Raw genomic sequence first — 57,671 nt, 5'->3', positions numbered from 1 at the left:
GTGGAGTTTGAGCTTTAGTTCGGATAGTAAAAAGTTAGCTTCCGCAGGCGAAGATAATACCATAAATCTCTGGAGTATCACTGGTAATTTACTCAAAACCTTCAAAGGACACAGTGATGCTGTCGTTAGCATTGCTTTCAGTCCAAAAAACAAATTGTTAGCTTCAGGAAGTTTCGACAAAAGCGTGAAACTATGGAGTTTAGATGCTCCCAGACCGTCTATTCTTCAAGGGCATCGAGATCGAGTTTTGAGCGTTGCTTGGAGTCCCGACGGTCAGATGCTAGCTTCTGGTAGTAGCGATCGCACTGTCAAACTTTGGCAGCGATACACCAGTAGTGGCGAGATTAAAACTCGACTTTACAAAACTTTGATGGGACACACAAATAAAGTTCCTAGTGTCAGTTTTGACCCAAAAGGTCAAATGCTGGCTTCAGGAAGTTATGACAAAACTGTGAAACTTTGGCGGCTTGACGGTACTTTAATAATGACTCTCCAGGGACATAGCGATAGTGTCATGAGCGTCAATTTCAGCCCAGATGGTCAGTTTTTAGCATCAGCTAGCAAAGATAAAACTGTAAAACTTTGGAATCGTGAGGGCAAGTTGCTCAAAACCTTACTGGGACATCAGGGTTGGGTAAATAGCGTCAATTTCAGCCCAGATGGTCAGGTTTTAGCTTCTGCCAGTGACGATCAAACAGTGAAACTTTGGCGGCGGGATGGTACTTTGCTCAAAACTTTCTCGCCCCATGATAGCTGGGTATTGGGTGTCAGCTTTAGTCCTACTGACGAGTTGCTGGCTTCTGCTAGCTGGGATAACACCGTGAAACTGTGGCGACGGGATGGGACGTTGTTAAAAACTTTATTAAAGGGGTACAGTGATAGCGTCAATGCCGTGACTTTCAGCCCTAATGGTGAATTACTCGCCGCTGCCAGTTGGGACAGTACAGTGAAACTCTGGAGCCGTGATGGCAAATTAATTAAAAGTCTCAATGGGCATCGCGCTCCGGTATTAAGTGTCAGTTTTAGCCCAGATGGTCAAACACTAGCATCAGCTAGTGATGACAACACGATAATTCTGTGGAATTTACATCTTGACGATCTGCTTGTTCGTGGTTGCGATTGGCTAGGTGATTACCTTAAGCACAACCACAATCTTGAAGAGCGCGATCGCCTTCTTTGTGATGGGATAACCCGTACAAACCCTTTTTAATTACAAATTATGAATTAGGTTGAAGCCTCAATGAGCAACCGCTCTTGGTTTAGCGGTTGATGAGGCGATCAGAGTTATTAATTCAGAGCTAAAAATAAATTTCGAGCTAATCAGCCAAAAGAGCGATCGCTCTCCAAAAGTTCATGGCTATTTTCTTCGGGAGCCTCTTGTGGCAAATTCGCTAAAAAGGCTTGTAGCCTCATGCGCTCAATGTAGGGCCAGCCTCCCTCAGACTCAATATCTTTCAGCAGTGAGTAAAGTTGGCGGCGGTTAACAGGCAAACTCTCTTGAAAAACCCCATCCCGGATCTCTCGGTGTAACTGCTCTAATTGCCGCAGCAAAGCCAAAAGAGCTACAGTATCGCCTTCACAAGCTGTAGCGGTATCATACACCACAGTTGCGATCGCTTGCAGTTTAGCAGACAACTTCTCTGATTCAATATTTTTGTGATCGTTCATGCCACCTTTTCCGTATAAATGAGGTCAACTCAAATTTACCGGAGATTTTTAATTTTCCCTAGTTTGTCAGTTGTCTCCCTGTTATCGCATCTCCTCACTTGCCCTAGTTAGGGGTGAATATAACTAGATTTGTATCTTTATCAAAAGCAATTGCGATCGCTCCAAAAAGAGCGTAGTAACCTTTAGCATAGGCTTTACAGAAGCTAGATGCGATCGGGACGAGACTTTCTTGGATTTTGAGAACTTTGATTTTGAGTTAAAAAAAATCGTATGATCTGGCTGATTTACCCATCTAACAATGGGCTGTATGTAGTGGCGTCACATACATGATACAAAAAGACTTGGGCGACGCCGCTTTTACGATAAGCAAGAGCAAAGTGCGAAGCAGACACCCCTGTTTGCATTTTTCAAGGCACAAGCATTTATGCTTCTCTGTGTGAGCTTACTCATACACTCGCCCAATTCCAAACAAATGCCACCAACAGTAAAACTGCTGGTTTTTTGCTCCCCTAGTGACACACATCCAAAATGGATGCAGTGTGCTACTTAGTCTGGGGTCTACACCCCAAGCTCAAGATAGCGACACGTTTAACTACGTTTAGCAGAGAAAAGTTTGAGCAGCGTCTGACAACTAGACACCCGAACACTTGCTTCAACTCTCTTATCAGAGCAAAGCCGTGTCCGAACAAAGGTAGCTTTTCGCAGAGTAGCGGCTTCTCATCAGAGATCAAAGCTTCGATGCAGTTTTACAACTTAGATATTAATTTTTGAGATTGAGGTTGACCATGAGGTATCGCGCTTTAATTGTTGCATTCTTGGCTTTGTGCCTGGGACTAATAACCGCTTGTAGTGATGCTCCTACTACCAGTAGTGGTAGAGATGTACTCACTTACGATCAAATTCGCGGCACTGGCTTGGCGAACAAATGCCCCCAACTAGCAGAAACAAGCCGTGGTTCCCTTCCCATTGATTCTAGCCAGTCTTATACCATCAAAGAACTTTGCTTGGAACCAACTAGCTTCTTCATTAAAGAAGAACCTGCTAATAAACGGCAAGAAGCAGAATTTGTTGCTGGCAAATTGTTGACCAGATACACTTCCACCATTGACCAGGTGCAAGGTAATCTGAAAGTCAACGCAGATAATAGCCTGACTTTTACGGAAACTGATGGTCTTGACTTCCAAGCTATCACTGTGCAACTTCCTGGTGGTGAACGAGTACCTTTCCTCTTCACCATCAAAAATTTGGTTGCTCAAAGCCAACCCAGCTTGACTAGTATTAACACCTCTACGGACTTTGAAGGCAGCTTTAAAGTTCCTTCCTATCGTGGTGCTGCCTTCCTAGATCCCAAAGGTCGTGGTGTCGTCAGTGGCTACGATAATGCTGTGGCTCTTCCCGCCCAAGCAGATGATGAAGAACTTACCCGCACTAACGTCAAGCGTGCTGAAAATCTTAATGGCAAGATTTCTCTGCAAATCGCCAAAATAGACAGTTCTAGCGGTGAAATTGCTGGCACTTTCGAGAGCGAACAGCCATCTGATACAGATTTAGGTGCTGGCGAACCAAAAGAAGTCAAGATTCGTGGTCTATTTTATGGACGGGTTGAATCGACTCGTGGCTAAATCCTCGAAAGTAAGGCAACTGACTGGCACTCAAAACGACAATTCTGTAAGTATCAGACTTGATCGCAAAAGTTAACCTATCCACCCTCTTTTTTAAAGAGGGTGGATAAATTTTTTACAAAAATGAGAAAAAGTTAAATCTGAGGGCAAAATAGCCCTGACAATTGGGAAAATTATTATCCCTCAGTCTTATGGGTGACTTGATTCATCCCTTTAACCTTTTCCCTTTCATTAAAACACTATAGACTTAAGTACAAAAAAGGGTGAGACGCCCTTTTTTTATTGACTTGCGTAAATATACATAAGATTTTTCTAAATTATTAGTAATTTGTGGACTTTGGATAATTTTTATTGGGATGAACACGTAATTTTACTGTAAATCTAACTTTTGCTTGTCAAACAAAAGCTCGACTACTTTTGTTTCTTTTCTCTAAATTAACTTCATCATTAATTAATTCAAGTTAAGTACAATCTCGGTTTTATATTTAGTGATTAATTTTATATTTTATTTCTATGTGGTTCTAAAAAAGCTACAGGTCATACCAAAGATAAATAACCAACTAAATAACGATTTCGCCCATTTAAATTCTGCTCGATTGTCAAGTAACCTATGGAATTTTAATAGAAAGTCTTTATTATCTCCCATAGTATTTGCTAGGAAATATAGCGCCATATTTCATTTGATATCGTGCGATCGCAGCTGAATTTAAAAAGCGAATAATTGATTCTTTATTTGCTCAATAAACCCGGTGCTATGCCTACCACAGTCACCACTGAACTAAAGCACGAAATTTGGCAGTTGTTGCGAGAATATCAGCAATCTCCGTCAGAAAATACCCGCAATCAACTGGTAAAACTCAATTTTGGACTTGTGAGAAAAGAAGCTCACTATTGGACAAATCAATGTCATGAAACCTACGATGATTTGCTCCAAGTTGGATGTTTGGGTTTAATCAGAGCTATTGAAAGATTTGAAATTTCCAAGGGACATGCCTTCAGTTCCTACGCTCTTCCCTATATTCGGGGTGAAATTCAACACTATCTCCGAGATAAAGGTGTCACCGTGCGAATTCCTCGGAAATGGTTAGCGCTCCAACAGCAAGCAATAGGAGTATCACGTTCTTGGCGTGAAAAACACAATCGTCAACCAACCGACTCGGAATTAGCAGCAGCACTGGAAATTTCTCCAAACGAATGGCAAGAAATTAAATTAGCATGGGTCAATCGCGCTCCCTTGAGTCTTGATGTGCCAATCCAAGATGGAGAAGAAGGTTCTACTTGCTTGGGAGAATTGGTTCCAGATCCTCACTATCGCAGCTTTCAACTGGCACAAGAAGATCAACTTCGCTTACAACAAGCGTTGGTTCAGCTAGAAAAACGCACCCGCGACGTGTTGGAATGTGTGTTTTTGCAAGATTTGACCCAAAAACAAGTTGCAGAACATCTGGGCATCAGTGTAGTAACAGTTTCCCGTCGAGTCAAGAAAGGACTGGATTTGATGAAAGAGCTTATGGGTGTGGCAGAAGATTGACTGCAAACAAACAACAAACCGCAGTTATACTGTGGATGCAGTGCTAAAAATAACCCTTGAAATGTAAAAAATTAGGTTATAAAGGGAAGATACTTTGCCTTTGATCCAAATTTTAGGCATGTTGATTTCCACTTTTCAATTTTCCAATGGCTTTTGAGAAAGGCTCATGGGCATAACTTCAAAAATTACAATTGCAGCTATTCTAACTTTGGCGATCGCCGGATGTGCTTCTGAAGATACACCACAAGCCATCAATCCTGTGCCAGTTCCCAAAATAGCAAAAAAGTCGCCACCAGCGGCTCAATCCTTTAAGAATCCAGTGATACCAGCCAAACAGGTTTCACAAGTTAATCTTGCATCTGTTAACTTGATTCAATCCACGAATGCTACAGAGCGAACACGGGAACTTGTGGTATCAAAAGCTCGAAGCGATCCTTTTGCACAACTTTTCGGGCAGACTCTTCCCGGAATGGCTAAAACATCTGGAAGACCAGTTCCCGTGGTTCCTAAGCTACCGACTGCATCACTAGCAGTACGAAAACTTCCAACACGCAGCATCGCTTTAAATCCAAAGAAAAATAACGTTTCTTCCCTACCAAAAAAAGTCAATCCTACTTTGACTTCAGTGTTGCCTAAAGTTTTGCCTCAAGTTGTCCCCAACCCCACTTTAGTCTCTGTATTGCCACCGCCAGCACAGCCTGAGTTAGCAAGGGCAGTGGTTGTGACTGGTGTAGTTCTAATTAGTAAAGAACCACAGGCAATTATCAAAGTACCCGATGAGCCGACAAGTCGGTATGTACAGGCGGGACAACGATTAGCAAATGGCGTACTAATTAAACGTATTGAAATGAATCAGGGCTACAACCCCATCGTGATTTTGGAACAATATGGTATTGAAGTTGCCAAAATGGTAGGGGAAGGGACTGTCAAATCAACGTCGTCAGCTGCATCTGTTATAAGCAATGCTATTTCAGTGACAACGCCCCTCCAAAATACCTTTAATGTGGGAGCTTCATAAAGATGGAGACTAAGGAAAAAGTTGAATTCGCTGGTTTGCCTTTAGCTGTTTATAGAGAAATAGCAGCTCATTTACGTCAAATCGAAGGGGTGGAAGTGGACTTAATTCCCCAGTCATCCCAACAGTTTGATTACAATCAAAGTCAAATTGCTGGCTTGAGTCTCTCGTGGACACCAAACTCTAGCTTAGAAAATCGGCAACGAGTTAACCAGATTTTGGCTTACTATCAAAATCGCTATATGAATCCTATTTGATTTTTTGATTTGTGAGAATTGCAGCCCGCAGAACCCCGACTTATTAAAGAAGTTGGGGTTCTTGTTGTTCATGAATCATTCTACAGAGCAGCGATCGCAGTAAGGGATCTGCGGGTTAATAGTGTCCCAGCCAGGAGGGTTTCGACACTTCGACTGCGCTCAGTGCATCGCTGCGCTCAACCCTCAGATGTTGAGAGTTGAGCGCAGTCGAAACTCGGTTTATTGGTACTTTATTTTCACGCAAGTCCCTAAGCATTATTTAACATAGGCTCATAAAGAATACTGTCTAACGACCTCACAACAGGCAGCAAGGTGAGGATTTCAAAAAGCAACGTTATGATAATTAATGCATTAATCGAGCTTGGATCTAATAATAAATAAGTTGGCACAAATAAACCTCCAGAGTACGGAGACGATTAATTCCCTCTGTACAGCAGTCAAAAACCATTGCTCTTGACTGTATATTTAGGTGCTGCGTCCAAGCAAAATCAGCCGTTGTACAAATTTCCATAAGGATAATTCAAGTGACTAGGACTAATTCAGACTTTCTTTCTTCCAGCGATCCGGCGATCGCAGGGTTAATCAACGACGAACTACAGCGTCAACGAGATCACTTGGAGTTGATTGCTAGTGAAAACTTTACGTCTGCTGCTGTACTGGCGGCTCAAGGTTCGGTATTGACAAATAAATATGCTGAGGGCTTACCTGGCAAACGCTACTATGGCGGGTGTGAGTTTATCGACAAAATAGAGCAACTAGCGATCAATCGCGCTAAACAGATATTTGGGGCTGCTCATGCAAATGTGCAACCCCATTCTGGCGCACAAGCGAATTTTGCTGTGTTCCTGTCACTGTTGGAACCAGGGGACAAAATTATGGGGATGGATTTGTCTCATGGGGGACATCTTACCCACGGTTCCCCTGTCAATTTTTCAGGTAAGTGGTTCCAAGTTAGTCACTACGGTGTCAGTCAACAAACAGAACAACTTGACTACGATCAAATTCGCGAGCTGGCGCTGAGGGAGTGTCCTAAGCTCTTGATTTGTGGTTATTCGGCTTATCCACGTGTAATTGACTTTGAAAAATTCCGTAGTATTGCTGATGAAATCGGCGCTTACTTACTTGCCGATATTGCTCACATTGCTGGTTTAGTTGCCACTGGTCTTCATCCCGACCCGATTCCTCACTGTCACGTAGTCACAACAACTACCCATAAGACTCTACGCGGTCCTAGAGGTGGTTTGATCTTGACTAGCGACGCAGAACTAGGTAAAAAGCTAGATAAATCTGTTTTTCCTGGCAGCCAAGGCGGGCCATTGGAACACGTTATTGCTGGTAAGGCAGTAGCTTTTGGAGAAGCCCTCAAGCCTGAGTTTAAAACTTATTCTGCCCAAGTAATTGAAAATGCTCGTGCTTTAGCCGAACAACTGCAAAATCGTGGTTTAAAGTTAGTATCTAACGGCACTGACAATCATTTAATCTTGGTAGATTTACGCTCTGTAAGCCTAACTGGGAAGCAGGCAGATCAGTTAGTCAGTACTGTGAATATTACTGCTAACAAGAATACTATTCCCTTTGATCCGCAGTCACCATTTGTTACCAGCGGTCTGAGGTTAGGTTCGCCAGCAATGACCACACGGGGCTTAGGAGTAGCAGAATTTACCGAGATTGCCAATATTATTAGCGATCGCTTACTTTCTCCAGATTCCGACGTAGTAACCCAAGATTGTCGGCAACGGGTAGCAGCATTGTGCGATCGCTTCCCCTTATATCCTCACCTGGAAATTCCTGTACCAGCATTAGCCTGACATGATAGTTAGGAGTTAAGAATTAGGAGTGATGAGTTTTAAATATTGAACTCCTAACTCCTAACTTCTAACTCCTAACTTCTAACTCCTAACTCCTAACTATTCCTTCTAATGAGTGCAGAAATTATTTGTGTTGGTACTGAACTATTGCTAGGAGATATCCTCAATGGCAATGCTCAATTTTTGGCGCAACAATTAGCGCAACTAGGTATTCCCCACTACTATCAAACAGTGGTTGGAGATAATCCAGAACGGTTGAAGCAAGTTATAGAAATTGCTATTTCCAGAGCGCAAATTCTCATTTTCACTGGTGGACTCGGCCCAACACCAGACGATCTCACCTGCGAAACCATCGCCGATTTTTTTAAAGTTCCGTTGGTAGAACGTTCTGACATCATCGAAGACATAACCCAGAAATTCGCCCAACGTGGTCGGATTATGTCACCAAGTAACCGCAAGCAGGCTTTGATTCCCCAAGGTGCAGAAATTCTACCCAACCCCACTGGAACAGCACCCGGCATCATTTGGCAACCTCGTACTGAAATCACAATTTTTACCTTTCCCGGTGTTCCAAGTGAAATGCACGCGATGTGGGAAGAAACAGCTGTGCCATTTCTCAAAAGTCAAGGTTGGGGTAAAGAAATTATTTACAGCCGGAGTTTAAAGTTTTGGGGTATTGGTGAATCTGCTTTAGCGGAAAAGGTTGCTTCCTATTTAAAGTTGCCAAATCCCACAGTCGCCCCTTATGCAGGTAAGGGGGAAGTAAGATTACGAGTTTCTGCAAAAGCAAATTCAGAAGCAGCCGCAGAAGCCCTAATTGCGCCCATTGAAAAACAACTTAAAGAAATTGCCGGACTGGATTTTTATGGCGTTAATAATGATACTCTCGCTTCCGTAGTCGGTCAGTTGTTGCGGGCATCAAAAGAAACGCTTTCAGTAGCAGAATCTTGCACGGGTGGCGGTTTAGGGCAAATGTTGACCGAGATTTCTGGGAGTTCTGATTACTTTTGGGGTGGAGTAATTTCTTATGACAATTCGGTGAAGGTTAGGCTGTTGGGGGTTAACCAGGAAGATTTAGATAAATTTGGGGCAGTAAGTGCTACTGTTGCAGAGCAAATGGCTATTGGAGTCAAAACCCGCCTTGCAACAACTTGGGGACTGAGTATTACTGGAATTGCTGGCCCAAGTGGAGGGACAGATACGAAGCCAGTGGGTTTAGTTTACATTGGTTTAGCCGGGCCAAAGGATGAAGTGATAAGTTTTGAGTATCAGTTTGGAACTGTGCGAGGTCGAACTTTAATTCGTCATGTGAGTGCGAATGCAGCGTTGGATAATCTGCGCCGGAAGTTGTTGAGCAGGTAGCAGGTATATTATGTTATCGAACAGAATTCAGGAGCCAGGTGGTCGCCGAGCGCAGTCGAGGTGAGTCAGAATTCAGCATTGGCTTTGTAGTAGGTGTACCACTCATCAGATGTTGAACTGAAGAGAAAATCAGAACGCAAACGCCCCAATCGTAAAAAGTCAGTTGCGATGGCGTAACCGCCCGCTGGAAGCGATCGCAAGTTGATTAACTGAAGGGCGATCGCTAACTTTTTTCTGGGTTCTATCGCTCATTTCCAAAGTCTGTAAACTGTAAACTGTTTAATTTCACCTTTGACGATCAGAGAGAGAATAATCTTTACTCAAAATTCAATCTATCAAAATAGTGAATTCGTTTCATAACTATTGATGCCAGAACTTCTATCTAGGGATCGATATGGCTAATAAGCTAAATGAAGTAGAAATAGTATACTAAATCACATGAGATTGTATTGTATGAAATCCAATTATGTTGCAAAACAGCTTTCCACCGTAAAACGCTGGATGGCTACAGCGCTGTTTTGTATGTTAGCAATCGCTTTCGTTTGGCAAGGTGCATTTTTCTCTAACACCTCAGCAATGGCCGATCCTGCTGCAACCTTGATTGCAGATGCGGGCGATCGCGCTCAAGAAAAAGCTAGTAGAGATGCTGGACGAACCAAAAATTTCATTGATGATGCCGCAGATAAAGTTAAGCAAGCTGCCAAGAGCAATGCCAAGAAAGTTGACCAATCAACAGACAATGGTAGCTTTATTGAGCGCAAAGCCAAGAAAGATGCCGCTACAATTCAGAGAAGAGCAAATGAAGATGCATCTCGGACTAAAGAAGCAGTAGACAACACCAAGAATGTTGTTGAACGTACTGTTGATAACATCAAAGATGCTTTTGGTAAATAGAGATATAGATATAGCAATCCTATTGGATTTGTAAAAATCGAAAGCTTTAAATTTCCGACTTCTTAAAGAAGTCGGAAATATTGTTGTTTACGAATAATTTTGAAAAGTCTCAGGCTATGTCAATATTATTACAGCAATTTACAGGTAGTTAACCATTATGGTAGGGTAACACAGCTAGCTCTGCTTCACTACAGACAATTATAGTTAAAATCTACTAATTACCCAGACATGATATTTATATAAACTAATAGAGTAGCTTTAGATACATATTTTCATAGCTATAGGAACTTGCGATCGCTGATAAAATTAGCTATTTTCACCGTACAAGAGAAGAAACTATTGTTAAATATTTACCAGCGATTATGCTAAATATATAGTTATAAATTATTTGACTTTCTTTTGTACTAACTGAAGATGGCAAAATTGAGTAATCTGCTTAGGGAAATACCGCAAACTACTCCTAGAAAAATTGTTTTTCTATACGGACAAAAAACAATTTTTAAGTAGCATTACTTATTGCCAAATGTGTTATAACATTAACTGATTGCAATTTAATTTGACGAATTGTTAATGGTTAACAAATTTTTCCCCATTATCAATTAAGAAGTTATACTTTCCACTACAACTTAGTAACAATGTAAGAGTTTGATTCTGTGGACAACCCGACCGTGGGAAAATCAAAATACCGAGACTCGAAGTTAGAGAGGAAAACCTTATAATATGCATCTGAGCGAAATCACCCATCCTAATCAGTTGCACGGTTTATCTGTTCGCCAACTGCAACAGATTGCCCGTCAGATTCGAGATAAGCATCTTCAAACAGTAGCAGTTAATGGTGGACACTTAGGGCCAGGGTTGGGTGTTGTCGAATTAACACTAGGACTTTACCAAACACTGGACTTAGATCGGGATAAAGTGATTTGGGATGTAGGACACCAGGCTTATCCCCACAAACTGCTTACAGGACGTTACGATCGCTTCCACACCCTCAGACAAAAGGACGGAGTTGCGGGCTATCTGAAACGGGGTGAAAACAAGTTTGATCACTTTGGGGCTGGACACGCTTCTACAAGTATTTCAGCAGCATTGGGCATGGCTTTAGCGCGAGACTTGAAAGGGGAAAAATTTAAAGCTGTCGCTGTGATTGGGGATGGCGCACTGACTGGGGGTATGGCTTTAGAAGCCATCAACCATGCCGGACATATGCCGAAAACTAACCTGTTGGTTGTTCTCAACGACAACGACATGTCCATATCTCGCAACGTCGGCGCGATTCCTCGCTATCTCAACAAAATGCGCCTCAGCCAACCGGTGCAATTTATTAAAGATAATCTTGAGGAACAGTTGAAGCAAATTCCCTTCGTGGGTGAATCCCTGTCACCCGAACTCGGACGCATCAAAGAAGGTATGAAGCGCTTGGCTGTTCCGAAGGTAGGTGCAGTTTTTGAAGAACTCGGCTTTACCTACATTGGGCCAGTGGATGGGCATAATCTCGAAGAATTAATTGCCACTTTCCAACAAGCACATCAGATAATAGGCCCAGTCTTGGTACACGTGGCAACAGTGAAAGGCAAAGGTTATGAAATTGCCGAACTAGATCAAGTTGGCTACCACGCCCAAAGCCCCTTCAACGTCGCAACTGGCAAAGCCATTCCTTCTAATAAACCCAAACCCCCAGCTTATGCCAAAGTCTTTTCTCACACTCTGGTAAAACTTGCCGAACAAAACCCCAAAATCGTTGGCATTACTGCGGCTATGGCAACGGGGACAGGTTTAGATAAACTTCAAGCAAAACTGCCGAATCAATATATAGATGTCGGTATTGCGGAACAACACGCGATTACTCTAGCAGCAGGACTTGCAACAGAAGGGATGCGACCTGTAGCTGTTATTTATTCTACCTTTTTGCAACGCGCCTACGACCAAATAGTTCACGATGTCTGCATCCAAAACCTGCCAGTATTTTTCTGCTTGGATCGGGCAGGAATTGTCGGTGCTGATGGCCCCACTCACCAAGGTATGTATGACATTGCCTATCTGCGTTGTATTCCCAACATAGCAATAATGGCACCCAAAGACGAAGCAGAAATGCAAAGCATGATAGTAACTGGTGTTAACCATACCAGTGGCCCGATCGCAATGCGCTATCCTCGTGGCAATGGCTACGGTGTTCCCTTGATGGAAGAAGGTTGGGAACCTTTAGAAATCGGCAAAGGCGAGATTCTGCGTACAGGCGATGACGTGTTAATTGTTGCTTATGGCACAATGGTCTATCCAGGAATGCAAGCTGCGGAAATTCTCAGCGAACATGGCATTGAAGCAACTGTAATTAATGCTCGTTTCGTTAAACCGTTGGATACCGAGTTGATTTTGCCTTTAGCGAAGAAAATCGGCCGTGTTGTCACCTTAGAAGAAGGCTGTGTAATGGGTGGCTTTGGTAGTGCGATCGCCGAGGCTTTACTAGATGCAGATATTCTCGTTCCTGTCAAGCGATTTGGTGTCCCAGATGTGTTGGTAGATCATGCTGAACCCAATGAATCTAAGACAGAACTAGGTTTAACTAGTCATCAAATAGCAGAGAGAGTATTGCAAGCTTTCTTTAAACAGCAAGTATCTGCTGTGGTTTAGTCTACTTATCAACAGTATTATCTAAAAATAACCCCTATAACAGGGGTTATTTTTATGAGAATATTAGCGATCGCTATTTCTATTCACTCTTCACCAATTGCAATAATTTGATAATTACATCGTTTCCTGTGTCTGGGGATTGAACATCAAATCTTTCCCCGCCTTGTTTTGTTCTAGACGCAAACAATAGCTGATTTTACGTAGGGGCAATTGATGAATTGCCCCTATCTGGCTGGAAAAAATTTTTACTTATATAACAGATGTACGAAATATTTATAGAGTTTTAAATAATGCCCCGCATTTTGGACAATATTGATTTATCATTGCTACCGATTTTACGAAAAACCCTGAAAGTCTCCTATCGGGCAGATTTTTGCGTTGGCTACTTCAACCTCAGAGGTTGGCGAAGAATTGATGATTTAATTGAACAGTATGTTGGCAGTGAAAATGCTTGTTGTCGTTTGCTAATTGGGATGCAAAGCTTGCCTAGTGATGAAGTTTATGCGGCATTTTCCCTGAGTAGTGGTGATGGAAGGATTGATAACAGTAGCATCGTGCGGTTTAAAAAACGCATGGCGGCGGAATTTCGTCAGCAGTTGACTATCGGTGCGCCGACTAATCAGGATGAAGCGGGGTTGCGGCGGTTAAGTCATCAGCTAAAAAGTCAGAAACTAGTTATTAAATTGTTTCTCCGTCATTCTCTTCACGCCAAGTTATATCTTGTACATCGTCATGACCCTAACACTCCAACTGTGGGATTCTTGGGTAGTAGTAATCTAACCCTTCCCGGACTGGCGAAACAAGGGGAGTTAAATGTTGATATTTTAGACCACGATGCGTGTAATAAACTGCAAAAGTGGTTTAGCGATCGCTGGCAAGATTACGGTTGTGTAGATATTTCCCAAGAATTAGCGGAAATTATCGATCAGAGTTGGGCTAGGCAAGAGCTAGTTTCACCTTACTACATCTACCTCAAGATAGCTTACCACTTATCCCATGAAGCGATCGCCGGACTTTCAGAATTCCGCATCCCCCGCGAATTTAACAACTTATTTGATTTCCAAAAAGCCGCCGTACAGCTAGCAGCCCGTCATGTAACTAGGCGTGGCGGCGTATTAGTGGGTGATGTGGTTGGTTTGGGCAAAACTTTAGTTGGAACCGCCCTGGCCAAGATTTTACAAGAAGATTGTTTTTTAGAAACACTGATTATTTGCCCAAAAAACTTGGTGTCAATGTGGCAAGAATATGTAAATAACTATCGGTTACTTGCCGAAGTTATGCCAATTAGTCAAGTACAAAATAAGTTACCAAAACTCCGCCGTTACCGCGTTGTGTTAATTGATGAAAGTCATAATTTACGGAACCGCGAAGGCAAACGTTATCGAGCAATTACAGAATATATTGCTACTAACGAAAGTAAATGTATTTTATTATCTGCTACTCCATATAATAAAAGTTATCTTGACCTTTCCGCGCAACTCCGGCTATTTGTGCTAGAAGACCAAGATTTAGGATTAAGACCAGAAGCTTTAATTAATGAACTGGGTGGCAGTTCGATAGGAGAATTAGAGTTTATTAGAAAGCATCAATGTTCTGTGCGTTCTTTAGCTGCCTTTGAAAAAAGTGAACACCCTGATGACTGGCGAGAATTGATGAAGCGTCACATGGTGCGACGCACTCGCTCTTTTATTAAAGATAATTATGCCCACACAGATGAAACCGGACGGAAATATTTAGAATTTGCTGATGGGACACGTTCTTATTTTCCCCAGCGTCTACCTCGGAGTCTCAAGTTTCCTCTAGAAGGTTCTGACACAGACTTTTATTCTCGGCTTTACTCGGAGTTAGTCGTAGAAGTAATTAATCAACTTAAGTTACCTCGTTATGGGCTAGAGAATTACGTTATTGCTAAACACAAACAGCCGCCTACAGACGCAGAACAACGCTTTCTTAATAGCTTATTTCGTGGCGGTAGGAGGTCAATCTAAAGACCCAACAGTAATGACGGGAAGATTTAGCCCTGTGAGTAATGGAAAACGTGAACAAATTTCATCATCAGATGAGTTGCGGATTTTAATCGCCACCGATGTTTTGAGTGAAGGTCATAATTTACAAGACTGTGCAATTATTGTTAATTGGGATTTACCTTGGGCGATTATTCGCTTAATTCAACGCGCCGGAAGAGTAGACCGCATTGGCCAAAATGCTGATAAAATTCTCTGTTATTCTTTTTTACCAGCCGAGGGAGTAGAACGGATTATTAATTTGCGGGGACGACTCCGCAAACGACTGCAAGAAAATGCGGAAGTGGTAGGAACCGATGAAGCTTTTTTTGAAGATGATGATGCACGAGTAATTCTCGACCTCTACAACGAGAAATCTGGAGTTTTAGATGGCGAAGAGGATACAGAAGTTGATTTGACTTCAGAAGCATTTCAAATTTGGAAAAAAGCCACAGATGGTAATCCCGGCTTGAAAAAAACCATTGAAGAAATGGAAAATGTGGTTTATTCTACCCGCGCCCATACTCCGCAACCTGTGCAACCAGAGGGAGTATTGCTTTATATGAAAACCACCGAGGGTAATGATTCTTTGATTTATGTTGACCGCGATGGAAATAGTGTTACTCAATCACAATTAGCAGTTCTTCGGGTGGCGGCGTGTGAAGAATCTACTCCAGCGATACCCAGAGATAAACAGCATCATGAGTTAGTAAATAAGGGTGCTGAATTGATTGCTGAAGAAGAGAAAAATGCCGGGGGTCAATTAGGACGACCATCAGGTGCAAGATTCCGCACTTATGAACGGCTGAAGGGTTATGTTCAAGAAATGAAAGGAACACTTTTTGTTAGCGAAGAACTTTTAAAAGCAATTGATGAGATTTACCGTTATCCTTTGCGACAGTCGGCTATTGATACTCTGAATCGTCAACTGAGAAGTGGTATTAATAATCAACAATTGGCTGAGTTAGTAGTGGCGTTACGAATGGATGACCGTTTGTGTATTGTCACAGAAGAACTAGAAAAACGAGAACCTCAAATTATTTGTTCTTTGGGATTATTTTCTAATTCGTAATTCGTAATGACGCTCGATGACTCGCTAACGCTGCGCTAACGTAATTCGTAATTAAGGCAGAAGACGCGATTTATCGCGTCTTTATTTATTATCCGCAACACACCCTATAAACGGTTTAAAGATATAATTAAATTATTTTAGGAGTAATTTTTATGGTTATATTATCATCTAATCTTTCTTTAACAGAGTTTCTGCAATTACCAGAAACTCAACCAGCTAGTGAATATATTGATGCAAAAATCTATCAAAAACCAATGCCGCAGGGAAAACATAGCAGAATCCAAACTCGTTTATCAACTGAGATTAATCGGGTAAGCGAACCTGAGCAAAAAGCTTTAGCATTAACTGAATTACGCTGCACATTTGGAGGACGTTCTTTAGTTCCAGATATTGCTGTATTTGAGTGGTCACGGCTTGTTGTTGATGAAGATGGGGAAATTGCCAATAAATTTGAAACTTATCCAGATTGGATAATTGAAATTCTCTCACCTGACCAATTTCCTAACCGTGTGATTGATAAAATTATTTTTTGTATTAATCATGGGACAAAATTAGGTTGGTTTATTGACTCTAATGATAAATCGGTGATGGTATTTCAACCTAATAAATTGCCAGAAGTAAAATATAATAACGATAAATTGACTGTTATTGATGAATTAGCAGATTGGCAAATTACGCCAGCAGATATATTTAGTTGGTTAAAGGTTAAATAGTAAATCAATATATAAATGCTAGGGTACGTTAGCTTTTGGCGTAACGCACCCGACTGGATTTTAAAAATTAAACTGTTTGATTTGCTTCCAACCAGTTAAGTAAATCCTGAATGGCTGTAAAATCCAATAAAGCTTCGCCAAGTGCTTCTAATTGCTCTAAAGAAAGAGTTTGAATGCGCCCCCGAACCTCTTGTGGTAACTCTCCTACCCGTTTTTGTAGTAGCCGTAACACAAGTGTTTGTCCTTGTTCTTTTTTTCCGCGCTCGTAACCGATGCGCTCGCCTGTGGTAATGTAACTCATAGTTCGCTCCTGCTCAAATTGCTTAAACTCTTGCCAAAATTCTGCTTCCAAGGCTTTTGGTAAAATCATAACCCAATCAATAAATCGATAAAGGTTTCGAATATCTTTTTCTTGCAATCCTAATTCATACAATCGGCGAATCAAGCTAAATTTCCAAACTTTACGTTCTCCTAGCTTTTTACTTGTTTGCTGCGTCTTCAAATGCGCCATTACTACAGTTGCAAATGGGTTGTCGCTGGCTTCTAATTCTGCCCAACGATTTTGATAATCCAGCAGCTTGACAGTTCCAAATTCAAAGTTAAGCCTGGTATTGGGATAATTATAACTATATTGATTGGGTCGTCATTTCGGGTCTGTATCACACAAAATTGCCAAACTCATGGCAGGTTTCCCAAATCTGTCAAAAATCCGCAGGTTATAGGAAAACATTCTTTCTGCAAAGGTGTCTTCTGATTTCGCCTGGATTTCTACATGGATTAATAGCCAAACTTCTTGTCCTTGAATTTGCCAGACTTTAACTAATTTATCTGCATATCTCCTACCAAGTTCGGCTTCGCGGGCTATTTGTTGAAATTCCTTATCGAGAAATTCGTGGGGACGTTCCCAATTAATTATTTTTGCTGTTTGGGGAAAGAAAAATTGCATTGCTTGGGGAAAGTAAGCTTCTAAAATTTCTTTCCACGGGCTATCATTATCTGCTCTTTCCACATCAGTTGATTGCTAGATAGTGTAGCAATCTTAAATCATTTGTGAACTCCAAAGTCAACCTCTATGGACTTTGCTTGTGTAGCTGCGAATTACTTTTACTCCTCAACTTACGCTTATACCCAATGGCAAGAGACGCGATGAATCGCCGTCTCTACAATAATTAACCCTTTGTAGAGACGGCGATTTATCGTGTCTTTGTTATATTGCGGAAAACACTGAAATTAGAAAGCAAACTGGGGTTTGAGAAAGTAAAAGCTTATTTTGCTTGCGGAAAACACCAAAATGAGAAAGCAAACCTGAGTTTGAATAAGTAAAAGCAGCTCTTGCTTGCGGAAAACACTGAAATGAGAAAGCAAACTGGGGTTTGAATAAGTAAAAGCTTCTTTTGAGAAAGCATTTCAGTGTTTTGAGAAAGTAAACAGGCATTTTTATAAAGCAATTAGGCGTTTTGATAAAGTAATCAGCAAATCTACCTGACAATTAAAAATCACGTCTGGATAAATAAAGCCGACATTCAAATAAATTGATAATTTTTCCGTATTATTTCTCAGCCTAATTAAATGTAAAGGATTTATAAAGTATAAAAAGCATGGGTAAAAATTTAACTCGTCTAAAGAGGGTTTCTTAAAGTCCGCCAACGCGGACTTTATTTTTAGAGCCACAGATTTATTTTCTGAGTGGCAAATTTACCATGCTGTTTTTTTTATTTTCTAAACGGATATTAACGAACTTCTTATCAAGCTGGATACAAATGTTTGTCGTCTACTAATGGATGATATTCTTCCTAATTTATCAATTCTTGACCCAGCTTGCGGTTCTGGTGCTTTTCTCGTGGCGGCGATGAAGACGCTCATCCAAGTTTATAGTGCGGTGTTCGGAACAATTAAATTGATGGATGATGGCATTCTCAAAAATAAGCTTGAAGAGATAGAAAATTCCCATCCATCACGACCTTATTTTATCAAAAAGCGGATTGTTTCTGATAACCTCTATGGTATAGATATCATGGAGGAAGCAACAGAAATTGCTAAACTGCGTCTTTTCTTAGCGTTGGTTTCTTCTGCTAATGATGTGGAAGAGTTAGAGCCTTTGCCTAATATTGATTTTAATATTATGGCGGGTAATTTGCTGATTGGTTTAATTAAAGTTGATGATACTGCTGTTGATGCAGTGGGAAATTCACTACAAGGAAATCTATTACAGTTTTTAGCCGCAGATAATTATAAGAAGATTTTAGAAGAAAAGAATAAATCTGTTGAGTTGTACAAAGAACACGCTTTCTCACCTAAACAATTACCCGATACAGATACACCTAAAGATACTCGATTGATACACATCCGCAGAAATATTGAACAACTCAAAAAAAAATCGCAAGAAAAGTTAAATCTTTTGCTGTTGGATGAGTTTAGTAAGCGTTTGGGTATCAAGTATGAGGAAGTTCAGTTAACTGGAAAATCACAGAAGCGGGTTTTGAAGGTTGAGGATATTGCAGCTTTGAAGCCGTTTCACTGGGGTTATCATTTTAATGAGGTTTTAGAACGCGGTGGCTTTGATGCGATTATTACTAATCCGCCGTGGGAAATATTTAAGCCACAGGCGAAAGAGTTCTTTGCACAGCATAATGAACTTGTGACAAAGAACAAGATGGATATTAAGGATTTTGAGAAAGAACAAAATAAACTATTACAAAATCCAATAATTGCAAGTGCTTGGTTAGAATATCAAAGTCAATATCCTTATGTCAGTGCTTATTATCGTTCATCTGAACAGTATAAAAATCAGATTTCTGTAGTGAATGGTAAAAAAGCAGGTACGGATATTAATCTCTATAAGCTGTTTACAGAACAATGTTTTAATCTTTTGCGTTTAGGCGGTGAGTGTGGAATTGTAATTCCTAGTGGTATCTACACTGATTTGGGGACTAAGCAATTGCGGGAGATGTTGTTTAGTCAAACTAAAGTGACTGGTTTATTCTGTCTTGAAAATCGTAAAGAAATTTTTGAAGGTGTTCATCGCAGTTTTAAAATAGTTGTTCTTACTTTTGTTAAAGGTAGTACAACAACTGAGTTTGCATCTGCATTTATGCGCCATGAATTGCAAGAACATTCGCTATCTGTAATGGAGTTTAAAAATGCATTAGATATCCGCATTTCTCAGAAAATGCTTAAGTTCCCTTTGTTGGGTAAAAAAATAGATGATAAGTGGAATTTACGTTTAACCCGTGAGTTTGATATGACAAATGATAGTCATCTCTATTTTAAAGAACAAAAAACAGAGATGCTACCACTCTATGAAGGTAAAGTATTTCACCAATTCATTCATAAATGGAGTGAACCTAAGTATTGGCTTAATGAAACTGAAGCAGCTAAACAGTTATTATCACCACGTCAAAAATACATAGATAAAATTAGTAAAGAATTTTCTATTAAAGTATCTGATGGTGTACAAATATTTCTTGATTATCAATCTTATAGGCTAGCTTTTCGTGACGTAACTGCTAGCACTAATGAGCGTTCTATGATTATGACTATATTGCCAAAAAATGTTTTTTGCCCGCATACAGTTTCTCTAGAGCAAGTTTATGATGTTCGTGTCGAAAACGGAAAAATTAACCCTAATTACCAATTAATCAGCAATGCTGAAAAACTTTATATTTGTACAATAATGAATTCGTTTATTATAGATGCATATTTAAGACGAAGTATTACTAATCATCTTTCATTTTTTTTCGTATATGCAACACCCGTTCCACGTTTAACAAAAAACGATCGCAGCTTCAACGATATTGTACAACGCGCCGCCAAACTCATCTGCACCACACCAGAATTTGACGAACTCGCGCAAGAAGTCGGTTTAGGTTCCCATCAACAAGACGTTACCGACGAAGCAGAACGCGCCAAATTACGCGCCGAACTCGATGGAATGGTAGCACACCTTTACGGTTTAACCGAAGATGAATTTAGCTACATCCTCACAACATTTCCCATTGTGAATGCAACAGTTAAAGAAGCAGCATTAGAGGCTTATCGTAATTTTGCCTCAATGTTTGCAGAATCACAAAGAGTTGCATTAACTCATTAAAGCAAAGATAGCTGGCAATACGCTTGGGTTTTTGAGACGCGATAAATCGCCGTCTCTACAAGGGTTTTGGTCTTATCCAAACTATGTTTGCTGATGATTTTATGTAACTGTGAATACAAATTGACTTGTGATTTGGTGAAAACTCGCAGATTAGATCGCAATAAATAATTTATGCTATAAAAAACTCAAGATACATATTATCTGTAAAATTCTAATATTTTTAACACTAAATTTATAATTTGGAATCATCCTTAGTACAGATTAATTAAAAATTGCAACTTCTTAATAATTTATTTAAAATTTACCGAGAGGTTTACTACTATTGTGTTTCGTTAAAATTGAATTGCTGCTATCAATACAATAATGTATTTAAATAAAGTGTAATAAATTACTATATAAATCCGGCAGCATTTACTTAGTCGTCATATTAGAACCGTGAAAATTCATCCTCTCTCCGAATTTAACCATAGCCGCGATCGCCGTGAACAGGGTTTGCAAAATTTGCTCGATCGCCTTGTTAGATCAATGCAGCGCGATGAGTTAGTGCGGCAAACGACCAATCAACTCAGAGAGTCGCTTCAGGTTGATCGGGTGGTGTTGTATTATTTTTACGGGCAGTGGCAAGGACAAGTGACTTTTGAATCTTTAAGTTCTAAAGAATTTTCAATACTTGGTTCCACTGGCCCAGATGATTGTTTTAACAGCGAGTATGCTGCTTTATACTTAGCAGGACGGGTAAAGGCGATCGCTGATATTGAATTAGAGCCAATCCAGCCTTGTCACCGAGATTTTCTCCGCAATATGCAGGTTCGCGCCAACTTGGTTGCACCAATTGTCATCCCTAGAAAATTATGGGGATTACTAGTAGCACATCACTGTCAAGGGCCTCATTATTGGTCGGCATCAGATATAGAAATGATGCAAGCAGGGGCACAAACTCTAGCAACGGATCGTAATATTTTGGAGAGTTAAGTCACTGTGTATTCAAATCGCATACAGTTAAGTAGCAGAAATCCTTGCCAACACTGATTTTTTTAGTTAAGGAGAAAGAACTGTGAAATTTGCTTACACGGTTATTTGGGTAGACGATGTAGTTAAAACCGTTGAGTTTTACGAAAAAGCCTTTGGTCTGGTTCGTCGCACTCTCGTGGATAAGGGACAATCTATCTGGGCGGAAATCGAAACCGGAAACACCACACTAGCTTTCTCCTCTAGTAGCGAGGCACAGAAGTTATTTCCTGGTGGCTGCCATCCCAATGATGCTACACAACCACCAGCATTAATCCAAATATCATTTATTACTCCTGATGTTGGCAGTGCTTACATGAGAGCGATCGGGGCTGGTGCAAAAGCATTAGATGCTCCTAAAAGTCAACCTGGGGGACAAATGATTGCTCGTGTCCGCGATCCCAATGGCGTGCTGGTGTCGTTGGTGAGTGGCTAGTACTGCTTCTCTACAAGACGCTACACGAATGCTTAACGCTGTTTTATGACTCTCATGAGATAAAAATTAGAAACCTGTGTTGTAATTAGTTTTTATAAATCTAGGCGTAGTAACGCGTCTAGTCTAATTTGTGGGGTTAAGTAATCAACCATAGTTAAGTTTTGGTTATTTCACACTTATAAACCCAATATTTTAAACTTGCCGCGCTACTACAAATATTTTATTTTTTCAGAGTAATAAAAGAGTGTTAATTCGTAATGGGCTGCTATTGCGAATCATGCGTGTCAACTTAAACCAAAAATAGCGTACTGATTAGGTGTTGTTCACCCGCCAGGGAATATAATTAAGAGACTAATTGCTCAAGTCTACTGAAGTAGACTGAAAATTTTCGCGCTCTAAAGTCCTCTGAAGAGGACTTTAGCTATGAGACAGGGATTTACAATCCCTGGCAGACGTGAGGTTTCGCGTTAAGTGGAAACCAATGTATTGCGAACGCCGCGCTACGCTCTAAGCAAAGCTATGCCGCAGGGTTTACGTAATTGTAATTACCATTGCGTAAGGGTTTTACTAATTCGGGCTTCAAACAAGCAAAGCTATAATTACCATAGCCTCTAGCTATGTTCCATACTTCTATGACTCACCTTCTGACAGTGGAACTGAACGATCAGATTTTCGCCGCAATTCAGCGACAGGCTGAGGCAATTGGTGTTCCTCCTGAACGGCTAGCTGCAACGTTGCTAGAGCAACAGTTTGGGCAAGTTTTTAAATTGTTACTGTCTGAAGCACAAAAGGAGACAGCACGAGCCAGATTTGAACGCCATTTTGGGGCACTTAATCTCGAACACACCGTTGATTTGAACAATGAGAGCATTGATGCAGATTTGGTGAGAGAGTATGCCAGTAACCACGAGGAGGGTTGATGCTCTTCGATACCTCTGGGTTGCTTTGTTTGCACTATCAGACTGAGCCTTTGCATACTGAAGCTACTGCTGCCTATAAAAGATTACTACGAGCAGCAGGCTAAAACCACAATGAAAGATTTTATGGATTCCAATGCTTTGCTGTGTGCGGTGATCGCAAATCATATTACCACCAATCCTCAGCAACGAATTACTTTCGCCCAATTCATGGATTTGGCACTATACCACCCTGAATACGGCTACTATTCCAGCGATGCACTCAAAATTGGCTTTAAAGGTGGTGATTTTTTCACCTCTCCTAACCTCTGTGCTGACTTTGGTGAGTTACTAGCAGAACAATTTTTTCAGATGTGGGAGATTTTAGGAAAGCCTGTAACCTTTTCTCTGGTAGAAATGGGAGCAGGTCAAGGATTGCTAGCTTTGCATATCCTTAAATATCATCAACAGCACTCCCCAGATTTTTTTACCGCCCTAGAGTACATTATTGTTGAAAAGTCCCCAACTTTAAGACAAGAACAGCAGCAACGCTTGCAAGATTTACCTGTGCGTTGGTGTAATTTAGAGGAAATACCACCAAATGCGATCGCAGGTTGCTTTTTCTCTAACGAGTTAGTAGATGCTTTCCCCGTGCATCAATTCATCCTAGAAACGGGAGAACTCCGAGAAATTTATGTAACTACAGATAGTAATGAGAAAGAAATCTGCTCATCATTTGTGGAAGTCACAGGGGAACCTTCAACGCCCCAACTAGCTGAATATTTAGACTTAGTGGAAATGAACTTTACCCAAAGTGCATATCCAGATGGCTACCGTAGTGAAATTAATTTAGCTGCTCTAAACTGGTTGAGTATAGTAGCAGACCGCTTGCAGCGCGGCTATGTGTTAACAATTGATTATGGCTACCCCGCCAGCCGTTACTACAATCCCAGGCGATCGCAGGGAACGCTACAGTGCTATTATCAGCACCGTTTCCATGACAACCCTTATATCAATATTGGGCGACAAGATATCACTGCCCATGTTGACTTTACGGTTTTGGAACGCTGGGGCGAGAAGTGCAATTTAAAAAATGTTGGTTTTATCCAGCAGGGATTATTTTTGATGGCGTTGGGATTAGGCGATCGTATTGCAGCCCTTTCCGAGCAAAAGGAACCTCTCTCGCAGTTACTACAGCATCGGAACGCACTACACCAACTTCTAGATCCCACAGGACTCGGCGGCTTTGGAGTCTTAATTCAGGGCAAAAATCTGGACAATACAGAAATATCTCAACCATTAAAAGGATTGATCCTGCCAGAGTAAGCGTAAATTTGAAAAGTTAAAACTCTATTTAAGAATGCAGTATCAGTCTTATTTGGACTAGCATAACAGTGATTACAGTAAAGTTAAACACACTACCAAAGTAATAATTATGTCCACTCATGACCTGTTAATGCTAGTAACACTACTTACCCCTGGTATATTACTTTCAGTGATAATTATGTTGACTTTTGCTGCTTGGTGGTTGATTGCCAGAGTTAGGAAGTAAGAAAACTGGGATTTATGACTGTATTTTAAATTTCAAACAACTACTTCCCAACTAAATTTGAATCAAACAATGCGATGTTCACGATGGGCTATGAAAGCTCAATGACTCGCTCTAAGCGTTGGCGCACCCTATCATAGAGACGCTACGCCAACGCTATTGGTGACGCTGTATTAAAGGAACATAAAAAATGAAGGTGGCATTTCTGGGAACTGGACTGATGGGACTACCAATGGCTCAAAGGTTATTAGCCGCAGATATACAGCTAATTGTCTACAATCGTACCCCAGAAAAATTAGCACCACTACAAGCAGCTGGGGCTGAAATTGCTACACATCCCCGCCACGCCATTCGTGCTGCTGAGTGTATAATTCTCATGCTGACTAATGCCCCAGCCATTTATAACGTGTTGCTTTCAGATACTGCTTGGCAAACTTTGAAAGGGCGCACAATCATCCAAATGGGAACAATTACGCCCACAGAAAGCCAGGAAATTAGAGATGCAGTTGTTGGGGGTGGTGGTGAGTATTTAGAAGCGCCCGTATTAGGGGGTATCCCAGAAGCAAAAGCTGGTAAATTGAGTGTTATGGTAGGGGCCGAGCCAGAACAATACGAACATCACTTGAAGTTACTCCAAAATTTTGGGGCAGAACCTTTACTTATCAGGCCAGTGGGATCTGCGGCGGCGCTTAAATTGGCACTAAATCAACTAATAGCTTCTCTAACAACTAGCTTTGCTCTGAGTCTAGCTTTTGTCCAGCGTCAAGGTGTAGATGTGGATGTGTTTATGCAAATCTTACGCGACAGTTCCTTCTACGCACCTATCTTTGACAAAAAGCTACAACTGATGTTATGTGGCAATTATGCCGATGCTAATTTTCCTACAAAATACTTACTTAAAGATACGGAATTATTTATCTCAGAAGCAAAATCTCAAAGTTTGGATCTTAGCAGTATTAAAGGAGTGCGGCAAATCTTGCAAACAGCCGTAAAAATGTCATTTGCTGATGATGATTACTCATCAATATTTTCAGTCATTAAGGAATGGGGAGAAGCGATCGGCGAATAAAGACTTTAAGCTCATCTCACACCTGAAGTCAATGGATTGTGGGGAAAAGGGTAAAGGTATGAAATTTTCCCTTACCCTACCATCTTGCAAAAGCTACTGTTGCAAGATGTCTAAGCAAGCTACGCCCACCGTCTTCCTTTCAAAGAAGCAAGTGCTGTTAGTTTCGTCAACTTATTCGCGTAGAATCTCTGACAGCAGTTTATTCTCACGTCAAGTGGCGTTTGACGAGCAAAGCCCAACAAATACCTTGGTTATATTGGGCTTTGCTAATATTCAAGACAGTAAGTGCAATTTTTCTTAACCTAAACGTATTGACTTGTACGCTCCTCCAAAATTATAAATTAAAACTTTTTAAAATTAAAATATAGTCTATAGTCAAATTCCGAATATACTTTTGGGATTAAGATTTTTTTCATAGTATTTACACGCAAAGAAATAATTTAAAAGGTATTAAATGAGGCTTTTTACAATTGGCGACAGTGTTTCTCAAGGCTTTATGTCTTTGGCAGCAGCCCGGACAGACCTTTGTTTTTCAACTTTGATTGCTAGGTCAATGGGGCAAGCAGTTGGTACTCAATATCTATATCCTGAATGGTTTATGGGCGGCCTACCAGCCAATATTGAGAAGATTCTACGACGTTTGGAAAAAAGATATGGCTCAGATATCAACGCCCTAGATTGGCTGACCATATTGCCAACTTTTGAGAGTGTACTTGATGAAACTGAAGATTTCTTTGAACGGGGAGCAGGTAGTGCTGAACAGCCTTATCCAGGAGGAAGTGAATTCTTCCACAATGTAGCAATTCAGGGCTTTGATATTGCTGATTCTTGGATGATAACACCCAATATCTGCAAGTATCAAATTAAACTTAGTAACGACAAGGGAGATGGCAAGCCTGGTTTCTTGACTCTGCCCAATGCTGCCTTCTATCGAATTGCACTTAAAGTTCTCAACCCGTCTTTAAATCCTCTTTTTAACGACTATAGCCAACTTGATTGGTTGAACCATCATGCAACCGCTCTAGAGGGAGTTGAGAATTTAATTCTCTGGTTAGGAGCAAACAATGCACTTGGAACTGTGATCGGTTTACAAATTAATCAAACTCCCAATGACCCAGATCAGACTCTTAACAACCCAGCTCAAAATCCCAAATCATTCCGTGAGGTAAGAGAACAATGGAACCTGTGGCATCCCAATGATTTCGAGGCTGAATATCGAGAATTGCTCAATCGGGTTGATGGAATCATGCAAAACAACACCAACCCTAATTGGAATGTCTTCATTGGGACAGTACCGCTTGTAACTATTGCGCCATTGGCAAAAGGCGTAGGTTCAACTACTGAAATTGATGTACCGGGAGAGGATAAACCTTCATCTTACTACAAATACTACACTTATTTCCCCTTTGAAGAGGATACGGTTCGAGAGACCGGAACCTTATACCTGACGCTACAAGATGCCCTCTACATAGATGACTGTATTCGCAGATACAATAAAGTAATCAAAGAACTCGTCAAGACTAAGAACAGTCAGTATTCGCAACCACGCTATCATATTGTCGATCTCGCCAATGCTTTACAACAAATTGCCTTCAAGCGAAATGCCGGACAAGTGCAGTATGAATTCCCAGAAGAATTCAAGTTTGCCTATCCCCAGGTCAATACAAAATACTACCACGCAGACACAACTGGACGACTACGGCAAGGTGGACTATTTAGTTTAGATGGGATTCATCCATCTGCCATTGGTCAAGGGTTGATTGCTTACGAATTCCTCAAAAAGATGAAAGATGTTGGAGTTGTTAATAACACCCAACTAGATTGGAAGTCGATCTTTTCCAGCGATCAACTTTATTCCCAACCTATTACTTTGATGCATGAATTTTACGACAATAAAGAATTTGCTGAAACCATCATCAAGCTATTTGGCAGAAATCCACTTGGCAGAAATCCGCTTGGCAGAAACCCAGTTAAGAATTGAAGATTTGGTTAGGCTAAAGAGTTTAATCCTAGATTGTCTCTGGTCATAGCGTCGTGATTATTTCAGTAAGAAAACTTAACATCTTCAAGGATAGGATGTTTGAAAAGTATTTTTGTAACATCTAAGTCTCGAAAAACTAACTCTTCCTGGACTCCATTCTCTTGCATGGAATGGAGTTTTTTTTAATCCTCTCGACCTTTTGGGGAGAGGCTGAGAGAGAGATTTTGAGTATATATACTTTACAACTTTTCAAACAACCTCTTACCTCGACTTTATCCATTTTTTTGCAACGCGAACACTATCGCTGAAACCTTTGTGGGACGGTAGTTTTACTTTTTTAACTTCATCCATAATCTGTGACGTGGAAAAAGTATTTGCCAAAAAGCCAGGGTTTTTGCCGAATAAAGAAAGCCAAGTTTTTAATTTTGGATAAAGTCGAGCTTACTGAGGATAAAGATTAGTAATACTGCTCACTATCGGTGATATTGAGATGCTTAGTGAGTAGCCAGACTGTCTTCTATTGACTCGAAAATTGCTCTAATAGACGATCACTGACCATTAATAGTAGTTGAGCGGGGAAATGGTAGAGATTCAGGCACAGACGAAGGCTGAGGCTGAGGTTCGGGTTGAGGATTGAGAAAATCCTCCCAAGTCTTAATTTGCTCTTGCGCTGCACTGTAAGCAGCACTACCGCGTGGAACCGATTTGGCAATGTCAATGCCTCTAGCAATATCAGACTGACCTTGAGTGCGTGCTATTTCTAGCAATTGCTGACTCCATTGGTCAATAGCCTGATTTGCATCCATACGTAAGATGCTATTGTTTGAAACTCGATCCGCCAGTCGTATTGCCTCAACCAAGGCTTCTGGAGTGCCAGCCGCACCCACTTCCTGGGCTTTTTTCCAGTTTTCTCTAGTGCGAATTTGCCCTTCCCAGTCATTGATCGCAGCTTGTGCTTCTTGTGAAAGCGCCCTTCCCGATGAGGCTATTTGTTGAGCTGTGCTAATGGCGGCGGTGAGATTTCCACTCTGAGCCAGTTCTTGTGCTTGATCTAGGTAAGGTTGGTCTTGAATTCGCTCAATCTTTCCTACCCAAGTACGAATTTTTTTCCGTGCTTCTGGATATAATGCACGACCTCTACGAATTTCGCTCGCCTGGGCGATCGCAGCTTGCAAGGAGTTAATATCCTCGAATATTGCTATCTGATCGGCGCGATCTAAGTAAGGTTGATCTTCAATTGTCTCCACTTGGGCATTCCAGCGACCGATCTCTTGCCTTGCTTCTGCGCCTCTGGGATTACTAGCAGGAATCAGCTGTACTTGGGCGATCGCTGCTGTTAAATTCGGGACTGTTCCCTGGCTAGCCAATATTCTCGCTTTTTCTAGATGGGCAACATCTTCAATTTCCAACTGCCAACGGGCAATTAGTTGCTGTGCTTCGTTATACACTGGTCTGGAGGGATCTATTTGTTGCGCTTGCGCGATCGCTGCCTCTAAACCAGAAACATTACCGATCCAAGCACTCCTTTTGGCGTCAGCTATGGCAATAAAGTCATCAGTTTCGCCTTGTAGTTTCGTACTTTCCGGTATTTGCCTAGCAATATTCAGTGCTTCATCCGCATCCTGCTTGTCTAGTTTCGCCTGTGCCAATTCCAGCATTTTGCGTCCAAATGCTGGAACCGCTTCCTGAGCTTTTTGGTAAAGGTAACTTTCCTGCCCAATGGACTCGGCTAACTCGATCGCTTTTAGGATATTATCGACTACTTTGCTGTTTGCTAAACTTTCGGCTTTTCCTAACTTATCGCCATCTTCCCGTGCTGTGGCAATTAGACGATTCAATTGGTCGTATTTGATACCCGCCCAATATTGATTGTCTACGCGCAGCATTTTAGCGGATAACATGAACGCCGATTGCCAGCGCCGTTCCTTTACTTCGGCGATCGCACCGTTGTATGTGGCTTCAGCCTTTGACCAAATCGACTGCCATTTGTCAACTTGTTCATTGACTAATTTATAAGCTGCTACATCTTCGGGTATCTTACGAGCAGTCGCGATCGCTTCCTCTAAATTCCCTGTTTGGAAACTTTGATCGGCTAGCTTCAAAATATCCCGCGACCATTCTTCGATGAAACGATCGATTTCTCCATGCAACGGGTGATTTTGTGGTAGTTGCTTCACCAGAGCGATCGCTTGCAATAGGTCGTTCACTGTTTGCTTAGAAGCCGCTAACTGAGCGCAATGCAACCGCACAGAAGCACTAGCTAGCGGCCAAAAAATCGATGGGCAATTAGGGGCAGTTGGCAACTTTAGCAGCATTGCCATTGCCAAGAATCCGACACTGCCGGGAATCAACATTAGTAGTACTAGCCACAATGTCCAGCTTTTCATCCAGCGTGGCCATTTTCCAGAAGTACTATTGAGTTGGGCAGTTTCTTCTGAATTACTATTTATAGGTAATCCTTTCGTATGGTTTTTTTTTCGCCGCTTCACTGACTTGGAGGTAGAACCAGTAGCTGGGACATCAAATGGCTGAGTTTCACCGAATTTTTCTGTTCGGGATAATCTTTTGTTTTGATCTGGCTCTCTTCCACTGGCTGAAGACCAACTGTCTGGAATATCCCGCTCTGTCATCTCTCACACCAAAATAATTGAATAGCGCTCTGTTTTAGGTTGATAATTCCATTGTTGACATAGTAACTTTCTCATCATTAAAAAGCTACTTTTTTGATTATCTCTCTCCACAGAGTACCATTATCAATCTCAAAAATCAGTGCTATTTTATACTTTATCCTTAAACAGCAGATTCGGCTTGCAAATCGGAAATTAGTTGAGCTAACTGATCGCTACTTGCCTGGTAGACGTTGCCGCAAAAGTCGCAAGTTGCTTCAGCACCATCATCCTTAATAATCATATCTTGCAGTTCAGCTTCTCCCAAAATCTTCAGTGCCCCCAAAACGCGATCGAAAGAGCAACCACAGTGAAAGCGCAACATTTGGCGTTCGGAAAAGATTTCCAACCCCATATCTCCCAATAAGTCACCAAAGATTTCAGGTAACGTCTTGCCAGCTTGCAATAATGGCGTAAATCCTGCTAGACCAGCTACCCGTGATTCCAATGTTTCTACTAAGGCTTCGTCTCTAGCGGCTTTGGGCAATATTTGTACCAGTAATCCTCCCGCAGCAGTTACTCCGGTTGCTCCCACGAACACACCTAAAACTAAAGCCGAAGGTGTTTGTTCAGAATTCACCAGATAATGAGCGACATCATCACCAATTTCGCCAGAAACTAGTTCTACCGTACTAGAGTAAGGATAACCATAACCGATATCTCGCACAACGTAGAGGTAGCCGCCACCAACAGCACCACCAACATCTAACTTACTTTTGGCATTAGGAGGCAATTCTATAGATGGATTCCCAACATATCCGCGTACCGTACCATCTAAGCCTGCATCTACTAATATGCCACCCAAAGCGCCATCGCCCTTTACGCGGACATTCACCCTCGATCCAGTTCGCTTCATACTAGAAGCCATTAACAAGCCCGCCGCCATAGTCCGACCCAGTGCTGCTGTTGCCACATAAGAAAGCTTATGGCGCTGCCGTGCTTCTTCTGTTAAACGTGTGGTGACCACACCTACGGCACGAATTCCACCTTCGGCTGCTGTTGCACGAATTAACTGATCCGCCATGAATAACCTTACATTTCTTAACAAGTTCACTTTTTCTATTCTAAGTTCTCTGCTGCAAGAAAAGTAACGTAGTGGGGTGTTACGCAAATAAATGGCTGTCATTGGTCACTTGTACTGAGTTTCGACTGCGCTCAACTACCGCGTAGTCGTAAAGCCTGCGGCATAGCTTCGCTTCGGGCGTAGCCTCTTGTAGAGAAGTATTGGTCATTAGTTCTTTGCAAAGGACAAAGGACTAATGACTAATGACAAAAACTATTTGCAATATTAGAAATAGCGATGTCNNNTCTTTAGGTAATTCGATAAAAATGCTGGGTAATTTTCAACAAAGCCAACTGCGGATCGAAATCGAAGCATCAACGGATGCAATTCGTGACAGTCTCCTGCATCCCGTGCAACTAAAAAAATGGCTTTTAGGGCAACGTTTTGCGCCAGGTATGCCAGAAAAACTGCTTCCTGGATTCCAGTTTACAACCTGGACTGGGCCAGTCGCGATTCATCATCAGGTAAACGTTGTCAAATCCAATTGCCTACGCTTAGTACTCAGTGGAGGCATTGATGGGTTCCACGAATGGTACTGGGGAGAAGGTTGGGTACAGTCCCGCTTGGAAGGAATTTCAATTTTGCCCTTGAATTTGGGTCAAACACTCAGCTTGTTGAGCTTGCGTCAGTTTTTAGCAACTCAAGAACGTTGAATCGACTGAACATAGAAAGGGGATTTTCCTGGTCTCTATGGCTAGCCCTTTCAAGGTGACTCGAAAAATCTCTTTTTTCTCTCTGTGCCACGGACACTTTGCTCAAGTAGGGAAATCCGCTCATGCAAGTGTCCTCCTCTGTGACTTTGCAGTTTCAAAGCAATTTGTCTAACCACCTCAGACGCAGAGAACACAGAATTGCATAGGTTGAAATTCTTAAACCCTAATGCACCATGTTGACCACTTCCCAGACTCATAGGAATTAGTTCTCCATTGACCAATTCATAGCGCGTATCAGTGCCATCTATTTCAGGTATTCCTCAAAGGTTAGTTTTGGGCTAGTTATAGCCATTGCTTCCCTTTGCAAATCTTTACCTTGGTTTTACAACCAATACTGAACAATTAGCCTCTTCTACAACTTGACTGCTAACAGAACCCTGAACAATTCGTTTCATCCCCATCAAGCCTCGACTACCAATTACGATCAAGTCAGCTTTATAAATATTGGCAAGACGAATAATCTCTTCAGCGGGATCGCCAGTTACTAACTCTAACTCACTTCTGGCTGATAACTTTTCCTGATATAGTTGGAGTTGCTTTTCAATATGAAAATAAGAAAACGTTGGGGACTCTGGCTGAGGGCGATCAGCAGGTAGTTCCATTTCTGACTCTGGTGTGAGAAACACATGACAGAGAATAACCTTGGCGTCTTTTGAAAACACCAAATTATCTAAAGCTTGAATTACTCGTTCTGAGATATCCGAACCGTCCAGAGCTACCAAAACACTATTTAGCACTGCTCTCGTCTCCTAAAGAGTAGACCCCTTACATACATAAGTATCTAGCAAAATTAGTCGGCAGTGACACTAAACTAATTTTTTATCTGATACTTAGTTTATAGATTTAAAGCTACGCCATAGGTCAGTGAGCTTTACGAAACTTTAATAAGAACGGGTTATAGCAACTTTTCTGGAGAAGCTTTTCATGAGTTTATGGGAGAGGCTTTTCCTCTCCTCTAAACTACTGTCTATTGGCAATGTCCGACTTGTGGAGACTGAAAGCGTGACTCAAGCCAGTCCCAATCAAACGAGTTTCACAGCCACGTATAAAAATGTTCTAGGGACTGGGATTTTTACTCAGCACTGGCTTATCAGAAAAAATTAAGCATTCCAAATCACTCTTCTTGCTGAATTCGGCGTCGGACTGAATCAGCATGGGAAGGTAAACCCTCTGCTGTTGCTAGCACATCAATAGCACCAGCCACATTTTGCAGTGCGGTTTGGGAGTATTGAATAATACTAGAGTGTTTAAGGAAAGTTTCAACACCCAATGCTGAGGCATAGCGGGCAGCACCAGAAGTTGGCAAGGTATGATTAGGGCCTGCCAAATAGTCTCCTACAGCTTCTGGTGTTGAGTAACCCAAAAAGATTGCCCCAGCATGACGAATCTGTGGTAAGAGTGCCCAAGGGTCTTTGATTTCTAATTCCAGATGTTCGGGGGCAAATTCATTCGAGAGTTCTACTGCTGCTTCGAGCGATTCCACAACAATAATTAAGCCGTAGTGAGCGATCGCTTTTTCTGTGTCTATTCGCCGTGGATGATCTACTAGCTGTCTTTCCAAGGCTAATTGCACGTTTTTCGCCAAAGCAGCATCTGTCGTCAGCAAAATCGCTGCCGCCATTGGATCGTGTTCGGCTTGGGCCAGCAAGTCAGCAGCGACATGCACCGGATTTGCTGTTTCATCGGCAATTACCAGCACTTCGCTGGGGCCTGCCAAAGAATCAATACCGACAGTGCCGTAGACAAGTTTTTTCGCTAGGGTGACATAAATGTTACCAGGGCCAGTAATCACATTCACTTTCGGAATCGTTTCTGTACCATAAGCTAAAGCGGCGATCGCTTGTGCGCCCCCAATACGATAAATTTCTTGCACCCCTGCTTCTTGGGCAGCTACCAAGACTGCGGGATTAATTGCACCNCCTGGAACTGGTGGTGTTACCATCACCACGTGCGGTACAGCAGCAACATGAGCCGGAATTGCATTCATCAGCACTGTACTGGGATAGGCGGCACGGCCACCAGGCACATACAACCCGGCTCGGTCTACAGGAGTGTAGCGTTTGCCCAGTACTACTTCATCGTCACCAAAGTGTACCCAGCTTTTTGGTACTCGCTGACGATGAAACGCTTCAATTTGGCGGCAAGCTAGCCGAACTGCACTCAACAACTCCTTTGATACCTGCTGATAGGCTGCATCCAGTTCCGAGCCTGTAACTCGGAGTTCTTCTGCTTTTAGGGTTTGTTTGTCAAATTCGGCCGTGTAATGCAATACAGCTTTGTCGCCTTGGCGCTTCACTGCTTGCAAAATTTCCCGCACCGTTGCTTCTTTGTGAAGTACCTGTTCGTCATGGGTGCGATCGCAGATCCGTTGTAGTTCTGCTCTAACGTCTGCCTGCTGAGTAATAATTCGCAGCATGGAGTAAGGACAATGCCAAAATTATAATATTGCCACCTGAGATTTAGTATTGCTCTTGACCCACTAGGGCGTACAAGCTGACTCTAATTCTCTTCTCTAGCTTAACCTGGATTTTTTTGATACTCTCAAGGCTACCAGCGTATAGTTTGCTTGAGAAGGCGACTTGATTGCTCAATCCGACAAGCCTTGAATAGCTAGCGGCAGCAAGCAGGTGTGCCATTTCCCCTATCCTTACACCCTTTCCCTCAATTCTTATGGGGTGTAGATGGTGTGTTTACACATCCAATCCCCTGAATTGACAGGGGGTAAGGTCTGAGTATAATTGTTTACTTAATTTCCCTAACTTTTAGTAGTTAATGTGTGTACAGGCACGATATATCGGTTCTATCCTTGAGAATCCCTGAAATTTACCTCTTTACAGTTTCTGCCTCTAAACAATACATCTGGTTTACAGACAAATTATATTTATTGGCAATCACATTGCTTAACCAGGTTGTGATCAGTTAGGGTGACAGTTATTTAGAAGATGTACTTTATTTTAACGCATTTCCTCAATTGACGAAATACTGAATTGGCAAGTAAAGAATATGGAACTAATATTGATCTTCACTCATCCCCAAAACCTAATTCCATATTTTTTTTAGGAAATTATAACATTGGCAATTTGGATGCTATATTAGTAAGTCTAGTAGTGTGTGTACATAATTAATAATCGTATTTTTGGAATTGACTGTGGCGAATACAAAGTCTGCTCTTAAGCGTGCCCAAATCGCAGAACGTAACCGACTGCGTAATAAATCTTACAAATCAGCAGTCAAGACGCTGATGAAGAAATACCTAAATGCTGTAGCTGCTTATACAGCTAATCCTAGCCCAGAATTAAAACAAGAAGCACAGGCTCGGTTATCCGAGGCTTACGGAAAAATTGATAAGGCGATCAAACGAGGTGTTCTTCACCCAAACAATGGGGCAAGGAAAAAATCAAGATTGGCTCACAGACTAAAACCCGTCACACCAACAGCTGAGTAGTCATTGGTAATTTGTCCTTAGTCATTGGTAACAAAACAAACGACAAATGACGAAGGACAAACAACATAGACGCGCCAGCGGCTTCCAGCAGGGTAGGACAAAAGATGCAACTGATAGACACGCACGTACATCTCAACTTTGATAGTTTTCAGCCAGATTTAGCAATAGTGCGATCGCGGTGGCAAGAAGCAGGTGTAGTGCGTTTAGTGCATTCCTGTGTTCACCCGGAGGAGTTTTCCAGCATTCAATCCCTAGCCCAAGAGTTTCCCGAAATTAGTTTTGCTGTAGGATTACATCCTTTAGATGCTGATAAATGGAATAGCGAGACAGCCGAGAAAATCAAAACTTTAGCGAGTTCTGACTCGAATGTTGTAGCAATTGGGGAAATGGGGCTGGATTTTTACAAAGCTGATAACTATGAGCAACAGTACATGGTGTTCGAGTCCCAGTTGGCGATCGCATCTGAACTAAACTTACCAGTGATTATCCACTGCCGTGATGCTGCCGTGGCAACCAAAGAAGTGTTGCAGAAATGGCGGCAACTCAAAGGAGAAAGAGTGCGGGGTGTGATGCATTGCTGGGGAGGAACACCTGAAGAAACTCAATGGTTTCTCGATTTAGGCTTCTATATCAGCTTTAGCGGTACGGTAACGTTTAAAAATGCCAAAGCAATCCAATCCTCCGCTGCAATGGTCAGTAGCGATCGCCTCCTGATTGAAACAGACTGCCCATTTCTCGCTCCAGTTCCCAAACGGGGCGAGAGGCGCAACGAGCCTGCCTACGTACTTTATGTAGCCGAGCAAGTAGCTAAACTGCGTCAGGAAACGGTAGAGGCGATCGCCCATCAAACCACCCAAAATGCCTGTGAATTATTCGGTTTGTCAATATCAGATGTGTTCTAGTATCTTTTGTGAAGTTGTGTAAAAAAAATAAATCTATAGGGGGACAAAAATATGCTAATATTAGTGCCTCAAAAACATTTTGATTGCGCCATAATAATAAAAGAAGGAGCATAAAACTTCTCATCTTAATCTTCCATGCTGTTATGGCTTGGCCATCCTCAAAATCTCTACAAGCGGATGCTCTNNNCACATGACTAACTGTGCCAACNNNAATTAAGCTAGACTTTTGCACAACATCGCTNNNCTTTGTATTGAACCTATTCAAAATCGTTAAACAAATTGCCTTGTGAGTACAATCCAGCAAAATGAAGTGATTCTGATTCAAAATCGACAAGGTGCGGATCATTCCCTCAGTCTTAGGATATCTAAAATATCACTGAGAGTATAAACCAGCGGGGTGGATTTAAAACACACTGTATGGAGCTGCGTCAGCGAATTAACGCGCTTTTTGGAGGGGAAGTGAAGAAAGTAAATCAAATTCAGGAATATTTTAACTGGATATTCTATTTGAAATGGGCATTGGGGAGCCAGGGCGTTGGGCGGCTCTGCCGACTTCTCTCCCTGCTCTTAAGCAAGCTGTGCGTAGCATCTCTGACAAGAGAAGCTATTGTCTCCATGGCGCATGAGATGCAAAGGAAAAAGACTTTCAGCAACTTTTCCCTTGCTTTCATAGTACCCATTACTCATTACTTCGATCCCTTATTAAGGGCAATTTTTCTTGTGAAAATTGCTCATTACAGCCAAATTTAATCGCTGCTTTTGCCGACAGATGTAANACCACAAGTGTGTAAAAAAAAGTTCCCAAACAGCCAGGGCACTGGCTAGAAGTGGGAAGCGTCAAAGAGCANGTGTCCAAGGGAAAATTTAACCAGGTTGACAAAGGTAGAGGCATGACTAAAGAAACATATATGGAACCCGCCTTTCTGTTACCCGACTTGATTGAAATCCAGCGTTCGAGCTTTCGCTGGTTTTTAGAAGAAGGGCTGATAGAAGAACTTAACTCCTTTAGTCCTATTACAGATTATACGGGCAAATTAGAACTGCACTTTTTGGGTCATAACTACAAACTCAAGGAGCCAAAGTACAGCGTCGAAGAAGCCAAACGGCGGGATAGTACTTATGCTGTCCAAATGTATGTTCCCACACGGTTGATTAATAAGGAAACCGGGGAAATCAAAGAGCAAGAGGTATTCATTGGTGATTTGCCCTTGATGACCGATCGCGGCACGTTTATTATTAACGGAGCCGAGCGGGTAATTGTCAATCAAATAGTGCGATCGCCAGGCGTTTATTACAAATCAGAAATCGACAAAAACGGGCGACGTACTTATTCAGCTAGCTTAATTCCCAATCGGGGAGCATGGCTGAAATTTGAAACAGACCGTAACGATTTGGTGTGGGTACGGATTGACAAAACCCGCAAACTGTCAGCGCAGGTACTCCTAAAAGCTTTAGGTTTATCAGACAACGAAATATTTGACGCCTTACGCCACCCAGAGTATTTCCAAAAAACTATCGAAAAAGAAGGGCAATTCTCTGAAGAAGAAGCTCTGATGGAGTTATATAGGAAACTGCGTCCTGGTGAACCACCTACCGTCTTAGGTGGACAACAACTTTTAGATTCTCGTTTCTTTGACCCGAAACGTTATGACCTTGGTCGCGTCGGACGGTACAAGCTCAACAAGAAATTGCGCCTTTCTGTTCCCGACACGATGCGCGTGTTGACTGCTGGCGATATCTTGGCAGCCGTAGATTACCTGATCAACCTAGAATATGACATCGGTAATATCGATGACATTGACCACTTGGGCAACCGTCGGGTGAGAAGCGTCGGTGAATTGCTGCAAAACCAAGTGCGGGTGGGCTTAAATCGCTTAGAAAGAATCATTCGGGAACGGATGACTGTATCCGATGCCGAAGTGCTAACTCCCGCTTCCTTGGTGAACCCCAAACCACTGGTAGCAGCAATTAAAGAATTCTTTGGTTCCAGCCAATTAAGTCAGTTCATGGATCAAACCAATCCTCTGGCAGAACTGACCCACAAACGCCGTCTGAGTGCCCTTGGCCCTGGTGGTTTAACCCGTGAACGCGCTGGTTTTGCCGTGCGAGATATTCACCCTAGTCACTATGGACGCATTTGCCCCATTGAGACACCAGAAGGCCCCAACGCCGGATTGATTGGCTCCTTAGCAACCCATGCGCGGGTTAACCTGTACGGCTTCCTAGAAACACCATTTAGACCTGTAGAAAATGGGCGAGTCAGATTTGATCTGCCTCCAGCCTACATGACAGCCGATGAAGAAGACGACCTGCGGGTTGCTCCGGGAGATATTCCTGTAGATGAAACCGGGCACATTATTGGGCCATTAGTACCAGTCCGTTATCGTCAAGAATTTTCCACCACAACACCAGAACAGGTGGACTACGTAGCAGTATCTCCCGTACAGATTGTGTCGGTAGCAACCAGCATGATTCCCTTCTTGGAGCATGATGACGCTAACCGAGCGCTGATGGGATCGAACATGCAACGGCAAGCAGTACCTCTGCTTAAACCAGAGCGTCCTTTGGTGGGTACTGGTTTGGAAGCCCAAGGAGCAAGAGACTCCGGGATGGTGGTTGTATCGCGTACCGATGGTGATGTTACTTATGTGGATGCTACAGAAATTCGCGTCCGTCCTAAACCGAATACCCCCGAAATTAGATACACCCTTTCCAAGTACCAACGCTCAAACCAAGACACCTGTTTAAATCAGAAACCTCTCGTCCGCATTGGTGAACGGGTTGTTGCTGGTCAGGTATTGGCTGATGGCTCCTCCACCGAAGGCGGTGAATTGGCACTAGGACAAAATATCGTCGTTGCCTATATGCCTTGGGAAGGCTACAACTACGAAGACGCAATTTTAATTTCTGAAAGACTGGTGCAGGATGATGTCTACACCTCAATTCACATTGAAAAATATGAAATTGAAGCCAGACAAACCAAACTAGGACCAGAAGAAATCACCAGAGAAATTCCCAACGTCGGTGAAGATGCTTTGCGTCAGTTGGATGAACAGGGAATCATTCGCATTGGAGCATGGGTAGAAGCTGGAGATATCTTAGTAGGAAAAGTCACACCCAAGGGTGAATCTGACCAACCGCCAGAAGAAAAACTGTTGCGTGCCATCTTCGGTGAAAAAGCACGGGATGTGCGGGACAATTCCCTGCGAGTACCAAACGGTGAAAAAGGTCGCGTAGTTGATGTGCGCTTGTTTACTCGCGAACAAGGCGATGAACTGCCACCAGGAGCCAATATGGTAGTCCGGGTGTATGTTGCTCAAAAACGCAAAATCCAAGTTGGCGACAAAATGGCAGGACGCCACGGTAATAAAGGGATTATTTCTCGGATATTACCGGCGGAAGATATGCCTTATTTGCCCGATGGTTCACCAGTGGACATTGTACTTAACCCCTTGGGCGTACCCAGTCGGATGAACGTCGGACAAGTATTTGAGTGCCTGTTGGGTTGGGCTGGTCAAACCTTGGGAGTCCGATTTAAGATTACTCCCTTTGATGAAATGTACGGTGAAGAGACATCTCGCCGAATCGTGCATGGCAAATTGCAAGAAGCACGGGACGAAACAGGGAAAGACTGGGTATATAACCCAGATAACCCAGGCAAAATCATGGTGTATGACGGTCGGACAGGTGAACCCTTTGACCGAGCAATTACCATCGGTGTGGCTTACATGCTGAAACTGGTGCATTTGGTAGATGATAAGATCCACGCCCGTTCCACAGGCCCATACTCACTGGTGACTCAGCAACCCTTGGGTGGTAAAGCACAACAAGGTGGTCAGCGGTTTGGAGAAATGGAAGTGTGGGCATTGGAAGCCTTTGGTGCGGCTTACACCTTACAGGAATTGCTCACAGTTAAATCTGACGATATGCAAGGACGGAATGAAGCGTTAAATGCGATCGTTAAAGGTAAGGCAATTCCTCGTCCTGGAACTCCAGAATCCTTTAAAGTGCTAATGCGTGAGTTGCAATCATTGGGGTTAGATATTGCTGTACACAAGGTAGAAACCCAAACGGACGGCAGTTCCCTAGATGTGGAAGTCGATTTGATGGCAGACCAATCAGCCCGTCGCACACCTCCTCGACCAACTTACGAATCTCTTTCCCGCGAATCGCTGGAAGACGACGAATAATTCGTAATTGATAATACTCGCCTCCGGCGAGAAGCAAGCTACGTAATTCGTAATTAATTCTTCAATTACGAATTACGAATTAAAAATTGTTAATTACGAATTAGAAATTGTTAATTACGAATTACGAATTACGAATTAAGTATGAGACCTGCCCAAACTAATCAGTTTGACTACGTAAAAATCGGCTTGGCTTCCCCTGAACGCATTCGCCAGTGGGGCGAGAGAACATTGCCCAATGGTCAAGTAGTCGGTGAAGTTACCAAGCCAGAAACAATTAACTACCGAACTCTCAAGCCAGAGATGGATGGCTTGTTTTGTGAGCGCATCTTGAGCCCAGCGAAAGATTGGGAATGTCATTGTGGCAAGTATAAGAGAGTTCGTCACAGAGGTATTGTTTGTGAGCGCTGTGGTGTAGAAGTCACCGAGTCACGGGTGCGTCGTCACCGCATGGGCTATATTAAACTCGCCGCACCAGTAGCTCATGTTTGGTATCTCAAGGGTATTCCTAGCTATATTTCCATCCTGTTGGATATGCCCTTGCGGGATGTCGAGCAGATTGTCTATTTCAACTCTTATGTTGTCCTGAGTCCAGGTAATGCCGAAACTTTAACTTACAAACAACTACTGAGTGAAGACCAGTGGTTGGAAATAGAAGACCAAATTTATAGCGAAGATTCTGTGCTGCAAGGCGTAGAGGTAGGTATTGGGGCTGAAGCGCTGTTGCGTTTGCTTGCCGATATCAATTTGGAACAAGAAGCCGAAAGCCTACGCGAAGAAATTGGCAACGCCAAGGGACAAAAGAGAGCCAAGCTAATTAAGCGACTACGGGTGATTGACAACTTCATCGCTACTGGTTCTAAACCAGAGTGGATGGTAATGGCAGTTATTCCCGTGATTCCGCCCGACTTGCGGCCAATGGTGCAACTAGATGGCGGACGGTTTGCTACTAGCGATTTGAATGATTTGTATCGGCGGGTAATTAACCGGAACAATCGTTTAGCACGCTTGCAAGAAATTTTGGCACCAGAGATTATTGTGCGGAACGAAAAGCGGATGCTGCAAGAAGCAGTGGACGCTTTGATTGACAATGGTCGTCGGGGACGCACTGTGGTAGGGGCAAATAACCGACCCCTGAAATCTTTGTCCGACATTATTGAGGGTAAGCAAGGACGTTTCCGACAAAACTTGTTAGGTAAACGAGTTGACTACTCTGGACGTTCGGTAATTGTGGTCAGGCCAAAGCTGAAAATTCACCAGTGCGGTTTGCCTAGAGAAATGGCAATTGAGCTATTTCAACCATTTGTGATTAACCGCCTGATTCGTAGCGGTATGGTGAATAACATCAAAGCTGCGAAAAAGCTGATATCCCGCAATGATCCCAGTGTTTGGGATGTGTTAGAAGAGGTGATTGAAGGACATCCTGTAATGCTAAATCGGGCACCAACATTGCACCGTTTGGGTATTCAGTCTTTTGAACCGATTTTAGTAGAAGGTAGAGCAATTCAATTGCATCCTCTGGTTTGTCCAGCGTTTAACGCCGACTTTGACGGCGACCAAATGGCGGTACACGTCCCTCTGTCGTTAGAAAGTCAGGCTGAAGCGCGGTTGTTGATGTTGGCTTCTAACAATATTTTGTCACCAGCCACAGGTAAACCGATCATCACGCCTAGCCAAGATATGGTGTTGGGAGCCTATTATTTAACAGCAGAAAATCCCGGTGCAACAAAAGGAGCAGGAAATTACTTTTCTTCGCTAGAGGATGTAATTATGGCTTTCCAGCAAGATCAAATTGACTTGCACGCCTATATTTACGTAAGGTTTGACGGCGAAATAGAATCAGACCAACCGGATACAGAACCCGTGAAAGTGACGGAAAACGAGGATGGTACTCGCACATTACTCTATAAGTTCCGTCGAGTCAGACAAGACGCTAAAGGCAATGTACTTTCACAGTATATATACACAACTCCTGGCCGCGTTATTTACAACAATGCCATTCAGGAAGCACTAGCAAGTTAATTCGTAATTTCTAATTTGTAATTCGTAATTAAAGAATTAATTACGAATTACGAACTACGAATTACGAATTATTAATTATTGATGACTCAGGACTAATGATTAATGACTAACGAAAAAATGATTTTTCGCAATCGCGTGGTTGACAAAGGTCAACTGAGAAATTTAATTTCTTGGGCTTTTACGAATTATGGTACAGCGCGAACCGCAGTGATGGCGGACAAATTGAAAGATTTGGGATTTCGCTATGCTACCAAAGCAGGGGTTTCCATCAGTGTAGATGACTTGATGATACCACCAACTAAACGATTGCTCTTAGAAGCAGCCGAGGAAGAAATTCGCGCTACTGAAACCCGTTATCAACGGGGAGAAATCACTGAAGTAGAACGCTTCCAAAAGGTAATCGATACTTGGAATGGTACCAGTGAAGCTTTGAAAGACGAAGTAGTCGTTCACTTCAAGAAGACGAATCCCCTGAACTCCGTATATATGATGGCATTCTCCGGGGCACGGGGTAACATCTCACAAGTCCGGCAGTTGGTGGGGATGCGGGGACTGATGGCAGATCCTCAAGGGGAAATTATCGATTTACCGATCAAAACCAACTTCCGTGAAGGGCTAACTGTGACGGAATACATTATTTCGTCTTACGGTGCCCGAAAAGGATTGGTGGATACTGCGTTGCGGACGGCTGACTCTGGTTATCTCACCCGCCGATTGGTGGACGTTTCCCAGGATGTAATTATTCGGGAATTTGATTGTGGGACTACCAGAGGTCTTGCCATTCGACCAATGACAGAAGGTGCCAAAACCTTGATTCCTTTGGCAACCCGCTTAATGGGACGGGTAATTGGCGAAGATGTAGTGCATCCGGTCACAAAAGAATTGATTGCAGCACGCAATTCGCCAATTCCTGAAGAATTGGCGAAGAAAATTGAAAAGTCTGGGGTGGGAGAAGTTGTGGTGCGATCGCCACTAACTTGTGAAGCTGCCCGTTCTGTCTGTCAACACTGCTACGGTTGGAGTTTGGCACACGCCAAGATGGTGGACTTGGGCGAAGCTGTAGGGATTATTGCTGCCCAAAGTATCGGCGAACCTGGTACTCAGTTAACCATGCGGACATTCCACACTGGTGGGGTGTTTACTGGAGAAGTAGCACAACAAGTTCGTTCTAAAATTGATGGGACTGTCAAACTTCCCCGCAAACTGAAAACTAGAACATATCGTACCCGCCACGGGGAAGATGCCCTCTATGTTGAGGCTAATGGCATCATGCTTTTGGAGCCAACAAAAGTAGGTGATGTTACCCCAGAAAACCAAGAGGTTCATCTTACCCAAGGTTCAACACTATATGTATTTGATGGAAATAAGGTAAAACAAGGTCAGTTGTTGGCAGAGGTTGCCCTTGGTGGACGCACAACTCGGACTAATACAGAAAAAGCAGTTAAAGATGTCGCCTCTGACTTAGCAGGGGAAGTGCAATTTGCCGAAGTTGTTCCAGAACAAAAAACTGACCGTCAAGGCAATACTACAACCACAGCCGCGCGTGGTGGTTTGATTTGGATTTTGTCTGGGGAAGTTTACAACTTGCCACCTGGTGCAGAATTGGTGGTGAAAAATGGTGATGCGATCGCTTCTAATGGAGTTTTAGCAGAAACCAAGTTAACCAGTTTGCATGGCGGTGTGGTGCGCTTGCCAGAAGCTACCCCAGGTAAGAGTACCAGGGAAATTGAGATTATCACCGCTTCTGTGGTCTTAGACCAAGCAACGGTGACAGTCCAAAGTTCCCAAGGTCGCAATAACTACTTAGTTTCTACTGGCAACAACCAAGTATTTAACCTCCGAGCTACACCAGGCACAAAAGTGCAGAATGGTCAAGTGGTAGCTGAGTTAATTGATGACCGCTATCGCACAACCACTGGTGGATTCCTGAAATTTGCAGGTGTCGAAGTCCAGAAAAAAGGCAAAGCCAAGCTGGGTTATGAAGTCGTCCAGGGCGGTACACTGTTGTGGATTCCCGAAGAAAGCCACGAAGTTAATAAAGATATCTCCTTGCTGTTGGTGGAAGACGGTCAGTTTGTCGAAGCTGGCACTGAAGTGGTAAAAGATATCTTCTGCCAAAACAGTGGTGTGGTAGAAGTGACCCAGAAAAACGACATCCTGCGGGAAGTGGTGGTGAAGCCAGGGGAACTACTGATGGTGGACGATCCCGAATCTGTTATCGGGCGAGATAACACTTTCATCCAACCAGGTGAGGAATTCCAAGGTAATGTCGCTACGGAATTGCGTTATATCCAGTATGTAGAGACACCAGAAGGACCCGCCCTGTTGAGCCGTCCAGTAGTTGAGTTTGCCGTCCCTGATAATCCAGATGTGCCATCAACGACATCGGTAAGTCAACAAACCGGGCGATCGATTCAATTAAGAGCGGTGCAGCGACTACCTTACAAAGATTCAGAACGCGTCAAATCTGTTGAAGGTGTAGAACTGCTGCGAACCCAGCTAGTGCTGGAAATTGAGCAAGAAGGGGAACAAGACCATAATGCTTCACCCCTGGCAGCAGATATTGAATTAGTAGAGGATACTGAAGACCCAGAAGTTCAACGTTTACAACTAGTGATTTTGGAATCCTTGGTAATTCGTAGAGATATTACCGCCGATGCCACCCAAGGTAGCACCCAGACAACACTTGAGGTACACGATGGGCTAACCATCGCCCCAGGATCTGTAGTCGCACGTACCCAAATCTTGTGTAAAGAAGGCGGGGAAGTACGAGGTGTTCAAAAAGGAACAGAAAACGTGCGTCGCTGTTTAGTGTTGCGCGACGCTGACAGGCTTCCCATTAATACTAGTACTCAGCCAAAGGTAAAAGTGGGTGACTTGCTAGTAGAAGGTACAGAAGTCGCTCCTGGAGTTTTTGCCCCAGAATCAGGGCAAGTAGTGGATGTTAAAAGTGTCGCTGCTGCATCTGGTGGGGAATCAGCTTTAAGTAGTAAAAACTACGTTATTACTACCCGTATAGGTCGCCCTTATCGAGTCAGCCCTGGTGCTGTGTTGCAGATAGAAGACGGCGATTTGGTACAACGGGGTGATAACTTGGTGTTGCTGGTGTTTGAACGCGCCAAAACCGGAGATATCATTCAAGGTTTGCCCCGGATTGAGGAACTACTTGAAGCTCGTAAACCGAAAGAAGCGTGCATCTTATGTCGGCGGGGCGGCGAAGTTAAGGTAGTTTACGGTGATGGTGATGAAGCGATCGCCATCAAGGTCGTAGAATCAAATGGCGTGGTGACAGATTATCCTCTGGGACCGGGACAAAACTTAATTGTGCCAGATGGCTCAATAGTATTAGCGGGACAACCGTTAACTGATGGGCCATCCAATCCCCACGAAATTTTGGAAATCTTCTTTAGCTTGGGTTCCGAAGATGGAATCTATGCTTGTGCTAGCCTTGCTTTACAAAAGGTACAGACTTTCTTGGTGAATGAAGTGCAAATGGTGTACCAGTCTCAAGGGATTGATATTTCCGATAAGCACATTGAAGTGATTGTTCGCCAGATGACCAACAAAGTTAGGATTGATGATGGTGGTGACACCACAATGCTTCCCGGCGAATTGGTGGAACTGCGTCAAGTTGAGCAGGTGAACGAAGCTATGGCAATTACAGGCGGTGCTAGGGCACAGTATACCCCAGTATTATTGGGGATCACTAAAGCATCGTTGAACACCGACAGCTTTATTTCCGCCGCGTCCTTCCAAGAGACAACACGGGTACTCACCGAAGCAGCTATCGAAGGCAAATCTGACTGGCTGCGCGGATTAAAGGAAAACGTGATTATCGGGCGATTGATTCCGGCTGGTACTGGATATAATACCTATGAAGAACCAGGAGCGATCGATGACTATGCTGCTGAAATTACCAGTAGTGTGTTAGATGAAGTTGACGATCCCCTAGATATGGTCTTAGATGATCGCAATGCTCGCACCTATAATTTAGATTCTCCTACTCTTGGGGAATCTGGCTTTGGCAGCAGACGTGCAGAAAGGTCAATTCTAGATGAAGAAGATGAATTAATTGCTGACGAAGTAGTAGACGACGACGATTACGAGGAAGAAGAGGAAGACGACGAAGATGATTTCGACGACGAATAGAGACTTGAAATTTCGCGTCTAAAAGGTAAAAGGTAATATTGAGTCTGCTCAATTACCCATAACCAAAGTACCTCACCTGTGCTAGCGCACCCCTTGGCAAGGGGCGCGCTAGTTCCAGTTTTACCCCTAACAAGCAAGTCGTTATATTCAATTAAAATAACGTGTGCCTCCGTTGGAGACTCACGTTAAAATAGCGATCGCAATCAATAGACTGAAATTTTCTCTTTCACATACAGAGTCTAGTCATTTACATCGCTTAAAATCTTAAATTTAGTCCTCTTGAGAAGACTTTAGCTATTAGCTTTAGAATTTCTTTCCAACTGGGATAGCAACCAAGTGAGTAATTGAAAAGATATTGGTAATCATAACCCTGGAAAAAGAGGGGATTAAGCATTAGCTGTTATTTTGAATTTCGTCTAACTTGGCACGTACTACCTGGATATCCTGCCACATCAACCATTTTGGCGCACCTCTTTCTTTAGAAGGGTTACGCAGCAAGTAAGAAGGATGAAAAATTGGCATACATAAACGCCCTTCCCACTCTAGCCACTGACCGCGAATTTTCGTAATTCCCCGCTTATCGCCAGTGATACCTTTGACAGCAGTCGCACCCGTTAACAAAATTATTTTGGGGTCAACTAAGCGAATTTGTTCTAGTAGGTATGGTAGACAAGCCGCCACCTCTACAGGAGTGGGAACTCTATTATCTGGGGGGCGACATTTATTGATATTGGCAATATATACATCATGCTCAGTAGTTAGATTCACTGATGCCAAAATTTTCTCCAGCAATTGTCCCGATCTGCCTACAAATGGTAAACCCGTTTCATCTTCATTTTGACCTGGTGCTTCCCCTATAACCATAATTGGTGCTTTGGGATTACCACGTCCGACAACAGCATGAATTCGAGTATCTCCTAATGGACAACGGTGGCAGCGATCGCAATGCTGTGTCAACTCCGTTATGTCAGAATAAGTTCCGGGAGCGATCGGAATTTTCGCGTCTGTAGGAATCAGTTCTCGTTGATTAAAAGTTGAGTCGTCGAAGAGGCTGAGTTGGGTTTCGCTGCTCATGAAAATCAGGATTTTGGCATCAGCACCAGTTGTTATATCTGATTTAAATAGCCCTTTGGCTGGATATTTATCAGTACAATAAACTTTTGCTGAATACTTAATTATTTATACAAATCTTATTGTATCAGTTAATTTGAGACAAAATTCAGTCATGATAAAAGCAGTGCCGTCCTAAGATGCTGGGGGAAACCATGTCATATACCCCACTTTTCGCCGATCGTACCCATGCGGGTGAAGTATTGGCGCGAGTAATTCATGATGTTTTGACTCAGCAAACTATTGATTCTGGGGTAAAGCCTGTACCAATTGTTTATGCTTTGCCAAGAGGGGGTATACCAGTAGCAGCACCAATAGCACGTCTTTTAGATTGTCCGTTGACAATCGTTGTGGCAAAAAAGATTAGCCATCCCGAAAACCCAGAGTTAGCAATTGGTGCAGTGACTACTTCTGGAAATGTTCTTTGGACTGATCAAAAGCTATTTCGCTCTAAATATGATGCGCGGTGGCGAGAAATAGCTTTAAATAAAGCGATAAACCTTGCTAAGTCTCTTGAGGCTCAATTAATCCCTGCTTGTCCGCAGGTGAATGCAGAGAATGCTACGCTGATCTTAGTTGATGATGGCATTGCTACAGGTATGACAATAGCGGTAGCAGCAAATGCTATGAGAGCGCTTTCTCCAGCAGCAGTTTGGCTATGTACTCCAGTAGCGCCACAAAAATTGCTACCTTGGTTAGAACAGTGGGGCGATCGCACAATAGTCTTGGAAACACCCGAACCCTTCTGGAGTGTGAGTAATTTTTACGCAGAATTTCCCCAAGTAGATACATTAGAAGTTCTCGTATATCTCCAACAACAAAAAACAATCGGGGGAATTGATTTGTGCTAGTAATTTTGAATTGTTTCCCAGCCTTGCTTTTTAGCTATTTGAAGATGTTCTCTGCTGATATTGCATAGCTTTGGCATAATCACCCAAGGCTTTATAAGCTTTTTCCAGACTGGTAAGAACTTCTTCTTCAGTGCGCCGATCTTTCATACTCCTAGCTAGTAGCAAACGTTCTTCATGATATGTAATTGCTTTTTTATAGTCACCCAAAGCTTCACAAGCAACTACTAAATTACCTAAAGACTGTTCCTCGATACGCTTATCTGGAATTTGTCTAGCTAATTGCAACCGATCTTCATAATACTTAATGGCTTTGGTATAATCACTTAAAGCATAACAAGCATTGCCCAGATTTTTTAGCACTTGAGAAGCACTGCGAACATTTTTTAAGGAGCGTGATAGTACTACACATTGCTCATAATAGGCGATCGCTTTTGGGTAATTGTTTAAAGCATACCAAGCATTACCCAAATTCTTGAGTACCTGTTCCTCCCCCCAATTATCTTTGAGTTCCCTCACAATCTCTAGACTTTGCTGTTGATACTCAATAGCCTGTGTAAAATTACCTAAAGCTTTATACACCAATCCCAAATTATTGAGTGCTGCGACTTGACTGCGTTTGTCTTGCAACTGTTGCGTTATTTTCAAACATTTTTCTAGAAACTCAATAGCTTTATTATGATCGTTCAAATGACGGTATGCATTTCCTAAATGGGAAAGTGCTTGCATCTGCAATGCTAAATCTGAGGTGTTATTAAGCAAAGACAAACACTGTTGGGAGTAAGAGATAGCACCTTTGTAGTCTCCAGCGCTGTAAGTTACCAATCCTAAAAAAGAAAGTACCTGTGCCTGTTTTTCTAAATCGCCAACTGCCTGAAATAGCCCCAAGGATTGCTGTAAAGACTTCATAGCCGTTATTAATTCGCCACCTTGCTGCTGTTGAATTCCTTGCCTTAGTAGCTTGGACGCTTCTGACAAATGGTCATTACTTTCTTGTAGAGGTATTATTTCTGCTTGTGAACCAGAGTCAAATTCATGGGTAATTGTATTACGCTTCACTGGTTTTAGGTATGTTATGGGTAATTGCAAGGGAACTGTATTTTTCGATCTGGTTATTCCATTCGCATTTTAGACATCAACTTCTTCCTGCAAAGTCTGGTGTTAAATCTAGTATTCCCAAAACCAGGACGCATCTTTCATCAGTCTGCTTTACCACAGCATAAGTTTAGAAAAGGTAAAAGTTTATATAGCGATCGTTACTCGAGGCTTTCAGATTTCTACTCATGAAGAGTAATAAATATATAGCAACATTAGAGTGTTTGTGATCGTCTCTATTTGTTCTTTATTCGTGTTCTCCACATCTAGAGTAGTTCGATTAAAAAACTATTTTTGACAAGCTTATTTAATAGTTTTATTATCAATATCTCTCCTTTATGTATGGTGCAAAATACTCCGCACTTCCATTAAAATTTTCCCTAGCATATTTTTACCACTCCCATCGGCTCCGCAACCCCAGTAAAAATCGATAGGTGAGTTTTCAACAATTTCTACATTGTTTGTAGAAAGTAAGATATCTCTAATATCTGTATGAGTTTGAAATTTACACAGCACAGCTTGCCGCATAATGTCATCTTTAACCTGTTCCCAATCTTGGCGTAAGGGACGCGTTCTCTCATTTTTTTGAATTTACTGAATTTTTAAGTTTTTTATAAAACAGATGATTTGTTTTCTGTTGATTCAATAAAGGCCTCAAACTGACCATTAGGAGTCCATTGGATAGCCCCATCTCGTCCTGTAAAGAACAGTTTAGTTTGATTTTGATTCAGTTCAGATAAAGTTTTTGGATCAAAGTTGGCAGAAGAAGCGATCGCTACTTGTGGTTGCAGAGCAATAACTAAATCTTTCAAGGACTCTGGGGCACACCAAAGCACTTGTGGACTAGGCAAACTTCCATTTTTAACTAGTTGCTGTACCTCTTTAGATTTAACATTACCTATTAATAACCAATTCTGGTCTAAAATTTGCAATTGTAAAATTGGTAATTGGTCGTTGATTAACTGGGCTACTATAGAACCAGTTTTCACAGCTTGCCCAACTGCTAAAGTTTGATAAATTCCTTGATGTTTTTGTAGTTCCTGTTGAATTGCCTGATTTGTAATAGAATTATCTGTTTGGTTGGAATATTCATAAAAATTATTAATTGGTAACCGTTGCATTAATTCAAACCAAGCATTACTTTCATTGCCTTGAAAATCAGTTGCGATCGCCCAATTTATTTGATTTACACCCTGCTGTTGTAAAAACGGTAAAATTGTAAAACGTCCTGTACCTTCATCACCACTATTAATTACAGTTACAGTACCTCGATCTTGAACAACTACAATTGGTTCTGTCCCAGATTCTAAGACAGTTATCCTAAACAATGTATTTTTAGAGTGCCAAAGTGGGATGAATACTAAACCAATCGCAATCACATTAGCAAACCACCACCGCCTTTGCCACCAACGCACTAGCCAGACCAATACAATTAGTATATAAATTGCTAAAAGCTGCCAAGTAGATATGCTGCCTACGGCAACAGAATTTCCAGGTAACTTGCTAAAAAATTCCACTAGTTTAATTAGCCAATCAGTAGGATAATGTAACACCCCGGCTAGGAGGCTTCCTGCTTCAGTCCAAACTAAACCTACTAACGCACTGATAATTCCACCTATACTAATGATCGAAATTAATGGAGTACTAACCACATTCAGCAACAGACTATAAGATGGTACAACCCCAAAGACAAAAAGTTGCACAGGTAAAGTCCAAATAGTTGCAGCTAGGGGAACAGCAATTAAAGCAGCGATCGCAGGTGGTAGCCATGCTAGGCGATTGACTAATGCGGGTACTGTTACAACTAATCCTAATGTTGCTAAAAAACTCAATTGAAAACCTAAATCCCAAATCCATAGAGGATTAAAAACTAATAGCAGAGTTGCTGCTAATAGTAACGAGCCAAACTGTTTTACCTTCCTTTTTAATAGCAGACCAACTAATGCCGCAAAACCCATAATTACAGCTCTGAGAATCGCAGGTTGAAACCCTGTTAAACTCAGAAAAATGATTAAACCCAAAAACCCAAGGGTAAATTGTGTTCCTTTTCTTGCCCGTCTCGTTAACTGTAAGATTAAACTCAGAATCAAAGAGGTTTGGAACCCAGAAGCTGCTAAAGCATGAGCTAATCCGGCTTGTACAAATAAGTCTCGGATATCGTAGGGTAAATCAACAGCTTTGCTACCTAAAACCATTGCGCTGACAAGAGGTCCTTCAGGAATACCCAACCAACGAACTTGCGAGCGCACAATTCGCTCCCGAATTTGCCACCATCCCCATTTACGTTCCTGATCTAAAACATTTATTTGTCGCCCAATTAGACCAGCAAAAGTTCCTTCCTGCTTGAGAAACTTCTGAAAATCGAAACCGCCAGGGTTGGAAGCCGCCTTTGGTTTGTACAAAATCCCAGTCACGGCAATTTGTTGACTAGGGTATAACCCAGTAGCCTGAAGTATGGGGACTGTCACATACAATTTGCCTGTAACCCCTTGTGGGACACCTGCTGAACCTTTATCATTTTTAACTTCATCTAACTGAGTCGTTTCCAGCCAAAATTGTCCTCGCTGACTGCGAGTTAAGCGGGGATTACTCGCCACTTCACCGCGTACAATCACAAGTTGTTCTTGATTGCTGCTATTTCCAGGCGGGACAAACTGACTAATATCTTTTGCACCCGGTTGTGGCATTCGCCATTGAAAATATAAAGTTGCCAATAATCCCACCAAGCCAGCAGCTAGCCATATTCGAGGATGGGGAGTACTTTGCCAAATATTAGGCACTGCCTTATTTTTACTTCCAGCATTTTCCGGTTTCTGAGCAAATTGCTGTAGTGTGGTGCGTTTTCTAAAGAGTATTGCTCCCACAATCCCCACAACCAAAATCCCCACACCACCCCAAGGAACTGCTGTAAGCAGCAACCCAAAAATGTAGCCAAGACAAATAATTACACCACTGGTTTGAATCATAAGATTTTTGTAAAAGCACCTGGCAACCTGAATTTGCAGGTGATTTAAATATAGACAGGGCAGCAATAAAGAAAAGTCGGCGTTGCTGAATTTGGTTATGAAAGTCAAAAATCAAATATTCCAAATTCTTATTATCTGTGCTTGAAGCACCTCTGCGTGAGCTTTTTATCTCTCTAATCAGCAACAGCGAAAAGTTTTTATGCTTGTGGTGAGTATAATCCATCAAGTTTATATAAACAAAGCCCGCACAGGCGGACCTTATCCTTCTTGTAGCTTTAATGTTCTAGATACAATATTTAACCGTACTTCTATTTTTTAGCAAAAGCCAGATCAAAAAAATATACCTGGCTTAAACCTCTGTGCCACAAGGATAAACAGAACACAAAATCGTAGTGAATTAAATTTGGTACGACCCTGCCTGCGTACTTTTGCCTTTACTTTGCGTTCCTCTGCCTTCAAAAACGCTCTTATTTTACACAAAGCTGTACTTAGTTCGGGTAGCCGCACCCTTTAGGATATAGGGTTTCCTGTTGAACTCACAGTATCTTTGAGCAACGGAAAACCCAACTTCTCCCTTTGCTCAACATATAAATGAGCTACCTTCCTAGCCAAATACCGAATCCTGCCAATATAGCGAGTTCTCTCCGTCACCGAAATCACACCTCTAGCATCCAGCAGATTGAATGTGTGTGAACACTTCATTACATAATCTAAGCTAGGCACTACCAATCCTCGCTCTGTCAATTGGGTAGCTTCCTGCTCATACAAATTAAATAATGTCAGTAGCAACTCAGGATTTGACGCTTCAAAGTTGTATGTGCATTGCTCAATCTCACTTTGCAGGAAAACATCGCCATAAGTAATGTTGTCTGTCCACTGAATCTTAGTAAATGCTTCTACTTGCTGGAGATACATTGTCAGCCGCTCTAGCCCGTATGTAATTTCAATCGACACCGGACGGCAATCAATTCCTCCACACTGTTGAAAGTAGGTAAATTGAGTAACTTCCATCCCATCTAACCATACTTCCCACCCAGTACCCCAAGCTCCCACAGTTGCATCTTCCCAGTTATCCTCTACAAACCTAATATCGTGGTCTTCAGGACGAATACCTAAAGCTCTTAACGAATCAAGATAAATCTCCTGAATATTATCTGGTGATGGCTTAATCAGAACTTGGTACTGATAATAGTGTTGAAAGCGGTTGGGATTTTCGCCGTAGCGTCCATCAGTAGGTCTACGACAGGGTTCAACATAAGCAACAGCCCAGGGTTCTGGTCCCAATGCTCTTAAAAAAGTCTGGGGATTCTTAGTACCAGCCCCCTTCTCAATATCGTATGACTGGGCAATAAGACAACCGCGATCGCCCCAGAAATGATTCAGTAAACTTATTATCGACTGAAAATTCACGCTTGTTCCATCCTTAGTCAACACAGTGCATAAACCATTGTTGCCTACAACCCAACACTGTAGTTAGTTTCAGGAGACAGAAAAACCGTCCAAAGTTATTTTGGGAAAAATAGTTGACACAAGGAGATAGGTTCGCTATATTGAATAAGTGCTTGAAGCGGAGCGCGAAAGAGCGACGCTTACAGGGACACCGAACCTTGAAAATATTATAGTTTGAAAGCGATTATACAGCAAGTGTATTGCGTCAAGCAAATCAAATAAAAATAACTAAGCTGAAGTTAAAAAAGAGCAGCTAAATGAGCTATAGAGCTTTCCACAAAACGGAGAGTTTGATCCTGGCTCAGGATGAACGCTGGCGGTATGCTTAACACATGCAAGTCGAACGGTGTCTTCGGACATAGTGGCGGACGGGTGAGTAACGCGTGAGAATCTGGCTTCAGGTCTGGGACAACCACTGGAAACGGTGGCTAATACCGGATGTGCCGAAAGGTGAAAGGCTTGCTGCCTGAAGATGAGCTCGCGTCTGATTAGCTAGTTGGAAGTGTAATGGACTCCCAAGGCGACGATCAGTAGCTGGTCTGAGAGGACGATCAGCCACACTGGGACTGAGACACGGCCCAGACTCCTACGGGAGGCAGCAGTGGGGAATTTTCCGCAATGGGCGAAAGCCTGACGGAGCAATACCGCGTGAGGGAGGAAGGCTCTTGGGTCGTAAACCTCTTTTCTCAGGGAAGAACACAATGACGGTACCTGAGGAATAAGCATCGGCTAACTCCGTGCCAGCAGCCGCGGTAATACGGAGGATGCAAGCGTTATCCGGAATGATTGGGCGTAAAGCGTCCGCAGGTGGCAATGTAAGTCTGCTGTTAAAGAGTCTAGCTCAACTAGATAAGAGCAGTGGAAACTACATAGCTAGAGTACGTTCGGGGCAGAGGGAATTCCTGGTGTAGCGGTGAAATGCGTAGAGATCAGGAAGAACACCAGTGGCGAAGGCGCTCTGCTAGGCCGTAACTGACACTGAGGGACGAAAGCTAGGGGAGCGAATGGGATTAGATACCCCAGTAGTCCTAGCCGTAAACGATGGATACTAGGCGTGGCTTGTATCGACCCGAGCCGTGCCGTAGCTAACGCGTTAAGTATCCCGCCTGGGGAGTACGCTACGCAACGGTGAAACTCAAAGGAATTGACGGGGGCCCGCACAAGCGGTGGAGTATGTGGTTTAATTCGATGCAACGCGAAGAACCTTACCAAGGCTTGACATGTCGCGAATCTTCTTGAAAGAGAAGAGTGCCTTCGGGAGCGCGAACACAGGTGGTGCATGGCTGTCGTCAGCTCGTGTCGTGAGATGTTGGGTTAAGTCCCGCAACGAGCGCAACCCTCGTTTTTAGTTGCCAGCATTAAGTTGGGCACTCTAGAGAGACTGCTCGGTGACAAACCGGAGGAAGGTGGGGATGACGTCAAGTCAGCATGCCCCTTACGCCTTGGGCTACACACGTACTACAATGCTCCGGACAGAGGGCAGCAAGCATGCGAATGCAAGCAAATCCCGTAAACCGGAGCTCAGTTCAGATCGCAGGCTGCAACTCGCCTGCGTGAAGGAGGAATCGCTAGTAATTGCAGGTCAGCATACTGCAGTGAATTCGTTCCCGGGCCTTGTACACACCGCCCGTCACACCATGGAAGCTGGTAGTGCCCGAAGTCATTACTCCAACCATTCGTGGAGGAGGATGCCTAAGGCAGGACTGGTGACTGGGGTGAAGTCGTAACAAGGTAGCCGTACCGGAAGGTGTGGCTGGATCACCTCCTTTTCAGGGAGAGCTACACCCCTTAGATATCGAAAAGCAAACAGCTATATAGATAGTAAGTTGGTCATTCCTAGGTCGGTCGCAGACATTTGCATATTGTTGAAAGCTTTCAAACTATGATTTGGTTCGAAATGGGCTATTAGCTCAGGTGGTTAGAGCGCACCCCTGATAAGGGTGAGGTCCCTGGTTCGAGTCCAGGATGGCCCACCTGAAAGTAATTGCTAATTCGTAATTTGTAATTCGTAACTAAAGACGAGTTAAAAGTTATGAGTTAGAAATTATAATCTGGGGGTTTAGCTCAGTTGGTAGAGCGCCTGCTTTGCAAGCAGGATGTCAGCGGTTCGAGTCCGCTAACCTCCACCTGTGGCAAGAGTGCCATTGAAAAATAATATTGATATATATTGAGAGTTCAGCAACATGACTTTGGAGTCAGACTGCTGAGTTAGTCTCAGCCAGAACCTTGAAAACTGCATAGTAACGCGAAATTAGCAGGCAGACACAGACATTCTTAGTGATGAGTGCCCAGTGCTGAGTACTGAGTCAAATCAGTGCGAAGTGGCGAGGTAATCAGAACTAACTATTTGTAATTGTGAATGCAAAAGTTAAAAGACCAAAAATTTGAGTGGTTCAAGCGAATAAGGGCTAACGGTGGATACCTAGGCACACAGAGGCGACGAAGGACGTGGTTACCGACGATATGCTCCGGGGAGTTGGAAGCAAACATTGAGCCGGAGATTTCCGAATGGGGCAACCCTATATACTACCTGCTGAATATATAGGCAGGAGAGAGCCAACCCAGCGAATTGAAACATCTTAGTAGCTGGAGGAAGAGAAATCAAAACAGAGATTCCCTAAGTAGTGGTGAGCGAAAGGGGAAGAGCCTAAACCAAAGGGTTTACCTTTTGGGGTAGTGGGACAGCGATATCGAATCTAGCGGTTAAACGAAGCAGCTAAATACTGCACCAAAGAAGGTGAAAGTCCTGTAGTTGAAAACTCAAGGATAGTAGCTGAATCCCGAGTAGCATGGGGCACGAGGAATCCCATGTGAATCAGCGAGGACCACCTCGTAAGGCTAAATACTACTGTGTGACCGATAGTGAACCAGTACCGCGAGGGAAAGGTGAAAAGAACCCCGGAAGGGGAGTGAAATAGAACATGAAACCGTTAGCTTACAAGCAGTGGGAGGACTATTCAAAGTCTGACCGCGTGCCTGTTGAAGAATGAGCTGTACGACTTATAGGCACTGGTAGGTTAAAGCGAGAATGCTGGAGCCAAAGGGAAACCGAGTCTGAAAAGGGCGAATATTATCAGTGTTTATAGACCCGAACCCTGGTGATCTAACCATGGCCAGGATGAAGCTTGGGTAACACCAAGTGGAGGTCCGCACCGACTGATGTTGAAAAATCAGCGGATGAGTTGTGGTTAGGGGTGAAATGCCAATCGAACCAGGAGCTAGCTGGTTCTCCCCGAAATGTGTTTAGGCGCAGCGGTAATGATTATATCTGGGGGTAAAGCACTGTTTCGGTGCGGGCTGGGAGACCGGTACCAAATCGAGACAAACTCTGAATACCCAGAGTACACATTGCCAGTGAGACAGTGGGGGATAAGCTTCATTGTCAAGAGGGAAACAGCCCAGACCACCAGCTAAGGTCCCCAAATCATCGCTAAGTGATAAAGGAGGTGAGAGT

The 57,671-nt window shown here is 42.8% G+C and carries 36 protein-coding genes, 2 tRNA genes, 2 rRNA genes and 2 pseudogenes (2 of these 42 only partly in view); 31 read left to right on the top strand and 11 right to left on the bottom strand.

Translation table 11 applies throughout. From position 1 onward, the window contains the following. Nucleotides 1-1,210 carry the 3' end of a WD40 domain-containing protein gene (locus QUD05_RS14530; RefSeq protein ID WP_289799970.1) on the top strand. The gene continues 3,839 nt to the left of window position 1, outside the view, so only the last 1,210 of its 5,049 coding nucleotides appear in the window; its start codon lies beyond the left edge, outside the window; its stop codon occupies nt 1,208-1,210. A gap of 110 nt (nt 1,211-1,320) precedes the next feature. Here QUD05_RS14530 and QUD05_RS14525 read toward each other — a convergent pair whose 3' ends face one another. Continuing rightward, nucleotides 1,321-1,668: a hypothetical protein gene (locus QUD05_RS14525; RefSeq protein ID WP_289796674.1), complete on the bottom strand. Its 348-nt coding sequence runs from the start codon at nt 1,666-1,668 to the stop codon at nt 1,321-1,323. Nucleotides 1,669-2,453: 785 nt separating this feature from the next. Between QUD05_RS14525 and QUD05_RS14520 the strand changes: the two genes are divergently transcribed. From QUD05_RS14520 to QUD05_RS14470, 11 genes are all read left to right on the top strand, one after another. Continuing rightward, nucleotides 2,454-3,290: a photosystem II manganese-stabilizing polypeptide gene (locus QUD05_RS14520; RefSeq protein WP_289796673.1), complete on the top strand. Its 837-nt coding sequence runs from the start codon at nt 2,454-2,456 to the stop codon at nt 3,288-3,290. A gap of 754 nt (nt 3,291-4,044) precedes the next feature. Then, the gene (locus tag QUD05_RS14515; protein ID WP_289796672.1) at nt 4,045-4,821 is read left to right on the top strand and encodes an RNA polymerase sigma factor SigF; all 777 of its coding nucleotides are present in this window, start codon (nt 4,045-4,047) and stop codon (nt 4,819-4,821) included. 166 nt (nt 4,822-4,987) lie between these two features. Beyond that, nucleotides 4,988-5,839, top strand: coding sequence for a hypothetical protein (locus QUD05_RS14510; RefSeq protein WP_289796671.1), 852 nt, complete (start codon nt 4,988-4,990; stop codon nt 5,837-5,839). A gap of 2 nt (nt 5,840-5,841) precedes the next feature. Continuing rightward, on the top strand, nt 5,842-6,093 hold the full coding sequence (locus tag QUD05_RS14505; protein WP_289796670.1) for a hypothetical protein: 252 nt from the start codon (nt 5,842-5,844) through the stop codon (nt 6,091-6,093). A 524-nt stretch (nt 6,094-6,617) separates the two neighbouring features. Beyond that, complete coding sequence (gene glyA, locus QUD05_RS14500) at nt 6,618-7,901, top strand: serine hydroxymethyltransferase (protein WP_289796669.1); 1,284 nt, start codon at nt 6,618-6,620, stop codon at nt 7,899-7,901. Nucleotides 7,902-8,012: 111 nt separating this feature from the next. Continuing rightward, nucleotides 8,013-9,263, top strand: a complete 1,251-nt coding sequence (locus QUD05_RS14495) for a competence/damage-inducible protein A (protein ID WP_289796668.1) — start codon at nt 8,013-8,015, stop codon at nt 9,261-9,263. A 453-nt stretch (nt 9,264-9,716) separates the two neighbouring features. Next, a complete protein-coding gene (locus QUD05_RS14490; protein ID WP_289796667.1) occupies nt 9,717-10,157 on the top strand; it encodes a hypothetical protein in 441 nt (146 codons plus the stop codon). Nucleotides 10,158-10,877: 720 nt separating this feature from the next. Then, entirely contained in the window at nt 10,878-12,785 is a 1,908-nt protein-coding gene (dxs, locus tag QUD05_RS14485; protein WP_289796666.1) for a 1-deoxy-D-xylulose-5-phosphate synthase, read from the top strand. Nucleotides 12,786-13,075: 290 nt separating this feature from the next. After that, the gene (locus tag QUD05_RS14480) at nt 13,076-14,773 is read left to right on the top strand and encodes a phospholipase D-like domain-containing protein (protein WP_289796665.1); all 1,698 of its coding nucleotides are present in this window, start codon (nt 13,076-13,078) and stop codon (nt 14,771-14,773) included. Then, nucleotides 14,751-15,860: a helicase-related protein gene (locus QUD05_RS14475; RefSeq protein ID WP_289796664.1), complete on the top strand. Its 1,110-nt coding sequence runs from the start codon at nt 14,751-14,753 to the stop codon at nt 15,858-15,860. The genes QUD05_RS14480 and QUD05_RS14475 overlap by 23 nt, the downstream gene beginning before the upstream one ends. A 152-nt stretch (nt 15,861-16,012) precedes the next feature. Further along, the gene (locus tag QUD05_RS14470; protein ID WP_289796663.1) at nt 16,013-16,573 is read left to right on the top strand and encodes a Uma2 family endonuclease; all 561 of its coding nucleotides are present in this window, start codon (nt 16,013-16,015) and stop codon (nt 16,571-16,573) included. 67 nt (nt 16,574-16,640) lie between these two features. On the opposite strand, the pseudogene QUD05_RS14465 reads toward QUD05_RS14470, so the two are convergent. Beyond that, nucleotides 16,641-17,519: pseudogene (locus QUD05_RS14465) on the bottom strand (DUF4351 domain-containing protein). Between the two features lie 831 nt (nt 17,520-18,350). On the opposite strand from QUD05_RS14465, the gene QUD05_RS14460 reads away from it, so the two are divergent. From QUD05_RS14460 to QUD05_RS14430, 7 genes are all read left to right on the top strand, one after another. Further along, complete coding sequence (locus tag QUD05_RS14460) at nt 18,351-20,663, top strand: Eco57I restriction-modification methylase domain-containing protein (RefSeq protein ID WP_289796662.1); 2,313 nt, start codon at nt 18,351-18,353, stop codon at nt 20,661-20,663. Nucleotides 20,664-21,098: 435 nt separating this feature from the next. Next, the gene (locus QUD05_RS14455) at nt 21,099-21,635 is read left to right on the top strand and encodes a GAF domain-containing protein (RefSeq protein ID WP_289796661.1); all 537 of its coding nucleotides are present in this window, start codon (nt 21,099-21,101) and stop codon (nt 21,633-21,635) included. Between the two features lie 82 nt (nt 21,636-21,717). Continuing rightward, a complete protein-coding gene (locus QUD05_RS14450; RefSeq protein WP_289796660.1) occupies nt 21,718-22,107 on the top strand; it encodes a VOC family protein in 390 nt (129 codons plus the stop codon). Between the two features lie 632 nt (nt 22,108-22,739). Continuing rightward, nucleotides 22,740-23,027 carry a hypothetical protein gene (locus tag QUD05_RS14445; protein WP_289796659.1) on the top strand — a complete coding sequence of 96 codons (288 nt, stop codon included), beginning with the start codon at nt 22,740-22,742 and terminating at the stop codon, nt 23,025-23,027. Nucleotides 23,028-23,150: 123 nt separating this feature from the next. Beyond that, entirely contained in the window at nt 23,151-24,329 is a 1,179-nt protein-coding gene (locus QUD05_RS14440) for a class I SAM-dependent methyltransferase (protein ID WP_289796658.1), read from the top strand. Between the two features lie 413 nt (nt 24,330-24,742). Next, nucleotides 24,743-25,621: an NAD(P)-dependent oxidoreductase gene (locus tag QUD05_RS14435; RefSeq protein WP_289796657.1), complete on the top strand. Its 879-nt coding sequence runs from the start codon at nt 24,743-24,745 to the stop codon at nt 25,619-25,621. Between the two features lie 454 nt (nt 25,622-26,075). Beyond that, complete coding sequence (locus QUD05_RS14430) at nt 26,076-27,602, top strand: hypothetical protein (protein ID WP_289796656.1); 1,527 nt, start codon at nt 26,076-26,078, stop codon at nt 27,600-27,602. Nucleotides 27,603-28,150: 548 nt separating this feature from the next. Here QUD05_RS14430 and QUD05_RS14425 read toward each other — a convergent pair. Continuing rightward, nucleotides 28,151-30,232 carry a type 2 periplasmic-binding domain-containing protein gene (locus tag QUD05_RS14425; RefSeq protein WP_289796655.1) on the bottom strand — a complete coding sequence of 694 codons (2,082 nt, stop codon included), beginning with the start codon at nt 30,230-30,232 and terminating at the stop codon, nt 28,151-28,153. A gap of 160 nt (nt 30,233-30,392) precedes the next feature. Continuing rightward, entirely contained in the window at nt 30,393-31,292 is a 900-nt protein-coding gene (gene hslO / locus QUD05_RS14420) for an Hsp33 family molecular chaperone HslO (protein WP_289796654.1), read from the bottom strand. Nucleotides 31,293-31,597: 305 nt separating this feature from the next. Between hslO and QUD05_RS14415 the strand changes: the two genes are divergently transcribed. Then, a complete protein-coding gene (locus QUD05_RS14415; protein ID WP_289799969.1) occupies nt 31,598-31,984 on the top strand; it encodes a hypothetical protein in 387 nt (128 codons plus the stop codon). A gap of 371 nt (nt 31,985-32,355) precedes the next feature. Here QUD05_RS14415 and QUD05_RS14410 read toward each other — a convergent pair whose 3' ends face one another. Together QUD05_RS14410 and hisD are read right to left on the bottom strand one after the other, a co-directional pair. Then, nucleotides 32,356-32,781 (bottom strand): universal stress protein, encoded by a 426-nt coding sequence (locus tag QUD05_RS14410; protein ID WP_289796653.1) that lies wholly within the window; start codon nt 32,779-32,781, stop codon nt 32,356-32,358. A 377-nt stretch (nt 32,782-33,158) separates the two neighbouring features. Further along, complete coding sequence (gene hisD, locus QUD05_RS14405) at nt 33,159-34,460, bottom strand: histidinol dehydrogenase (protein ID WP_289796652.1); 1,302 nt, start codon at nt 34,458-34,460, stop codon at nt 33,159-33,161. 732 nt (nt 34,461-35,192) lie between these two features. Here hisD and rpsT point away from each other — a divergent pair. The 6 genes from rpsT (at nt 35,193) to QUD05_RS14375 (ending at nt 46,749) form a co-directional block, all read left to right on the top strand. Further along, nucleotides 35,193-35,489, top strand: a complete 297-nt coding sequence (gene rpsT, locus QUD05_RS14400; protein WP_289796651.1) for a 30S ribosomal protein S20 — start codon at nt 35,193-35,195, stop codon at nt 35,487-35,489. A 104-nt stretch (nt 35,490-35,593) separates the two neighbouring features. Beyond that, nucleotides 35,594-36,391, top strand: a complete 798-nt coding sequence (locus QUD05_RS14395) for a TatD family hydrolase (RefSeq protein ID WP_289796650.1) — start codon at nt 35,594-35,596, stop codon at nt 36,389-36,391. 417 nt (nt 36,392-36,808) lie between these two features. Then, nucleotides 36,809-37,141 carry a hypothetical protein gene (locus tag QUD05_RS14390; RefSeq protein WP_289796649.1) on the top strand — a complete coding sequence of 111 codons (333 nt, stop codon included), beginning with the start codon at nt 36,809-36,811 and terminating at the stop codon, nt 37,139-37,141. A 140-nt stretch (nt 37,142-37,281) separates the two neighbouring features. Beyond that, nucleotides 37,282-40,581, top strand: a complete 3,300-nt coding sequence (rpoB, locus tag QUD05_RS14385; RefSeq protein WP_289796648.1) for a DNA-directed RNA polymerase subunit beta — start codon at nt 37,282-37,284, stop codon at nt 40,579-40,581. A 141-nt stretch (nt 40,582-40,722) separates the two neighbouring features. Beyond that, nucleotides 40,723-42,600 carry a DNA-directed RNA polymerase subunit gamma gene (locus QUD05_RS14380; protein WP_289796647.1) on the top strand — a complete coding sequence of 626 codons (1,878 nt, stop codon included), beginning with the start codon at nt 40,723-40,725 and terminating at the stop codon, nt 42,598-42,600. Nucleotides 42,601-42,702: 102 nt separating this feature from the next. Then, nucleotides 42,703-46,749, top strand: coding sequence for a DNA-directed RNA polymerase subunit beta'' (locus QUD05_RS14375; RefSeq protein WP_289796646.1), 4,047 nt, complete (start codon nt 42,703-42,705; stop codon nt 46,747-46,749). A 393-nt stretch (nt 46,750-47,142) separates the two neighbouring features. Here the strand turns inward: QUD05_RS14375 and QUD05_RS14370 are convergent, their stop codons facing one another. Continuing rightward, nucleotides 47,143-47,823, bottom strand: a complete 681-nt coding sequence (locus QUD05_RS14370) for a uracil-DNA glycosylase (protein ID WP_289796645.1) — start codon at nt 47,821-47,823, stop codon at nt 47,143-47,145. Nucleotides 47,824-48,014: 191 nt separating this feature from the next. Between QUD05_RS14370 and QUD05_RS14365 the strand changes: the two genes are divergently transcribed. After that, nucleotides 48,015-48,710: a phosphoribosyltransferase gene (locus QUD05_RS14365; protein WP_289796644.1), complete on the top strand. Its 696-nt coding sequence runs from the start codon at nt 48,015-48,017 to the stop codon at nt 48,708-48,710. A gap of 30 nt (nt 48,711-48,740) precedes the next feature. Here QUD05_RS14365 and QUD05_RS14360 read toward each other — a convergent pair whose 3' ends face one another. The 4 genes and pseudogenes from QUD05_RS14360 to glyQ all read right to left on the bottom strand — a co-directional run bounded on the left by QUD05_RS14360 (nt 48,741) and on the right by glyQ (nt 54,178). Further along, entirely contained in the window at nt 48,741-49,766 is a 1,026-nt protein-coding gene (locus QUD05_RS14360; protein ID WP_289796643.1) for a tetratricopeptide repeat protein, read from the bottom strand. A gap of 372 nt (nt 49,767-50,138) precedes the next feature. Next, nucleotides 50,139-50,381 (bottom strand): annotated as a pseudogene (gene ybiA, locus QUD05_RS14355) (riboflavin biosynthesis intermediates N-glycosidase); the annotation flags it as partial. 32 nt (nt 50,382-50,413) lie between these two features. Further along, complete coding sequence (locus QUD05_RS14350) at nt 50,414-52,768, bottom strand: ComEC/Rec2 family competence protein (RefSeq protein ID WP_289796642.1); 2,355 nt, start codon at nt 52,766-52,768, stop codon at nt 50,414-50,416. 510 nt (nt 52,769-53,278) lie between these two features. Further along, nucleotides 53,279-54,178, bottom strand: a complete 900-nt coding sequence (gene glyQ, locus QUD05_RS14345) for a glycine--tRNA ligase subunit alpha (protein ID WP_289796641.1) — start codon at nt 54,176-54,178, stop codon at nt 53,279-53,281. 317 nt (nt 54,179-54,495) lie between these two features. Here glyQ and QUD05_RS14340 point away from each other — a divergent pair. From QUD05_RS14340 to QUD05_RS14325, 4 genes are all read left to right on the top strand, one after another. Beyond that, a 16S ribosomal RNA gene (locus tag QUD05_RS14340) occupies nt 54,496-55,986 on the top strand. Nucleotides 55,987-56,116: 130 nt separating this feature from the next. Continuing rightward, nucleotides 56,117-56,190: transfer RNA gene (locus tag QUD05_RS14335), tRNA-Ile, on the top strand. A gap of 80 nt (nt 56,191-56,270) precedes the next feature. After that, a tRNA-Ala gene (locus QUD05_RS14330) sits at nt 56,271-56,343 on the top strand. A gap of 265 nt (nt 56,344-56,608) precedes the next feature. Beyond that, nucleotides 56,609-57,671: ribosomal RNA gene (locus tag QUD05_RS14325) — 23S ribosomal RNA — on the top strand; it runs 1,833 nt beyond the window's last position. Together the 16S and 23S rRNA genes with 2 tRNA genes alongside form the textbook arrangement of a ribosomal RNA operon.

Source organism: Nostoc sp. GT001 (genome assembly GCF_030382115.1).
Lineage (GTDB): Bacteria > Cyanobacteriota > Cyanobacteriia > Cyanobacteriales > Nostocaceae > Nostoc.
The sequence above is the reverse complement of the archived record's forward strand: the minus strand, read 5'-3'. Positions and strand labels throughout refer to the sequence as shown.

Excerpts from the sequence above, each read along its gene's own strand:
- QUD05_RS14525 (WP_289796674.1), bottom strand. The coding sequence starts at position 1,668 with ATGAACGATCACAAAAATATTGAATCAGAGAAGTTGTCTGCTAAACTG.
- QUD05_RS14520 (WP_289796673.1), top strand. The coding sequence starts at position 2,454 with ATGAGGTATCGCGCTTTAATTGTTGCATTCTTGGCTTTGTGCCTGGGA.
- QUD05_RS14515 (WP_289796672.1), top strand. The coding sequence starts at position 4,045 with ATGCCTACCACAGTCACCACTGAACTAAAGCACGAAATTTGGCAGTTG.
- QUD05_RS14510 (WP_289796671.1), top strand. The coding sequence starts at position 4,988 with ATGGGCATAACTTCAAAAATTACAATTGCAGCTATTCTAACTTTGGCG.
- QUD05_RS14505 (WP_289796670.1), top strand. The coding sequence starts at position 5,842 with ATGGAGACTAAGGAAAAAGTTGAATTCGCTGGTTTGCCTTTAGCTGTT.
- QUD05_RS14495 (WP_289796668.1), top strand. The coding sequence starts at position 8,013 with ATGAGTGCAGAAATTATTTGTGTTGGTACTGAACTATTGCTAGGAGAT.
- QUD05_RS14490 (WP_289796667.1), top strand. The coding sequence starts at position 9,717 with ATGAAATCCAATTATGTTGCAAAACAGCTTTCCACCGTAAAACGCTGG.
- dxs (WP_289796666.1), top strand. The coding sequence starts at position 10,878 with ATGCATCTGAGCGAAATCACCCATCCTAATCAGTTGCACGGTTTATCT.
- QUD05_RS14480 (WP_289796665.1), top strand. The coding sequence starts at position 13,076 with ATGCCCCGCATTTTGGACAATATTGATTTATCATTGCTACCGATTTTA.
- QUD05_RS14470 (WP_289796663.1), top strand. The coding sequence starts at position 16,013 with ATGGTTATATTATCATCTAATCTTTCTTTAACAGAGTTTCTGCAATTA.
- QUD05_RS14460 (WP_289796662.1), top strand. The coding sequence starts at position 18,351 with ATGGATGATATTCTTCCTAATTTATCAATTCTTGACCCAGCTTGCGGT.
- QUD05_RS14445 (WP_289796659.1), top strand. The coding sequence starts at position 22,740 with ATGACTCACCTTCTGACAGTGGAACTGAACGATCAGATTTTCGCCGCA.
- QUD05_RS14440 (WP_289796658.1), top strand. The coding sequence starts at position 23,151 with ATGGATTCCAATGCTTTGCTGTGTGCGGTGATCGCAAATCATATTACC.
- QUD05_RS14435 (WP_289796657.1), top strand. The coding sequence starts at position 24,743 with ATGAAGGTGGCATTTCTGGGAACTGGACTGATGGGACTACCAATGGCT.
- QUD05_RS14430 (WP_289796656.1), top strand. The coding sequence starts at position 26,076 with ATGAGGCTTTTTACAATTGGCGACAGTGTTTCTCAAGGCTTTATGTCT.
- QUD05_RS14425 (WP_289796655.1), bottom strand. The coding sequence starts at position 30,232 with ATGACAGAGCGGGATATTCCAGACAGTTGGTCTTCAGCCAGTGGAAGA.
- hslO (WP_289796654.1), bottom strand. The coding sequence starts at position 31,292 with ATGGCGGATCAGTTAATTCGTGCAACAGCAGCCGAAGGTGGAATTCGT.
- QUD05_RS14415 (WP_289799969.1), top strand. The coding sequence starts at position 31,598 with ATGCTGGGTAATTTTCAACAAAGCCAACTGCGGATCGAAATCGAAGCA.
- QUD05_RS14395 (WP_289796650.1), top strand. The coding sequence starts at position 35,594 with ATGCAACTGATAGACACGCACGTACATCTCAACTTTGATAGTTTTCAG.
- QUD05_RS14390 (WP_289796649.1), top strand. The coding sequence starts at position 36,809 with ATGGAGCTGCGTCAGCGAATTAACGCGCTTTTTGGAGGGGAAGTGAAG.
- rpoB (WP_289796648.1), top strand. The coding sequence starts at position 37,282 with ATGACTAAAGAAACATATATGGAACCCGCCTTTCTGTTACCCGACTTG.
- QUD05_RS14380 (WP_289796647.1), top strand. The coding sequence starts at position 40,723 with ATGAGACCTGCCCAAACTAATCAGTTTGACTACGTAAAAATCGGCTTG.
- QUD05_RS14375 (WP_289796646.1), top strand. The coding sequence starts at position 42,703 with ATGACTAACGAAAAAATGATTTTTCGCAATCGCGTGGTTGACAAAGGT.
- QUD05_RS14370 (WP_289796645.1), bottom strand. The coding sequence starts at position 47,823 with ATGAGCAGCGAAACCCAACTCAGCCTCTTCGACGACTCAACTTTTAAT.
- QUD05_RS14365 (WP_289796644.1), top strand. The coding sequence starts at position 48,015 with ATGTCATATACCCCACTTTTCGCCGATCGTACCCATGCGGGTGAAGTA.
- QUD05_RS14350 (WP_289796642.1), bottom strand. The coding sequence starts at position 52,768 with ATGATTCAAACCAGTGGTGTAATTATTTGTCTTGGCTACATTTTTGGG.